We start from the raw sequence: 54,586 nt of genomic DNA, 5'->3' as shown, positions 1-54,586 counted from the left end.
AGAAAAGGAATATTAAAACAGGAATAATCAGCAACTTTTTATATCATTGTATGATCTTTTTTAGTGGCACGGTTTGACCGAAATCGATGGCATGGCCACTCCGAAATAGCCAATGGGTCGATAATGACATTAATGAGCTCCCGAGTCTTCTTCCTGTGATCCGGAACGGGCAAACTTACTGTTGTCCTCAACAATTTTCGGTCGCAAAAATCGGAAAGCACCTGTAAAATACCGGTTACCATTTCGGAGCTGGCATGCAGTTATGAAGTCTCCCCCGGAAAAATACCCACTTAAGTACCGCCGACTTTAAAAATCTGATAGATATTACAAAATGAAAAACGCGGGAATACGCGTAGCCACATAAAAAAAGGTCTTTTTAAGAAAAAAGACCTTGTAAATTGATGCTCCTGAAGCTGGGCTCGAACCAGCGACCCTCTGATTAACAGTTATAGGGTCTATCCTTTACAAAGGAGTCAAAAATATGCTTTTCCGACTTACAGAGGCAATATATGAACATTTTTTGGAACCGCAAAATTTAGGGTTGTTACATATTTGTGACGGTTTTTCGTTTTGTATCAAATAAGGAAAAAGAGAGTTGCGACCTTTTTCCTACCTCGGTACGGCCATTCCCCACGGGATGTGGCTGTTCCGTGGCAAGTTCGGTTTTTGTGGGTAGCACGAGGTACGAGGGCTGTACGTACAAAAACACAACTTGCACATCACCAAACAAAAGAGAGGGGTTATACCAAAATGTGCCTTAACGGCGCAAAAAACAAACATTCTGTATTGGGAACACAACACGTATCTATATACCCATACATCTATATATCCACATATCTATACATTTATATGCCCAGACATCTATGCATCCAGACACCTCCCTTTCCAAATAGATAAACGGAAGCGGGCGGATTTATTTCTATCATGCTGTGTCCAGCTATCAAAGAACGTTACGGCAGAATACGAATATTGTCGCCACATAATCCCCTACCACTCTAAACTACAATATAACAAAAAGATTTGAAATAACAACGAATTCTTCAAATCTTCACTGCCAACAATTCAGCTGACAGTATTCATTATTTCTTTCTTTTTGTCAGTTCTAATTCATATTGACCTATGGAGCATAGATTAAATTGATACATATTTGAACCTTCAAAATTCCATTTTGATAGTACTACCCCCTTATTTTTTCCGCGATAGAAAAAATAAAATGTATCATATTCCCCTAACACTTCAAATTCTTTCTGAAATCCTGTGTTTAACATTTGGGTTCTTAAGTTATCGTAACAATCCAAATCATATAACAACCTATATTGTACACGTTCTACTTTATTATTCGAGTTAAATAATACTGAAATAGATTTGCCCGAAGAATTGTTTCTCCAATCGATTCCCGTAACCATCTCTTTCTGAAAAACATAGTTTTTATTTGTTAATTTTCCATCGATATCTTCAACACTACCAATAAACAATGTGTTTAAAAAAGACAAGTCTTCACATTGCCCGAAAGATTTGCTATTATTGAAAATATTGAATGTTAATAGTAAAATAGTTATCGATAATTTCATTCCTTTTTTATTTAATATGGTTCATAAATTTTATCCTGTTGTGGCAAACGGATAATATGTACATCATTGCTCAATAACATTACCTATCCACTCGCATTCTTGAAAGCATCACTCTATCGGAAACCACTCCAATTCTTTTTCTATTTTCTCCCTGTACTTAGTGTTGATTTGCTTGGGAGCTTTGCGGATATATTGTTCTGCTGATGTAGAAATTGGCCCTTTTAGTTTTCTTAAATAGCCTATTCTATCATTCGGATTAATGATTTCATTCTTCCCCTTATCATTCTTTCTCTCCCATTTCTCACCAAGATTTGTCCAAATAACGACATCGAAATCTTTGTCTTTTATCCATTCTCTAATCTCATCCTGATATACAAAACCTTTAGGGAAAAACTCGTCCTTCAATTTCTCATACCATCCTATACTGTTCCTACCCGAACCTTCCCTTACAGCCAAATCTGAAACAGCTTTATCAATAGTCATATAATCCGACAAAGTATATAATGTTGGTACTTTCGTACCATTTGAAGTAATAACCAATGTCAAACGACCATCCTTAGAAATTCTTGCGAACTCTATCGGCAAAATCGGCCCATCTGGTTTCCACCCAAAGGATTTATTACATCCCAACTCTTTCGGTTGCCAAACCAACGACCCCCAAGCCAATATTGCTATTCTCATTTCCCTATCTTTTCACTTGAATTAGCTATTATATGTCTAATTTTTGTCCGACAATTATCCCATAATTCACTATCCCATTTTTCCGATTTCAGTTCTTCCCTATACGATTGCAAAAATAACCTCAATGCTCTTGCAAACTTAGTAGCATTAATGGTTTTATCATCTGAGTAAAGAATATCCCCCGATCTTCTAATAATGAAATTATCGTAAGTTTCACCTTGATGCAATAATCCACACCTCATAGCTCCATATATTTTCTTATCAACAAATTTTTCAAGATCATTTCCGTAATCTTTGGCTTTCTTGAAAACTTTGATATATGATTCAACTGCTTTGTCTTTCTCCGTTTTATTAGTTCCGCCTAAAAAGGAAGCTACAGTTTCTATCAACAAGCAACAGTTCGCCATCATTGCGAAACCATTTTTGTATTGTTTTCGATATAGCTCAACAAGTATAGGATATTTTTGTAGTTCGGGAGATTCGTCAAAAAAGAAAGGTTTTAAAAACCTGTTATATAAGCGATAGTATATCAAATCAGCTATTTTGGACTTATTTTTTTCTTCTGCTATCAAAACCTTCATAGCGGACATATTTTCCTCATACAACATGTTATCAGATTCGTAATAACTTGCAAAAATTGTTCTATTCATAGATCGTACACGCTTTATGTTACCAACCGACATACCGTTGTAAAGTCATTTTTATTACAGTATTTTCGTTCTATCAACAATCCTTCTATCAAAACAGCATCGGCTGATCAGAATTATCTTTCCTTTTTCAATTCCTCTGGAAATTCCACATTATCCAGACTTAAATAATCAGTACTGTAAGGTATGGATAATTCCGTATATTTTTTCGTTTTGTGACCACAATACTGCGTTACTGAACACCCTGCACACTTTTTAGGCTGAATTTTATCTAATCTCATTTCCAGCCTTCCACTTGTCAAAAAACCATCGAGTGAATGAACAGCCCTGCTATATACCTTTCGATGGTATTCATCAAATAAAATCTTTTTTTTAGACACTTTATGAAGGTACGGAACCGTCCTATTTTCATCGTTCTCCTTAAAATCGTAATACCAATAAACTAAATATCCGTAGTCAATTTTGTAATCGATAATGTTCTTAATATAAGCAAGTACCTGTATGATATGATTAATGTGGAAAATTTGGGATTTTCTATCTAAAACACGCTGTCTGCCTATGTCATCAGGTTCTATATAATTAAGTTTCTCGTCATAAGTTAATTTTCTTGGATCTCTATAAAAATGATATTTTTCTTCGACAACAAAATTATTGCCTTTGATATCCTGGAAAATATAATCAGGTACACATGCTACATTTGTCTCATGATTAAGAAAGATTTTTCTTGTATCCAGAGAATGTCCATTAAAAATCAATGTAGAGCTATAAATTTCTTGAAGACATGAGTCATCAAGAACAAATACATCTGCCTCAATATCATATTCTGTTTCTATCTTTTGAACTCCTACATCTTTAATTTTCTTTAACAGGTTTAACTGATCATGAAAATAATTTCCTAATCCAATTTCTCTTTCATTTGATGTTTTGGGGATTTCAAAAGACTTATTAATTGAGTAACTTGCGGGACAAAAAGCAAAAGCAGACAAATCCGTAGCGGTAGTATATTCCCGCCTTACCTCTTTCTTTCTAATAGCATATCGATTTCTTTTAATGTTCTGTTCCATTAATAAGCTATCGATTGCAGCAGACACATCAAAATAGTTATACCTTCCATCCATACTTGGAGTCCACCTACCATATTTTGAAAGATAATGGTCAAGAAACTGTTGTATAAATTCCTGGTCCGAAACTCCAAACCTATTCATTAGATATTCGGCGAATAAATATTGCTTATGAGAGTACCCCATTATTATTCACTTTTTTCATAGTGCCGCCACAGTCGCACTTAAACTCCAAATTCTTAACATCGCTTACATAATAAGGCTTACAATCTTCACAGTACCCCGTTCCAAAAGGGATGCCGGTTCCGAACACCTCCCATTCGCCAGATTCCACCTCCAAATAATATCCGAGATCACCTGAACAGACATAATGGCTTTCTTTTTGGCATCGCGCACATTTCACCTCGGCATCCATAGAGTTGTAAAAATCCGGTTGCTTACTGAGTTTATAAAAACTAACGTGATGACATCGCTCACACTGGACAGAAAACTGCTGAAAATAATGGTCGTGCAGGTCATTGTTCGGGTCGGGGTCTGTACGAATTGGAGAGGGGGCTATTTCTTCTCCCGATGTCGTTTCGATGTCTTCCCAAGTGGCTACGGGCCTGTAATCTTCGGGAGGTCCTAACTCCTCGTACAGTTCTTTTGGCAGACGGATGTCCGTGGATGATTTGACAAGATCACCTTTCAACCAACCTACAAAATGTCGATCATCCAACCGCCTAACAAGACAGACGTTTTCTGTGTACCGGTCATTGAACAAGCAGTAGCTTATTTCATCGTTCACCGTAAATGTGGGGTCGTCCACGATCGGCAGATCGGCAAATTCAGCGATATTGGGGTCTTCTATCCAGAAAAAACGGAAACCCTTTGATTCAGCTTCCAGTTTTATCTCCTCCAAGTGTTTGTCCAGATAGGCTCTCATCCAGTTTCCCGTCCAAAAACAGATGATCAGCCTATCCGTAAACCAGGGCAAGAGGCGTTCATCCGGCCTGTCAGATATCCTTACCCCTCCATAATTTATTCTGTATAAAATTGGCTTCATCTCTTACTTTATTCTAAACATTAAAAATAGCAGTTATCCAATTTATTCCACATCTTTTATATTGCTATTTTCAAAAATCTCGTGAAGTTTTTGTTGCAATAGTCTTTTATCGGGCAACTGTGTTTGGTATTCGGCAACCATTGCAGGAGATAGCGAACGGCTCAATGCAAATTCTACGACTTCGTTTTGTTTATCCTTGCAAAGCAAAATACCAATGCTCGGGTTTTCGTGGGGTTTGCGTTCCTTGCGGTCTAATGCTTCTAAGTAAAAATTGAGCTGTCCCAAATGCTCGGGTTTAAATGTGTCGGCTTTTAGCTCAAATGCCACTAAACATTGCAAGCCCCGATGATAAAATACAAGGTCAATGTAAAAATCGCTGTTGCCTACCTGCACCTTGTATTCTTCGTCAATGAAAATAAAATCCCTACCTAATTCAAGGATAAAGTTTTTCATCTGTTTGATTAAGCCTTTTTGCAAATCGCTCTCGCTGTGTGGCTCGGTCAGGTTCAGAAACTCAAACACATAACTGTCTTTGAACGTGTTTGTGATGTCGGTATTTAATTCCTTCGGCAGTGTTGAGATTTTTGCGTTACCTATCATTGTACGTTCAAAAAGGCTTGCGGAAATTTGCCGGTCAAGCTCCCGAACGCTGTAATTTTCTTTGATAGCCATCCGCAAGTAAAATTCTCGTTCTTCTTCGGTTTTGCAACGTGAAAAGATGGTGCGATGGTGTGTCCAACTGATTTGAGCTAATATAGTATTTCTAATATCTTGGGGCTGAAAATCAAATTGTGTCCTCACTGGGGCGACAATTTGATTTGATTGATTATCAGAATTTTGCATTTGTCGCCTCGCTGGGGCGACAAATTTAACTTCGGCATACGTGTCATAAAACTGTACCATTCTATAAAGCCCTGCACGATTAAAGCCTTTTAATTCAGGATTATTACGCTGAATGAACAACGCCAATTCATCAACGGTTTTATCACCCCAATCTGCAACGGATAGTTTTTGTTTGATGTATGCTCCTACATTCCAATACAGGTTTATCAGCTCGGTATTAACGGCACGAATGGCGTTGCTTCGAGCTTGCTGTATTAGATTGATGATGTCTGAAAAACGATTGTCCATATCCTGATAACCTATTAAACAAAACTACAAATTATTACCCTATTACGATGCCCACTATACCAAGATCAACCCGAATTGCTTCTATTTCTTTTAGTTTCTCCATAACCTTACTTTGCACATCATCCACAATCTTCCAGTCCTTGGCAATGTAAATATCTGTTGTACGATTGCCCTCGTCAACGTGATTGAGTGCAAGAGCCACGTCGTCTTTGCTCATTCGGCAATCATTACGGGCGGTATTGGCAAATGTGTGCCTGGCCCAATAGAACGTTACTCCCGACAGACCTATCTGTCGGCATATCTGTTCCATGCCTTTACTTAATGCTTTGTTCAGACAGCCAATCGTAGAATAACGTTCAGTCAATTTACCGATGTATTTCTCTAATAATGGTCTTGCTTTGTCCACAATTTTGATACTGATAAAAGCATTGTCCTTTCTACTTTCGGCTGTTTTAGAGCGGTTATATTCCAATCTTCCGTTCCTGATATTCTGCCCACCCAACTGATAAAAATCTACGGCATTGGTACCACATAAGTAGAACGAAAGCATATACAGCTCTTTGGCAAGTTCTGCACGACTACCGGATTTGGTAGCACAATCCCGTATGGCTAATACTTCTTCAAGGGAATTGTTGCGGTCTTTAGTACGTGGGGGCGGCGAACCAATCTTATATTTTTTAAAAGGATAGTGCTTTATTCGGAATATACCAATATCTTCCTCGTTATAACGGTTCCGTGCAGCGTTGAACAAGGTACGCAGGTCACGCATATAGTTATGTACTGCTGAATTACTTACTCCTTTCACGGTTGTCGTAACAGGTTTGCCAAACTGATTAGTCCGGGTCATTGTGCGCTCCGACTTCAAAAAACGCTCATACGATAAGAGCATCGTATAATGAATTTGGTTGATGGAAAAGGAATCCGTCTTAAAATAATCCACAAGACTGTTTCGCACTACATTAAAGTTTTCAGCACTCTTGATTCTTCCTACTTCTTTTAAACCCTTTATATGCTCGTCGCAAAATTTCACAAAATCAACTTCCTCGTCCATATCCCTTAGAAAATCCCGTAAGGCCTCCGCAGAAAAATGGTCAAGTTTCTCCTCCAAATCACTAATAGTGTTTCGGTACTTCCTTAATTGCTGCTCGACTATATCCGCAATAAAACAATCTTTGATTTTGAAATTTTTGGTCAGTTGCTTTCTGACCACAAAATGGGTCGTGTCAATGTACTTTCTTATACCTTTGTGATAAACACAGATTTTCACATTGTAAGTGCCATCAGCTTTCTTGTGATGCTCATAAACTTTTGCGCTTACGGTTGCCATAATTTTTTCCTTAAGCACGCCGGAATTTCTGTTACATATTTGTAACAAAACGACGTGAAATTCAACAAAAAACTATGTAAATCAAACCAAATCGGAGAACCCGATCGGTCAAACGAAGATGTCTCTAATCTTCGTTTAGAAAGCAAAAAAGCCGTTTTTCTTATCGAAAAACGACTTTTTATCTGGCTCCTGAAGCTGGGCTCGAACCAGCGACCCTCTGATTAACAGTCAGATGCTCTAACCTGCTGAGCTATTCAGGAATATGAAACGTATTCCGTTTCCGTGATGCAAGTATCGCAACTTTTAATGAACTGTGCAAATATTTTGCAGCACAAAAACACAACTCATTCAGATCCAACGCATTTTTTTTAGTATAATTCGCTTAAAACAGGGGGAGTAAAGATAAGCCGAATTACTCCGTCTGAACCATACAAGTCCATTAAGCATTACACATTCAGAAAAGCGGCTGTCGGAGGGTCATAATAGCACGCCGCCCAGCACCAACGTCGCAATCGTGAAATAAATAATCAGGCCCGTCACATCGACCAGTGTGGACACAAACGGGGCTGACGAACTCGCCGGGTCAGCTCCCAGCTTGCGGAGTACAAACGGCAACATCGCTCCCACCAACGACCCCCACAAAACGACCCCGACCAGAGAGAAAGCTATGGCCAGTCCATACAACACCCAAGCATCGCCATAAGCGCCTGTAAAGGCCTGATCTACGGAAATCCGAGAAAATCCGAGTGTCCCTAGGATAAGCCCGAGAAAAAGGCCCGAAAGTATCTCCCGCCGCATAACGAGCCACCAGTCCCGCAAAGTCACCTCGCCCATAGCCATCGCCTGAATAATCAGCGTCGAGGCCTGCGAGCCGCTATTTCCTCCGCTCGACATAATGACGGGCATCAGTAATACCAAGATCGTTGTGAGTCTATCTTCATAATACTTTAGAACATTAAACGTTAATAACTGTCCCAAAAACAACACGATAAGCCACCCGCCGCGCTTCTTCACCAGATGAAAGATCGAAACGTCCAGGTACGGCTCGTCTAGCGCTTCCGTACCTCCAATCCGTTGCATATCCTCAGTATATTCTTCGTTCGCAACCCACAGGATATCGTCAATGGTAACGATCCCGAGCATAATGCCCTGCTCATCGATAACAGGCAGCGCTACCCGGTTGTTCATACGGAAGACATTAACCGCTTCTTCCTGTGGATCATCTGCATTCAGAGAAATTAACCGATTATCTATCAACTCCTCAACCTTGGTCTCGGGATCTGCAATTAGAATATCCCGGATCCGTATATCATCCACAAGTCGACCGTCGCCATCTATAACATACAGAACGTCGATCGTTTCTGAAGCGTTCCCGTACCGTCGGATATGATCTAAAACACGGGTAATGTTCCAATGCGGCTTTACCGTAATATAGTCCGGAGTCATCAAACGCCCGACACTGTCCTCAGGATAACCTAACAAGGACAACGCCTCCTTTCTTTCTTCCGGAGAAAGCATGATGATCAAATGCTTTACAACATCACCTTTTAATTCACTAAAAAATGAGGTACGGTCATCCGGCGGCAGCTCATTGATGAGTTCACGGACTTTGCTTGCCGGTAATTTTTTGAAGATCCGCTCTTGCGTCGGAAAGTCCAGTATACTAAAAACGTGTACTGCACGGTTTATATTCAGCGTTTCAATAAAAAGGGCGGCATGTTCAGGAAGCTCGTCAATAAGCTCCTCCACATCGGAAATGTTCTGCTCATTCAGAAACTTCTGAAGCTCGGAAATTTCACCTGCTTCTATCCATTGCTGAACAAGCTCTACTTGCATTTCTAGTTCTTCCATAACGCTCTTTTTGTTTGATCCTACATCGGTACAATTTTATTTGAAGCAAAAGTCGTTTTTTTAGTTGTAAATAACGAATACTTTTTTTCTGCCCGCAAAGGCTCGCAAGTCCTGAATACGCCGTCGCCGCCATCTTGAATTCAGCTCCGTCGCCGACAGAATACGCCATTATGTCACCCCTCCCTAATAAACACTCGCTTTCTTTTTCGGGTCGTTTCGGCATCGTCTATCCCAGGTGACAAGTCATAACGCAACCATCGTAACAGGAACGTGCTCACCACAGCATATCGGATATCGGGCAACCACAGCTATCGTTCCGCTACCTCCACCTCCCCCCACGACCCGAAGTAGAAACACGATGTGATGCTCCGTCTTCAGTCCGCGTTTTGAACAGCCGATAAAAACAGGCTTCCCGAAAAAAATATAACATTTTTCTTTTATCTTGCAGCATGGTCAATCTTGGGTTCTGGCGACCTGTTTAGTGAAGCGTGTGGACTATAATCCGCAAACAAAAGACGAAAAACACAGATAGATTTATAAATTAAAAACCTTTATTAATCAAAACAATACAATGATCATCAAAATAAAACATTGAACAAAAATAAGCTATAAATACTAAATTATTTAGCAACTCATAAAGTTCAACAAATTTAATATTTTAAAATGCTAGTAATCAAAATAATACTATCTTCCATATTATTTATAAGTTCATGTCATCTAAGCGCACAGATCATCGACAATGACCAAGCCTCTTCATCAATAAAATGGCGGCAGATCCAGCTCGAAAAGTTCACGTTGCTGTATCCGCAGACATTTGAAAACACCGCACAAAAACTGGCATCACAATTACCCTTGCTCCAAGTAAAGAGCAGCCGGGATTTAAGTGTGATCCCGCACAGGACGACGCTGGTCTTACAGGGAAATCACCTAAGCCAAAATGGCTATGTGCAATTAGCACCTCGAAAATCGGAGCTATTCCCTATCCCCTCCTCTACCGCAGATAATCAGGAGTGGCTACCCAACCTGGCGTTGCACGAACTACGGCATATTGCCCAGTTTGACAAATTGACAGGAAAGCTGCGCGGACCATTTTTCGAACAGTTGGGGCTCGCGTTGTACGCTTTAAATTTGCCCGCCTGGTATTTCGAAGGCGACGCCGTGCAGATTGAAACCATACACAGCGCCGGCGGCCGGGGTAGATTGCCGTCCTGGGACATGCCGGTTCGGGCCAATATGTTGTCAGGAAAACACTACGGGTTTAACAAATATGTACTTGGATCTTTCAAAGATAATGTCCCTTCCTACTACACCATCGGGTTTCTGATGAACACCTACATGACCAATCATTTCGGATTGGACAGCCATGAAAAAATAATGAACGGCATGCGGGGAAAACTGCTCAGACCGTTCAATTTCCAGAAAGCTGTAAGGCACGTCTCAGGGATGAAACCGGCCTGGATATTCCGGGAAACGTTGAGCGAACTTCATGAAAAATGGAACAGCGAGATAGACACAAATTCTATACACCAAGAAATAAAAACACCGGAAAGCAGGTACCCGAGCGATTACCTACTTCCGCAACAGCTGTCCGATCAGCGCATCGTCGCGCTCAAAACATCGCCCCGGACCGTAAACGAAATAGTAGTCATCGATACGTCTGGAAACGAATCGTCGGTGGTAAAAACGGGCTTACAGATCACGCCATATTTTCACCACAGAGACCAGTACATAACCTGGGATGAGTATAGAAAAGATGCCCGCTTTGGCAAGCAGACCTACAATGTTATCAATGTCTACAACATGGAAACCGGAAAACTGAAAACATTGACCAAGAAATCAAGGTACTACTCTCCGGTATTCCACCCCACTCACGACCAAATAGCAGTCGTAGAGGTGAATGAAGCAGGAGAAAGCCGCATCGCTTTCATAAACGCGGAAAACGGAAAGCTGATGGATAGCGTCGCAGCTCCACAACATATACACCTGCAGCAACCGAAATTTAATGATGCCGGCGACAAAATTGTCGCCATTGCCGTGGGCCCCGAAGGCACCTGCCTTATCGAACTGCACTTAAGAGATAGAAAATACGTTTTCTTAACGCCATGGGATAGCCAGCAACTGGAACGTCCGTTCTACAACGGCAACAGCGTTATCTTCAAAGCCCATTACGACGGCATTGACAACATATATCAACGTGACGAACATGGAAGGCTTTTTAAGCTGACAAATGTTGCTTTTGGAGCCTTTAACCCCTCCCGTACCGCCGACCACCAGCTTCTCTTTAACGACTATCATTATAATGGGTACAAGCTGGCCAGACAGCCGCTAGCCCATTTACAGGATACCATTGCCCATGCGCGCCCTTTATATATTCTACCCACATTGACCGCTGCCGACAATCAGCATACGGCTCACGAACCACAGTATATACCATCAGCCCCCGCAGCCTACCGTCCCACAGCCAACATGATCAATTTTCACAGCCTGTCCATAAGCAGCACAAACTTCGAAAGTTTCGACAATTATGTTCCGGGCATCTTCTGGCTATCAAACGATGTGCTTAACACAACGGAAATTAAGGTAGGATATGAGTTTGATCCCGATATATCAAAGAGCACGTATTCCGCCGGGATATCTTACAAGCGCTACCTCCCGGTATTTACCGTGCGCTATGCCAATCGCGGCCTCGTGGGCAATGCCATCGGCGGTGGAGATGGCCGTCAGGTCGTGATGTTCGACTATAGAGACCACCTTACCACGATCGATGTGTCTCTTCCGTTTTCCATATACAGGCAGAATTACGTTTACAGTTATGGCCTCAACTTCGGAACATCGTACACGAAGCGGTATGATGTGAGCATACCACTGAAAAACTTCAACGAAAGCATCGCATTTCCGCTCAATTATCAAATCTATCTAAATCGGAATAGTATGCGCGGTAAAATGGATATTGCCCCTAAATGGGGGCAAAACATTAGTGTGACATACCGACACCTCCCCTTTGAGAAGCAGTTGTCCGGTCAGATATTGTCGCTGCGGACAAATTTTTACATACCCGGACTGTTGCTAAACCATAGTTTACAGTTACGCTTTGCGGTGCAAAAAGGTACCGGCCGTTACGACGGGGTGTACGACATCCCGATGGTCTCCGGCTGGGGACACTTCATCTCACCTATAGTGACCAATACGGCCTTAGCGTCTTACCGGCTTCCTCTTTTCTATCCCGACTGGAGTATCGGATCGCTTGCCTACATAAAACGTTTCCAAGGGCTACTCTTTTCAGATTTCCAAAACCTCCACCAGGCAATCGCCCCCAAGAGTTTCGGCATCGGCATCTCAGCAGACTTCAATGTATTTCGTTATGTACTACCGGATATTAATGTGGCAACAAAGCTGACCTATGTAAATGATATGTCCGCGCCCCGTACTATTGTTCCCTCCTTTAGCTTAAGCTATTCGTATTAACAAAAAAACTGGCGATCTGCCAGTTTTTTTATAATAGGATTGTTCCGTACTTAATCGTTTAACGCCTGTACTCCCGGCAACACCTTGCCCTCCATATATTCTAGCAACGCTCCTCCGCCGGTACTCACATAACTGACATGTTCCGTCATGCCAAATTTCGAAACCGCAGCAGCGGAATCACCTCCGCCGATAAGGGAGAAAGCCCCTCTCTCAGTAGCAGCAACGACAGCATCAGCCACCGCTTTCGTCCCTTTTGCAAAAGTATCAAATTCAAAAACCCCCATAGGACCGTTCCACAGTAAGGTATTAGAAGCACCAATGACATCGGCAAAGCGGGCAGAAGACGCCGGACCGATATCAAGTCCCTCTTTATCTTCGGGAATCTGGTTATTCGGCCCGTCGTAAGTATTAGCATCCTCGGCAAATTTGTCCGCAATCTGGGCGTCTGTTGGTAGAACGAGGTTAACGCCCTTCTCTTCTGCTTTCTTCAATAACTCATTTGCCAAATCGAGTTTATCCAGCTCAACGAGCGATTTTCCGATCTCTCCTCCTTGTGCCTTCACAAAAGTATAGGCCATGCCCCCTCCGATAATCAGGTTGTCTACTTTTTCCAACAATGCTTCAATCAATTCAATCTTATCAGAGACCTTTGCTCCTCCCATGATCGCCGTAAACGGACGCTCTGGATTGTTCAACACTTTCTCTGCATTATTGATCTCTGCCGCCATCAGATAGCCCGCATATTTATTACCTGGAAAAAACTCCGCTATTACTGCTGTGGATGCATGTGCACGGTGCGCCGTTCCAAATGCGTCGTTTACGTATACGTCGCCTAATTTGGCTAACTTCTCCGCAAAGCCTTTATCTCCTTTTTCCTCCTCCTTATAAAAACGAAGGTTTTCCAGCAACAACACCTCCCCGGCCTTTAAATTAGCACTTTTCTCGACGGCGTCATTACCGATGCAATCGTCTGCAAACTGAACAGACACACCCAATACGTTGGAGAGGTGTTCCACGATATGTTTCAATGAATACTTGTCGGTAGGACCTTCCTTGGGACGCCCAAGATGAGACATCAAGATCACTGCACCGCCGTCAGCCAGAATCTTCTTGATCGACGGGGCGGCCCCTTGTATGCGATTGTCGTCCGTTATATTAAAACTCTCATCCAAAGGCACGTTGAAGTCCACCCGGATCAACGCTTTTTTACCCGAGAAGTTTAAATCGTCAATTGTTTTCATATATACAAATAAATTTAAGTTGATGCATTATCATTCACGCCATAAATATAGAAAAAAGCCGTGGACTTGAAAAGTCCGCGCCGGTTTTATCGAATTTCGACAGTATATGGAAGTCGGGTCTGAATCCCCGACGACCTCACTACAGTCCGGAGCTGTTCGATATACGACCTATACTCGGCCAGCCCGTCGTCGAACATCCACATCTTTATTTTCTCTTTTGAGGCTCCAAGGAGAGACGAAAAGGGATCCTTTACACTAGGATAGCTAACCACCTTATAGTTGGATAGCTTCGCCTTACTGGCGGCAGACTGTATGGCACGCTGAAGTCCGCCGATTTCATCTACCAGACCATATGCCTGCGCCTGACTTCCAGTCCATACACGTCCCTGTCCTAGACTGTCAACCCGGGCAGCGGTCATGCCACGCCCTTTTGCCACTTTCCCGACAAATGTCTTATACACGCGCTCTACTTCCATCTGGATGATGGCTCTTTCCTCCGCCGTCAATGGCCGGTCAGGGCTGCCCAATAAATCTGAAAAACGTCCTGTCTTTACTTCATCGATATGTATTCCCAGCTTATTATTGAGCAATCCCTGAAGGTTCGGAATAAGTCCGAACACGCCGATAGAGCCCGTTAAAGTCTCCCGCTCGGCGAAGATAGAGTCAGCCAATGCAGCTATATAATATCCTCCCGAAGCAGCGTAATCGCCCATAGAGACCACAATAGGCTTAACCTTTTTTGTAAGCTCCACCTCCCGCGCAATTATGTCAGAGGCTAAAGCCGACCCACCGGGCGAGTTGACACGAAGAACAACTGCTTTTACCCTGTCGTCGCGGCGTAACCGGCGCAGCTCCCGGGAAAAACGATCGCCGCCGATCGTATTCTCTGCCCCTTCTCCGTCAACAATGTCGCCCGCAGCGTATAAGACAGCTATCCGCCCTCCCGACGACTCTGCACTATTTGCTTCTGTATAGTCCAATAATGACACCGCTGGCAATTCCCTTCTCTCCTCCGCACCTAGCCGCTTTCTGAGCGATGTGAGCATCTCATCTTTATATCGGATACCGTCTGCAAATTTACGGTGAACAGCGTCCTCTGCGCTACGGATTAAGTAGTTGTCTGCCACGTACCGCAACGTGTCCGAAGCGATGTTTCTAGTCCCGGCGATATCTGAAAGGATCCCTTCATACATGCTCTCCAGATAGGATGACATCTGCTCTCTGTTTGCCGGGCTCATTTCGTTCAATAAGAACGGCTCTACGGCCGACTTATAGGTACCCACCTTGACGACCTGCATTTCCACTCCGAGTTTATCCAGCGCCTCTTTTAAAAACGTCACCGAAGCAGACAGCCCTTTAAACTCGAGCGCTCCCTCAGGGTGAATAAAAACGCTATCGGCAACAGAAGCAACGTAATAAGCTTTCTGCGTATACATGTCACTGTAGGCAACCACAAATTTCCCCGACTCTTTGAAATCCAGTAAGGCATCGCGGATCTGCTTTAAGCTTGCCATCCCGACATTGACCTGACGCGGATTCAGATAAATACCTTTAATCCGGCTGTCTGCCTTTGCTGCTGCTATTCGCGACAAAATATCATTCAAGCCTAGTGTTTTCATCTCGCCATACCCCGGAACATTGAGCCCTTCCAATGGATTTGGACTACTCCGTTCGGGTATATTATAGTCAAGCGTTACATACAATACTGCATTTGAGGGAACGGCGCTCTCTTTGCTGCTGCCCACCTGATTAATGGCACTGGTAATCATGCCGACCAGGATAGCAAATAAAATAACAACGACAATTCCAATTCCCGTTATAGTCGCTAATACGTACTTAAAAAAAGATCTCATAATAAAACAAATTTCAAAAACCTAATTTAAAGGTTTCTTGTCAAGATTTCTAAAATTAAACAGATATCCGCTATCTTTAAAGCATGAATGAGGTATTTCTTTTGCTGGGCGCGAATCTAGGAGACCCAGAGAAGCAACTGAAAGATGCGATCCATGAGATCGGCATACATATAGGAACGATACAGACGTCGTCGTCGGTATACCGGTCGGAAGCCTGGGGAGTTACCGATCAACCTCACTTTTTGAACCAGGCACTCATCGTATCTACCGAGCTGCCGGCCCTGACCGTTTTGGACAGTATACAAGCGATCGAAAAACGCCTAGGTCGCGTCCGTCTTACCAAGTGGGGCGCCCGCGTTATCGATATCGACATACTCTATTTTAATAACGAGTACATCCAGCACGAGCGGCTAACCATACCGCATCCCTACCTGGCCGACAGAAGATTTGTTTTGGTACCCCTGCAGGAAATTGCACCCGACTTTATGCATCCAACTTTAGGCGTAACCACCACCGTATTATTAGAGAACTGCGAAGATCCCCTGCAAGTTCAATTATATACCTCCCAAAAGAAATGAAACAGCCTTATCTACTTATCGATCCAACGACAATTGAGCAGAACTTCCTACATAGCAGGAACGTGATCAGCCAGCTGCTAGATCTTTATCTGACGCAGATACCGGCCGATTTAAAAGCCTTAAAAGATGCCATCCTTGCCAGTGACCACACTGCTATAGCCAACAAAGCACACCATATTAAACCCACGATGGAATACGTCGGAGCGACAACACTACGCCGGAAATTACAAGAACTGGAAACCGCCGGAAAAAATAGAGAAGATATGGCCATCATTCAGACTTTATCTGCAGCCATTGAACAGGACATAGCAAGCCTACTGCAGGAAATAGCAAACTACCGGCGGGAGCTCTAAGCCGACGTTTCCGACCAAAAATGCAGTTTTGAAAATACAATATACAACAACAGGATCCCCGGCAGAGCCAGAAGACCACCTATCAGCAACGACGCTAAACTGGCAATGAGAAAGAGATATTTAAATTTATTCTCGCGCCACGACAGAGAAGATAGCTTCATACTGAACAGTTTCACCTCCGATATGAGAAGGAAGCTGCTTAGCGCGACCGTAGCTAATAAAACGAGGGGATTTTTCACCCAGGCCACCTCGGCGGCGATATACGGTAACGAGATGATAAAAAATGTGTTCATCGGCGTATTTAATCCAATGAAATCAGTCGTCTGCCGCGTGTCAACATTAAATTTCGCAAGCCGTAAAGCAGAAAAGACCGTCACCACAAAGCCTGTATAAGGCAGGAAATCACTACTCGATGACTCTTCAAGCATCAGATAGAGCACCGTCCCGGGCAAAAAGCCAAAACTGACCATGTCTGCCAATGAATCAAGCTCCTTGCCGATGGAGGATTTGACATGCAGCAATCTGGCAGCCATACCATCGACGAAGTCAAACCCACCAGATGCAAGCGCGCAATAGATCATCTGATCATACTGTTTATGCCAGGCGGAAAGAATAGCTAAACAGCCAAAGAAAAGGTTGAGACAGGTCAGTGTATTCGGAATATGTTTCTTCATGTTAAAAAATAAGCCATCTTCCTTCAGGAAAGATGGCCTAAAATTATTAAATATCGACTAGATTAACTATTCATGCTAATCAAAAACTCTTCGTTCGATTTCGTGCCACGCATCTGCGTTAACAAAAACTCCATTGCTTCTGTAGAATTCATATCGGATAAGTGATTACGGAGCACCCACATGCGTTGCAAAATATCACGGTCTACCAACAGGTCGTCCCGGCGCGTGCTTGATGCAGTCAGGTCGATAGCAGGGAAAATACGCTTATTAGCCAACTTACGGTCAAGTTGAAGCTCCATATTACCTGTACCTTTAAACTCCTCGAAGATCACATCATCCATTTTAGATCCTGTATCCGTCAATGCAGTTGCTAAGATCGTCAAAGAGCCGCCGTTTTCAATATTCCGGGCTGCTCCGAAAAACCGCTTCGGCTTATGTAAAGCGTTTGCATCAACCCCGCCGGATAATATTTTACCGGAAGCAGGAGCCACAGTATTGTACGCACGGGCCAATCGGGTGATGGAATCCAATAGAATCACCACGTCGTGTCCACATTCTACCATACGTTTTGCCTTTTCCAATACAATGTTCGCAATCTTCACATGACGCTCAGCAGGCTCATCGAACGTAGACGAAATCACTTCCGCCCGTACATTTCTTGCCATGTCTGTCACCTCCTCGGGGCGCTCATCGATAAGCAGGATGATTAAATATACCTCGGGGTGATTCTTTGCAATGGCGTTAGCCACTTCCTTCAACAAGTTTGTTTTCCCGGTCTTCGGCTGGGCAACGATAAGTCCCCGCTGACCTTTACCGATAGGCGTAAACAGGTCCATAATGCGCGTAGAATAATTTCCCGCACCCAGATCCAGGTTTAACTTTTCGTCCGGAAAAAGAGGTGTTAAGTAATCAAATGGTACCCGGTCACGGATTTCTGCCGGATTCTGACCGTTAATCGCCTCCACACGGACCAAAGGGAAATATTTTTCACCTTCTTTCGGCGGCCGGATACAACCGCGGACGTTATCTCCCGTTTTCAGTCCGAACAGTTTAATCTGCGACTGTGACACATAGATATCATCGGGAGAAGTCAGGTAATTATAATCTGACGAACGTAAAAAACCGTATCCGTCAGGCATAATCTCTAGAACACCTTCGTTAACAATAACATTATCAAAATCGGTGGGCAGTACTGGTGATGAAGCTTCGGTTTTCGCAAGGGCTGGAGCGGAATCGCTATTGGAAGGGCTGGCGGCACTGAAAAGATCCTGGCCTGACGGGGAAGTCTCGGCTTTCGAGTCCTCAGCCGGGGACGTTCTTTTTGTTACCGCTACAGGCTCTACTTTTACTGTCCTCACACGCTTTCTGGTACGTTCCGAAGAGACTGCTTCTACCTTCTCGGCCGTCTTTTCTTCCTCTTGGATCGACTGCTTCGCTATGACAGTAATACGATCAATCAATTCTTGCTTGCGTAGTTTGTCGACATCGGCGATGCCTAATACTTTTGCAATCTCGCGCAACTCTGACACGAGCTTGGTATTTAGTTCATTAATATCCATTAACTTTCTATTATGAGATATAGGATTTTATTGCTTTTTTGAATCCATCCAATTGATATTTTAGCAAACACACGATATATGGGATTAACTAAAATATGAACGCGGTATATTTAAATAGTAAGAAATTTAAACATCCCATGGATAAATCTGAGAATCGGCACAAAAATAATATAACATTTGTATATTCAAAGAAAATTTGTAAAAATTTTTCCTTCAGAAACAGATATTATCATAACGCGCTTTGTCAAAAAATGTTTTATATTTAGGATGCTAACCTCATATTTTTTTTAGATTTGTAGTTATTCTTAGTATGTTTAAATTTCAAAACTAAAACGTTTTATCGTATATGAAAGAAAACCAATCAACCAACTACCCCGCTTTATATACCTTGGTAGTTGTTTTTTTCTTCTGGGGCTTTATTGCTGCAGGAAACAGTGTATTCATCCCCTTTTGTAAAAATTATTTTCAACTAGACCAGTTTCAGTCACAATTAATCGACTTCGCATTCTATAGCGCATATTATATAGGAGCATTGTTGTTGTTTATATTCAGTACGGTATCTGGCAAAGACCTCGTAGGGAAGTGGGGGTATAAAAAGAGTATTATTTACGGACTACTATTTTCCGCATTTGGGGCTGCGGCTATGATCGTCGCTGTGGAGGTGAACATATATATAGGCATGTTGCTCGGACTGTTTATCGTAGCGTTGGGTTTCTCCTTGCAACAGACCGCTGCCAATCCCTTTGCAGTATTGCTGGGCGACCCGAAGACAGGTGCTTCACGTGTAAACCTGGGAGGAGCCATCAACTCATTTGGGACCACCATTGGACCACTGGTAATCGGATTTGCGCTGTTCGGCACATTTGAACCAATCTCTGACAGCGAAATAGCCAACCTTCCGCTCAACAAAGTGGTATATCTATACATCATTGTCGGCATGCTGTTTATTTTGGCGGCAGGACTGTTCCATTTTAGTAAAAAGGTTCCGGCCGGAATCAACAACGAGCCCATGGAGTCGGCAAACAAAGCCAAAAACACCCTTATTATCATGACGGTGCTTCTGCTGTTGATGTTCGTTCCCGTGTTCCTGAGCTACAAAAGCGATACCGCGCTGCAGATCAACGCACTGGAAAGCCAGCTGACAGGTCTAACAGACAGCACCGCTATCGCGGGAATCGAAGCGCAGATCAGTGAGCTTATGCACCCACTCGAAATCAAGCGGATGGCCTGGCTGCTCGGCGCTCTTTTATCAGTGGTCGGCGGGCTTCTCTTTGCTTATACCCGGGCAAAGAAAAGTCCGGAAGGATGGGGCGCCATGAAATATCCACAGTTGGTATTGGGAATGCTTGCCCTATTCATTTACGTAGGTATCGAAGTTGCGATCGGTAGCAACCTTGGCGAGCTCCTGACATTAGAAGAGTTCGGTAGCCTTCAGTCCTCCGAAATAACGCCCTACGTATCCATTTATTGGGGAGGTATGATGATCGGCCGATGGGCAGGGGCTATCAGTGCATTTCAGTTCAGCGCGAAAACCAAGCAGATTTTACTTGTTATTGTTCCCCTTGTCGCCTTCTTCATTATCATCGGAGTAAACAGTCTGGCCGGATTTGACATGTCTCATCTGCTCTTCTTTATTATCTGCGTTGCTGTTCAGATTGTATCTTTCTTCTTAAGCAAGGAGAAACCTGCGCGTACGCTGCTCATCTTCGGCACCCTAGGACTGGCGGCGATGGCTGTTGGATTATTGTCATCCGGTATAGTAGCGATATATGCGTTCCTTACCGGAGGACTGGCATGTTCTATTATGTGGGGCTCTATCTTCAGTCTTTCGATCGTAGGGTTGGGCAAATACACCGAGCAAGGTGCGGCCTTCCTGGTAATGATGATATTGGGAGGCGCCATCATCCCGCCGCTGCAGGGAAAATTGGCTGATATAATAGGTATACATAGCTCTTATGTTTTACCGTTGATCGGTTTTTGCTACATCATTTTCTTCGCCGTTATCGTGAGAAATTTCCTAAGTAAACAGGGAATAAATATCGATGAAATCGAGTCCGAAGGCGGACATTAACTTTATGTTATTGTACAAAATACACTAAGTATTTAAAAAAGTTGTCATAAAAAAAAGTGCCCTCATGCTATTGCTAGGGCACTTTTTTTTGTTTAAAACCCGCTTATCTTCTTTAGAAGAGTATTTTTTGCCGTTGAAAATTCGTCTTTTTAAACAGAAAAATGTATTTTCGAGCTCATAATATCACGAAAGAATTAGCAAAAACTAAAAAATAACACAATAAAACCAAATCTATAATGATTATCATTGCGGACGGAGGATCAACAAAGACAAACTGGTGTTTGTTGGATGATTCAAACAAAAAAATATACTTCAATACCGAAGGATACAATCCTTATTTTGTTGACAGTGAGTACATTGTTAATTCTTTAAAGAAAGGTTTACCGGGGGACCTGCCTTTTGAAAAAGTTTCCGAAGTAAACTATTATGGAGCGGGGGTTCATAACAGCGAAAAGGCAAAGATTGTGGAAGTTGCCATGCAAAAAGTATTTCCGAATGCAAAGGTAGAAGTAGGACATGACCTACTTGCTGCTGCACGTGCGCTTCTAGGCGATCAGCCCGGCTTTGCTGCTATTCTCGGCACAGGAACCAACACCTGTATATACGACGGCGCTGAAATCACGCATAACATCGATTCTGCTGCTTACATCCTCGGAGATGAAGGAAGCGGAAGTTACATCGGAAAAAAGCTGTTGACCGATTTCATCAGAGGTCTCATGCCAGAAGATGTTGCCAAGTCTTTCTTCGAGACGTACCAGCTTACACCCGATGAAATCATGGACAACGTTTATACGAAGCCCCTGGCCAATAGATTCTGCGCCAGCTTCAGCAAATTTGTATACGATAACAACGTTAATATCCAGTATACACGTAAGATTGTGGACGACGCTTTCCATGCATTTTTTGAGAATCTGGTGAGTAAATATCCCGATTACCAAAACTACACCTTCAACTGTATAGGATCTGTGGGGTACAACTTCCGTAACGTACTCGAAGAAAAAGCTACGCAATACGGCATGAAAGTTGGAAAAATCCTTCGATCACCTATTGATGATCTCGTTATATTCCATATCAACAGAGCGAAGAAATAATATCCCTCCTCTACTTATATAAAACTGTCATGATTTCTCATTGAATCATGACAGTTTTAATTACTTGAGAAGCCAATCGAATACCACGAATGGCGACCGACAAACTTACCGACAGCTTTTCATTATCCACTTACAGAACGAGCTCGCTACCGATTCCAAGTAAGTGTAGGTTTAGTCCGCTGCTTTTGAACTTAGCAACAGCTTCGTCGGTGTCGATAGCAATTGGAGGAAACGTATTGTAATGTATGCCTACGATATTCGTACAGTTAACAAAGTGCGCCGCTTTAATCGCGTCGTCAACGTCCATCGTATAGTAGCCTCCTATAGGTAAAAATGCCCAATCAAGCTGCAGATCCTCTAACAGCTTCATCTCCACGGTCAACCCGGTGTCTCCCGCAAAGTATATCTTCTTTCCGCCAACAAAAAACACATATCCTACCGGAACTCCCGCATAGTCGCCTTCAGGCGTACTGCTTGTATGTAAAGCATACACCATCTTTACACGCCCGAAAGGCAGATCCAGTGTTCCCCCGAAATTATACTCGATAACTTTGTCGCCGGGGATGCCCTGTTTCCTTACCCAAGCCGCCGTCTCGACAATCGCAGCCACAGTTGCACCGCTATTTTGTTGTATGACTGATAAGTCAGCGACATGGTCCTGATGGCAGTGGCTGAGAAAGATAAAGTCGGGGTTAATATCCTCGATCTTGATATCCTTGGCTAGTTCATTGTAAGAAATAAACGGATCCAGCAGCACGCTTGTGCCGTCAAAATCAAACTCCACACATGATTGTCCGTAATACGTTACTTTCATACCTTGTTGTTTTATCTGTTAAATAAGTTCCCTAAATTTCCCAGACCGCCCAACAGATCCTGCGAAACGGCCTGCATCTCCGACTGACTAACATTGTCCGCCTGCGCGAGAGCTTTGTTCAGCGCGACCACGAGCAATTCCTCTAACTCCTCTTTATCCGCTGTTGATAAAAAAGCCGGGTCGATAGCTATCTCCTTAATCTCCTTGCTTGCCGATGCAACGACTCTGACCTTACCACCTTCCACCTCTCCGGAAACCGAAATACTGTCCAGACGTCTTTTTACTTCCTCGGCTTTTTGCTGTGCTTCAAATAATTTATCAAACATAATCGAACGAATTTTATGTGCAATTTACAAAATCCAACCAATACCTGGATTATTCAGGGTCGATAATTAGGTTCTTTACCTGGGCTTACTTAAATTTGCTGCCAACAACACACAAGACATGCAAGAACTTCCTTTTTTTTCCGCGTTGTTAAATGAACTAGAAGAACGCGATCCGGAGCGTGCTGCCCTTCTGGAAGAAGAAGCCAACATATTAATCCACAAGCTAAAGTTCGTCCCGACAGAACAACGTCCCTCGGTACTGGTGCTATCGCAAAAAGAGCATTTCCGTCCGCTTGTTAACGAACAGACTACAGATAGTACCGTCATCGCTGGAGCTATTCCGGCTTTGGACAAGTATGAAAATCCGGCGATTCTAATTATTGTGCAGGATGATCCCGCGCTGTACGGCGAACTGCCCTCTTTGCTTCAGGACGACGTCCTAAGTCGGACCGACGCTGTGATGAACAACCAGATATACATTGTACAAAAATCCGATTTTGGCAGGCTGCCCACGGAATTTCTGCGGGACGTGGAGATTTGCGCTGAAATCGTTCAGCCGAAGTACTTCATCTACGGGCGGCAGGGAACAGACTGGGTAAGGTTTGACATGGCGTAATAGGCCCCTTCCATCCCTAACGGTTGCAGGCCGAGCGCGCGGTGAAAAATCCCGGCTACTCCTGCATCCGGCGCAGACAGCCCTGCCCCGCTAAAAGCTGAGCCCCATCCGGAAGAACAGGATTATCGCATTTAACATCTGCCCTTTGGGGGCATCTGTGCACTCAACTGTGTAAGATCCAGTCTCTAGAAAGTATCCCCCCTACTGCATAAACTTCTTCCGAAGGATCGCATAAAGCTTTTCTACCGTCTGAGGTTTGTCTGCCCAGTTATTTTTAAGCGCGTAATTGGTCTGCAAAAAGGCATCTGCTTCCGCGAACGTGTTATAACGGTTCAGCAGCTCGATGGCTTCACTATACGCCAATGAATACCCATTAAAAAGATCTTTTATAAACATCAATTTGTCATTCAGGTTGATAACCGACTTCAGATCTACCGTTTTACCCGTTCCCCCTTGCGGCGCATTATTTCCCAGACCTGAAGCAAGTCCGGCCTTCCGCTGCTGTTGTAACATCTCGTTCAATGTCAACGGTCTAGTGGGCTTTTCCTCCTCTACGGAAGGTTTATTTTCAAGAACGATCTCTTTAGGTTCCTCAACAACCGCGTTGACAACAACCTGAGGTGGTGTCTCTACCGCTTCCTCCTTCGTCGGAACTTCCACTTGGGGTAAAGTAGGCCTTCTGTCTTCAATGCGATCGGCTTCCTTCGCAGGTGGGGCATTAAACAGTGTATTTTCGGCAGCGGCAGACGCGGTCGTCTCGTCCGTAGTGGATGACGGCTCCGTGCCTGCGTCGCGGACGTAACTTGTCGACGCCGCTATAGGCGTGGGGGTATTCAGCGGAGCCTGTGCTTCCGGCTGTATTTCCTGTATCTCCTCCTCAACCGGCTGGCCGTCCGGCTCTTCAACCAACGCGACCGGCGGCGTAAAAAATGTGTCTTCCGAAACGCGCCCCCCGGCTACGTCCGTGTTTGCTTCGATAGGCACAGCAGAGAACAACGTCCGTAAAACAGCAACATGCGTAGTGAGGAATTTCGCCTTTGCTTCTAATAACAACAGGTCTCCCTCAGCGCCGCTTCCATTTTCCGATATTTCTGCGTAACTGTCATTTATTTCCACTAAGAGTTCTCCAATTTTAGAAAGTAACGATTCCTTCGTGTATGCCATTTTTCTCTGTTTTACTTGTTAACGTATGCTGACTTTTTTATGTGGAAAATCCAACAGGCTGATAGATACTTCCTTCCGACTTATACCGGATTTCCTTCCACCAAATTTAAATAAATAATTTCGATATTAGCACAGTTGGAAACGAAGTTTTAGCGATTGTCGCACTCATCTTTTCCCTGTAATAAAAACACTGCATGTTATTTTCCGAACATAACTTTATAAATAAAAACGCACAAGTCGGCAGTATCGAAGTTATCTGCGGATCGATGTTTTCAGGTAAGACGGAAGAACTGATCCGTAGGATGAAGCGGGCGCAGTTTGCGAAACTTCCGGTAGAAATTTTTAAACCGGCCATTGACATACGGTACGACGAGTATGCGGTCGTGTCCCATGATAGCAACAGTATCCCGTCTACGCCAATAGCCCACTCCTCCGCCATCCTACTTCTCAGTGCGGAGACGAAGGTCGTAGGGATAGACGAAGCCCAGTTTTTTGACGACGAGCTGCCCCATGTGTGTGTACAGCTTGCCAACCGCGGCGTTCGTGTAATCGTCGCAGGGCTGGATATGGATTATAAAGGCCGCCCGTTCGGCCCTATACCCGCGTTGATGGCGGTTGCAGAACATGTCACCAAAGTACATGCCGTATGCGTACAGTGTGGAGCGCCCGCGACCTACTCGTACCGGTTAACCGGCAACGAGGAACGGGTACTTTTAGGCGAAAAGGACAGCTATGAACCCCGCTGCCGGAGCTGCTATTTTGAACTTCAATAGCACTGTCACACCAAAAAAGTTAACAAAAGTTTAATACAGAAAAATTAAAATATACGCGTTTTTGACCTAAGTTTGCACCGACAAAATTAGTTTATAAATGCCTTTATATAAGGAGGTCTCCCACTGGGAGACCTCCTTATTTTATCGCTAATGGATATGTTTTATTATCGTTTCATCTAATGGGTTAACCTTAGATCGGTAACGATGTACCAATTTCCCCACTTTATTGATCAGAAATTTCTCAAAATTCCATTTTATATCTCCCGTAAAATCAGGATTTTCCGCAACAGTAAGGTACTTAAACAATGGGTGCATCTGCTGCCCTTTTACATCCACCTTTTCCGATAAAAGAAAGGTAACGCCATAGTTTTTCTCGCAGAACGCCTGGATATCCGCATTATCCCCCGGCTCCTGACCGCCGAAATTATTTGCCGGAAAACCTATAATAACCAGCTTATCTCCAAAGCGTTCGTGCAATGCCTGCAGATCCTTATATTGTTTTGTAAAGCCGCATTCCGATGCGGTATTCACTATCAATATATTCTTTCCTTTAAAATCAGACAGTTTTACCGTCTTACCGTCGATCGCTGTAAAACTAAAGTCATAAATATCTTCCGCCGGCGCGAACAGCGACATCAGCAGAAAAATGGTGTTCACAATAATCATAGTTTATATTTTTTGTACAGTCCTTGTCTCTCTTTCGACAACAAAATGAAATAAATGCTCCATGGGGCTCTTTAAAATCGAACCGACTTTTACGCCGAGCACTTCGCATACTTCCCGCAGCTGCATATCGAAATGATAAGCAATCCGCCCGACAAAATTGACTTTGTACTCCCAATAGTCGGGATAGGTCATGATGTTCGTTCGAACAAACTCATCAAATCCGTTTCTCAGCAAGGTATCGATGTAGGGATGCAGGCGATTTTCGCCCATAAATTCCGCGAAGGAGGCCAGATATGCATTAGGGCGATCTTTCTGATAGACGTTTTTAATAACAACATCCTTATTCAGACGGTACTTCTCTGCAAATTTCTTCGCCAGATCTTTGGGCATTTTATCATAGAGGTAGCTCGTGATCAATTGCTTACCAAACCATGCTCCCGAACCCTCATCCCCCAGCACATAACCGACTCCATGTACGCCCGGCTGCAGGTCTTCTCCGTCAAAAAAGCCGATATCCGAACCTGTACCAATGGTACATACGTATCCTTTGCTATTACCGAAAGTCGCGTATGCACATCCCAAGAGGTCGCTCTCCACCGAAATAAAAGCTGTCGGAAAAATCTCCGTTAAAGCGTTGGATACAATTTCACGCCGATCAGGCGTTACACAACCCGCACCAAAAAAGTATACCTCGTGAATCTCATTTGCATACGGCAAAATTTCGGGCACCTCCTTCATCACCTTGGCAATCTCCTTTTCATTGACAAAAAACGGATTTAAACCTTTCGTACGAAAGGCCAACGGCTTACTGTCTGGCAAATTAAGCATCCAATCCGAATTCGATGACCCACTGTCCGCTACTAGAATCATAAAGTATGTTTAATCTTTTTTATACCCAAACTTACGCAAATTCATCCTCATCTGCAATATAATTGAGTCCATATAGGTGCACACCAGCTTCCGGCCATTGTTGTATTCACGGTACCTTTTCCGCCATCCACCGGCTCATATAGCAACAGCATTTACCTGATAAATAGAACAAGTAATAGCATAATCCGTTGGATGTCCCAAAGATTAAGACTAGTTTTGTAATACATTTACAAAACTTATATTACATGTCAGAATCCCGTATACATTTTACCATTTCGTTCTGTGAACCCCAAGCCCACTACGTCGAAATCGAAATGGACATCTCGGGGTTTCCCTCAGGTAACCTTGACCTAAAAATGCCGGTCTGGACGCCGGGATCATACCTGATCCGCGAGTTTGCACGTCATATAGAATGCCTGACGGCTGAAAGCGACAACAACTTGCTACAGACCGTTAAACAAAACAAGAATACCTGGCGCGTTGTAAATCACGAAGGTAGTGCAAAGATTAGCTATCGTGTCTATGGGTTCGAAGCCTCGGTTAGGACCAACTTCATCAATATCGACCATGCGTTTTTAAGTCCCGCAGCCACGTTTCTATACCCCGATGGCTACATAGATCACCCTTCAACCGTGACGATAAATTTGCCGGCACAATGGACGACAGTGTCTACAGGCCTACCTCGACTGTCCAAAGACATCCACCTCTACCAGGCAGACAATTTCGATATCCTTTTCGACTCTCCTATCGAGATTGGCAACCAGGATACCTGGCAATTTGAAGCTGCCGGAGTACAGCACGAATTCGCGATGGTCGGCGGTGGAAACTATGACAAGCGAAGACTGACGGAAGACATCACAAGGATTGTAGAAGAAGAAACAGCGATATGGGGCGAAAATCCGAACAGAAATTATGTCTTCATCACCCATAATTATCAAACCGGTAGTGGAGGCCTTGAGCACCTAAATTCTACCGTTCTGGGGGCCAGTAGAAACGCTTACCAGTCTGATACCGCATACAAGAACTTCCTGAGCTTGGTCGCGCACGAATACTTTCATCTATGGAATGTAAAGAGGCTACGTCCCGCGGCGCTGGGGCCGTTCAATTACAACGAGGAAAATTACACGGAAGGGCTCTGGATTATGGAAGGATTTACGGCATATTATGACAACCTCGTTATCCGCCGTTGTGGCTTGTTGTCTGTAGAGGAATACCTCAATATGCTGGCCACCGAGTTTAACCTGGTGTATAATCGCCCCGGATATCGGATCCAGTCGGCCGCCTTAGCGAGTTTTGACACCTGGATAAAACAATATAGACCCGACGAGAACACCCCAAACACCAGCATCTCGTATTATAATAAAGGCGCCATGCTGGCGGCTGCCCTCGACGTTCAGATTATTGCCGGAACCAATGGGCAAAAGCGTCTGGACGATGTCTTGCGGGCGGCTTATGCCCATTTCTTTAAAGCCGAAAACCGAGGCTTCGAAGAACAGGAATTTGCAGCGCTGGCCGAAGCAATTACCGGAGTCGATCTATCCGATATCTTTGAAGCAGCACATAGTGTCGCGGAACTGGACTACAATTTCTATTTCAACAAAGTGGGATATGAATTGGTTGACCTTCTGCACGATAGCACCGAGCTATCGCTGGGGATCAGAACAACAAATCAGGACGGACGCATTATCATCAAACACGTGGAACGCGGCTCTGGAGCTTGGGACGCGGGACTCAATGTAGACGACGAGCTCATCGCGATTAACGGTAATCGGGCGGATACTGCAGGGAAAGAACTTGAGTTTCTCCTAAACCACGGAAAGGTAGATGATATTGCTGATATAATGGTAGCAAGAGATGGACTTATCCGTATCATCCATACGCCACTGCGTAAGACGACAAAACAGCAATGGGCTATCCAGGAGAAAAAGAACGCCAGCGAGCGGGAAAGAGACCTTGGCCGGATATGGCTGTCGGCATAAAAGATGCGTCTGCTAGGTTTTGCGCACTGTTGTACAAACATAGCAGACGCACATGAACTAAAACCTATATCGGATCGTCAATCCCAGAGGATCTATTAGTTTGATGGTGCTTTCCTGTAAAAAGTCGAAATAAGGCTTAACGTCCAAGGATACAGAAAGAGGGGTTGTCGGAATCGCGTATTCAACGCCAATGATACCGTCGAGACTTAAAGCCAGTTCCGACTTTGGCTCCGTCCGCCGCGTTGTGACAGAACCGTCCGGATTCGTCGTTTGGGTGACGACTTCCTTATATCGGAAGCTCCCTACGCTCCCCCCAAACCCGTAAAACCAGGTAAAGTTCTCCGCCAGCGGCCGATGGAACTCATAAAGACCTACTAACCGGAAACGCCTCGATTTGGAGTTACTTTGTACGCTAAGAATTCCTTCTGCGGCCCGATCTTCCGACAACGTATACCGATAGGCAAAACCTGTTGCGCTGCCAAAGCGTCCACCGATAGCATGTTGCTCAGTAAGCTGCGCAGAAACCTGTCCGAACGAGCATAAAACAATCCCTAATGTCAATAACAGCCAATTTGTCTTCTTCATGTATGTTAAGTTAAACGTTTCTCAAAAGTAGTATTTTTTTTTACGTTCAAACGTTAAAATCTGTTATCATTGCCCAGATATTTCCTCATTCATTCGCTCTTTCGGCCCTAAAATGTTATATTAGTAAAGAATAAGGCAAAATTATAAACCGTTAACTTTTGTGACGTATGAGTAAGCTAAACAGATTGTCTGATATCCTTGAGCGATATAAATCCGACTTCGCCAAGGCCGACATGGTTGCTGGAAAAAAAGGCGGCAATTGGAAAAAGTATGCTACCGCCGAATTCGGCCAGCTGGTCGACAACTTAAGTAAAGCACTGATTCATCGCGGTTTAAAAAAGGGCGACAAAGTTGCTTTAATGTCTGGAAATCGTCCGGAGTGGAACATCGTAGATTTTGCTTGTAACCAGATTGGAATAGCCATCGTTCCACTTTATCCCACGCTGTCAGCACAGGACTTGTCGTATATCGTGAACGACGCCGAAGCAAAGTTAGTTTTTGTCAGTAACGCTGAACTGACGAAGAAAATTGATCAGGCGATCGATGAACATCAATTGTCAATCGACGTATTTACTTTCGACGCGGTCAGCGGAAAATCAAGCTACAAGGAGCTGGTCGATATCGGCCAACGCGAAGATATAGACCTGCATTCTTATAAGGATAACGTACAACCCGACGACCTTCTGACCCTAATCTATACGTCGGGCACGACAGGGAAGCCAAAAGGCGTCTTCCTGACACATAAGAACATTCTCAGCAACGTTGAGGCCTGTGGGCACCTTGTGCCAGCAAATGCACATAAGGCGCTTAGCTTCCTGCCGCTATGCCACATATTCGAACGCATGGTGGTCTATTTATACCTTTCAAAAGGCATTTCTATTTACTATGCCGAAAATCTGGACAACATCGTCGTCGACATTAATGACGTAAAGCCGCAGATCTTCACTACCGTACCGCGCGTGTTGGAAAAAGTTTACGACAAAGTGGTCGAAAAAGGAAAGGCACTAAGCGGAATAAAGCGTTCTCTATTCTTTTGGGCACTGGAGCTGGGGCATCAATATCAGGAGCCGCCTAAAAACGGACCGCTGTATAATATAAAGCTCGCTATCGCCCGAAAGCTTATTTTTTCAAAATGGCGCGAAGCGCTCGGCGGAAACATCGAGCTAATCATCTCCGGAGGAGCCGCGCTACAGGAACGACTGGCCCGCGTATTTTGGGCCGCAGGCATAAAAGTGCTGGAAGGCTACGGCCTGACGGAAACTTCTCCGGTAATTGCCGTCAATTCCCACGTGGAGACTGACGTCAAGTTCGGGACCGTAGGGCGCGTACTGAAAAATTTAGAAGTGAAAATCGCGCAGGATGGAGAAATACTTGTCAAGGGGCCAAGTATCACCGTAGGGTACTACAAAAACGAACAGGCTACCGCAGAGGCTATTGATCAGGAGGGATACTTCCATACAGGCGACATCGGTGAAATCACGCCCGACGGCTTTCTTAAAATAACCGACCGTAAAAAAGAAATGTTCAAAACAGCGGGGGGGAAATATATAGCACCTCAGACGTTAGAGAACAAACTCATGGAATCTACCCTCATTGCACAGACGATGGTTGTCGGCGAAAACCAGCGTTTTCCCGCCGCCTTAATTGTACCGGCATTTGAAGAATTGGAGAAATGGTGTAAGCACAAAGGCATTACTTTTGCTTCAAAAGAAGAGGTGATCAAAAAGCCGGAGGTCATAGAAAAATACCAGAAAGAGATAGACCGGTTAAATGCAGACTTCGGACAATGGGAAAAGATCAAAAAGTTTGCGTTGCTTGCCAAAGAGTGGACGATCGACGGCGGAGAGCTGACACCCAAGCTGAGTTTAAAGCGAAAGGTGATATTAAAAAACGTGGAAGATATTGTAAACAACATATACCAGGAATAGAACATGAAAAAAGAATCATGGGGGCAAAAGGTAAAAGATTTTGGCTTACTCTTATTTGATACCGTAAATGATTTCTTGAACGACAAATGTCTGAAAAAGAGCGCGTCTTTAGCGTATTATACTGTGTTTTCAATCGGTCCGCTTATTCTTATATTGATCTGGGCACTGGGATTCTTTTACGGCAGCCAGCTCGACAGTCCAACAGGCGCGCGCGACGAAATTATGGAGGAACTGAACCAGCTCTTCGGCAAAGACATCGCCCTCATGCTCGATGCAGCTATCAAGCGGATATCATTCGAAAGCAAGAACAGCATTGGCGTATACGTAGGGGTCGGTGCACTTGTTTTTTCTTCTACAACAATCTTTGTCGATATACAGAACTCCATCAATGAGATCTGGCGGGTAAAAGCCAAACCAAAAAAGGGGTGGCTAAAAATCATCGTTGACAGGTTGCTTTCGTTTTCGATGATCATCGGACTCGGCTTCTTGCTGATGACGTCCCTTATTTTAAGCAGTATCATCAGCATTCTCATGAATTATGTCGGTAAGTATTTTCCACAGCTCGACGTTCACTTGCTGAGCCTGGTGAATTCGGGTGTCTCCTTCCTCGTGGTAGCAGTCCTATTCGGCTTTGTGTTCGCCGTACTTCCTGATGCTAAGATCCGCTTCCGGGATATCTTTTGGGGCTCTATTTTCACGACATTACTCTTCCTGCTTGGCAAGTCTCTAATTTCCTACTACCTTACCAACAATGCTACGGCAAGTTCGTACGGTGCTGCCGGATCGGTTATTATCCTGCTCGCATTCGTATATTATGCTGCAGCAATACTTTATTTTGGCGCAGAATTCACAAAACGCTATGCTATCAAATACGGGCGTGGAATACGGCCCAAATCGTATGCCGTCCTAGTCAAGCAAACGGAACTGGAAATAGATCCTGAAACCGGTATGCGAGAGGTCGTCCATAAAAACGAAGACATACAATAGTGCACGACAGGAGCGTACATTATATGTTGATCGCCGGACTGCTGTTCGCGTGTATGAACATCTGTGTTAAATTGGTTTCCCACCTTCCCACGATGGAGGTCGTTTTCTTCCGGTCTGTTTTGGGGCTGATCCTGACATACGCACTATTGAAGAGAAAACAGATCCCGCTTTTCGGCAACAACAAAGTATTACTGTCCTTGCGGGGCGTTGCGGGCTGCCTCGGGCTAGTAGGCTCCTTCTACACCTTGCAACATATTCCGTTAGCGTCGGCAGTCACAATCAATTACCTGTCGCCGTTCTTCACTGCCGTACTCGGAATATTCATTGCCCGTCAACCCTTGAGACCGCAACAATACCTATATTTTATTATGGCCATAGCCGGCGTTGCGCTTCTAAAGGGGTTCGACACCAGTATATCAACTTTCGATCTCCTTATCGGGTTGTCCGCAGCATTATTTGCAGGGATCGCCTACAATATCATTTCAAAACTAAAAACGTCAGAACACCCGCTGGTAATTATTTTCTACTTCCCTATGATCACCTTTCCCGTGGCCGGCATATATAGCTACTTCCACTGGGTGAATCCTACAGGGCTCGATTGGGTCATTCTTCTTCTCGTCGGGATTTTTACGCAAGGTGCACAGTACTATATGACACGGTCATATCAACAAGCCAACCTTGGCCGGGTTGCCAGCCTGAACTATCTCGGCGTTATCTACGCCATCCTTTTTGGCTATCTCGTTTTCGGTGAACAGCTGGGCCTCTATGCGTTACTGGGCATCGTGTTGATCTTGGTCGCCGTCGTCCTGAATTTACGGGTAAGAGCCTCCTAAAACCTCAAAGCCTGCCGGTCACGCCTTGCTAAGTACAAAAGATAGACTATAGACTTTTATCCAGGCCGTCCGGTTATTATAAAAGAAAAGCGGCCCATTGGAACCGCTTTCTATTATTTGATGTGGCCGGTGTATTACCGTGTGACATTATAATGGTAGATCGTACGTCCGATGTTTCCGGCCTGATCCTGCCCTTCAACGACCACTTTGTATTTACCGTTACCGTCTGCATTATAAAACTCTACAACAGCATTGCCCTGACCGTCCGGCACAATTTCCGGATTCCAGTATACGGTAGTTCTATAATCGTTGGTATTCTTGCTCTCTGGCGTCGCGTATTTCGGCGAGTAGAATTGTCGTTCCTTGACATATCCTAAAGGCATCATATCTATGATATTGGTTTTTGGCAGCAAGCTTTCAATCTCCGCCAACGACATCCTCGGCTGCTTCTTCTGGTCATTTTTCTTCGTCATAATAGATACCACACCGTCGTTTTGATATGTACGGCTTACTGTCCCTAGTTCATCACGTAGAAATATCTCAATAGCCTCAATTTCTGTGGGTTGTATGGAGTTCAAAGAAGGCTCATCAATCGGCATACCGTTCAAAAAAAACTGCACCGGTACCCGGCTGCCTTGGTTGTAGTTCCGTGTGATATAATACTTCAGCGTTTGATTGTCGTAGGTAATACCTGTAAGCAATGTACTGAGGCACATCGTCAGCACGTTACAGCCCGACAAACGCTCCGCTTCGATCCGGTGTTCAGGCATCGACAGACCCGATAATGCTGAAAACTCCTTGCTGGTCACCAATTTCCGCTGAACCCCGGTCACCTCGATCTCGTCGATCAAAATCGAAGTCCGGTATTCATTCTTGCTATTGGTCAAATACGCCTTCATTTCCTGATCAATATTCTGTATGTTATCGCTGGTATAGGGGTTACCTTGGTCTATCCCCGGAAAATAAGTCGGATCCATATGGATGACAAGGCTGCGAAAGTTATCATTTCCCCGCGCACTGATCGTAACTTTTGAAGAATCCGGAAAAACTAAATTTTCAAAAGCGAAACGCCCGCTGTTGTCCGTATACGTGTCCTTACGGATATTCCTGGAGGGAACAGATAGAAGCAGGCCGCCATTGGGGTACGGCCTTCCCGTATTCAGCCGCAAGGTTCCAGCCAGGGAAATTCCCTGCTCCGGAAAGAACTGTACCTGCGGCAACTTCTCCGCGATAAGATCGTCGTACGAAAAGCGTCTGAATCCCTGGGTCATCAGTAAGGCGTCCAGCGCTTCCTTCCTATTCTCGTTTTTAGCATTGAAATAGTAGTTAGGCTGTTCCACATAGCCTTTTAGGTCAGATGTCAATAAAAAATTACTCAGAATTCCAAGTTCATTGTCGTCATTATGTGGCACTTTCGTTTCGTCGATAACAGCTACTGAAAAATTACCGCTTAGCGAGTCTTTTGGCGGTACATGGATAGACAGCTTCACTGCTTCCTTTTGCTTATAGTCCGACTTATCGGTTTTCACTGAAATATCTAAAAGGGGCTGTGACTGATTGAACACCAGACGTTCGCTGATCGGCTTTCCGTCGGGCTGCATAAGCGTGATCTGTACAATCCCGTTAGGCAACTTTTCTTTCGGAATACTGATCAGGATCGACGAATTCTTTAACGTTGCCTGCGCCGCATAGACCAAATGTCCGTTAGACTGTCCTAAAACGTAAAAAGGCTGATTGGTCATCTTCTCGTAATAGGCATCATTTGCGACAAGGCCGAGCTGTAGGGTTGTTTCATCTTCATTATGCAACACGATGTTAATACCTTCTTCTTTAACAGCCGGGAGGTCATAAGTACGCTGCTGGCCGTTCTCAAATTCGACGGTGGCTTTATACGTTTCTCCCGCTACCGGTATAAAATCGATACTGCCCATCCCGAAGGCCCCGTCGCTAAAGGAGGCTACTTCCTTCTTTTTGCTATCGTAAATCTTACCCGTAATCTTCTCGCCTTTACCGCTGGAATTCACCGCTTTAAACGCGAGCTTTTTGGATACCCCCGCAACCAAGTCGCCCCCCTCCGGAAAAAACTGGACATCTGCGTCCCATAGAGCGTGTTGCAAGGAGTAGTTCCCCACCAAAGCCGGTTCTAACTTATCTCCATCGATCTTTACGATCAGCCTGCCTTTCTTTAGGTACTCCCGCTCTTTAATGGTTAAGTTTAAAGTAACACGTCCCATATCGTCGGTTTCCGCTTTCCCTTTGTCAAAAGGATCCCATCCGTCAATGGCCTCCCACGTAAGCTTCCTTCTGCCAAGTAGGTTTCCCGATCGGTCCCTAAACTGCAGAGTAGCCTTTGTTTTCGTATTGCTCTCCGGCTTAAAAGAGATTTCCGCGCCTAATTTCTTATTTATCGCGTCTCCAATTGGCACTACTTTATTATAGAAATACGACTGGTCAAAATTTGCCATCCACTTCGTGTATGCACGGAAGCGGTAGTTATCCTGTGCTATAAACTGGGGATCCAAAACAAGCTGGCCTTTCCCTCCGTTATTTTTTAACGGGATCCGCAATGTCTGTATAAGTGAGTCTTTGCTGGTCAACATTTCTACATAAACAATTTTGCTCGGGCTATACTCATAAAGATTATGGTTTAGATATGCTTTAAGCCATAACGTATCCCCGACCGCATAATACGGTTTATCAAAATGTAGGTGGACCTTTTCGACAGGGTATACACCAAAATATTTCTGAACCTTCTCAACAACAGTGTTGATTGGAATAGTCGGGAGCTGCTGGGCAGCAATATGCGTAGATTGAAAAATTAGAAAAATGGCAAAAAAGAGAACTGATAGTTTTTTCATCAATATACAGATTTTCGAGGAGCTAAATATATCGATTTTTATCCCCAAAAAGAAAGAATTTAACAGCTTATAACAAAGGAGCTAACAGGCGACAGACAGAATCTAGTCCCCGCTTCCACGGATTTCGCTTTTTCCATTCCGCCAAAGTCATCAGCTCACAGTCTTTTTTGTCGAGTTCAAACTGCTCCTCAAGCTGGCGGCACAGCTGCTCATCCGACACGATACTGGCCACTTCGTAGTTGATATAGAAGCTTCGCGTATCGAGGTTCACCGTACCGATGTAGGAAAGCTTGCCATCAATATTAATCGTTTTCGCATGGATAAATCCTTTTTTATAAAAATAGACCTTCACTCCTCTCTCCAAGAGCGGCTTAATGAAGGAAAGACTCGCATGTTGCACTATATAGGAGTCGGCACGCTGAGGTAACATCAGCTCTACTTCCAACCCCGCAGCGGCCGCTACCTGCAACGCCGTAGCCAACTCGTCACTAGGAATATAATAAGGAGTGACCAGCTGTATCTTCCTGTCTGCCTCACCGATGCCGATTAAAATCGCCTCCATATTATAGGGCCCCGCCGATCCCGGATCACTGGAGACAAACGATACGGCAGCGTTACCACGCTTTTCCTCCAGTGGCAGACGGTGAAGATACCCCTCATTAAGAAGGAACGGATGACCATCCGCCAGATTCCAGGAGTTCCAAAAGCTGATCTGAAGCATATTCACCGCGGGCCCCAGTATCTTTACCGATGTATCCCTCCAATAAATCCTCTTGCCTTGGTCCCTGTTGATATAGCGATCAGAAATATTGATACCGCCGATGTACCCTATTTTGCCATCGATTACCGCTATCTTACGATGGTTCCGGTAATTACTATTAGCCAGCGACGTAAAGGTGACCGGCATAAATGGCTTAAATACGATTTTTGTTTCCCTACAGTTCGATAAATACTTCACCAAAGCAGGAGAACCAAAGCTGTCGACCAACAGCCGTACAAATACCCCTTCGTTCGCCTTCATTTCCAACAAGTTTAGAATCTCCAGGCCAATCCCATCCATCTCGAAAATGTAATATTCCAAATGCACGGAGTGCTTGGCCGCACGTAACTCGTCTAAAAGGTCGGGAAATTTTGCTTCACCATTAATTAGCAGCTTGACCTCGTTCCCCGTCGTTGGCGAAGACAGACGTTCGTTTTTTAAAAAAGTAAATACCCTGGACAGGTCGCCGATACGCTCCTTGATACGCAAGAGATCTTTCTCCATGTAAGGTTCCAGCCGTTCCCACTCTTTCTTTAACCGTATAGCCTGCGCATGATTTATACGCCTTATACGCTGCACCTTGCGGAATTTCTGTCCAAACAGATAGTAAAAAAACAGCCCCATGACGGGAAGAAAGACAATAACCAGCACCCAGGAAATGGTTTTTGTGGGGTTCCTGTTCTCTATGAGTATCGTACTGATCACGCCGAGATAAAGCAGGAGCATAGGAATCCAATACCACTGTTTAATAAAGTCTAGAACTTCTTGAGCTATCTCCATGTATTACTTCAAAATCTCCTAAAATTAAGCCATTAATTCGACTTTTTATGCATAAAAAACGCACGATGTTACTGCGATTCCAACATATAGTAAAGCGCTTTTTTATGTACTCTCCGCACGTATTGATCTGCGCTGGGCCGCCTACGCAGTAAACAACCAATAGCCAAACTCGACGTTAAGATTTGTTAAAAGGAAAACGAGTTTAACCGTAAAAGGTTATACTTGCAAAATATCATGTAACTAAACCGTTACAATTTAGAGATCATTAAGATATAGAAGAGATGAATTTGAGTTTAAAACTAAAACACATTGCTTGTTCCGTATTGACAATAATCACCGCTACCGCGCTAACGTGTTGCAGCACGGGCGAATCAAAAGAAAAAGAGAACAACAGTAAGGCTTTGGCTCTCCCGGTATACACCGTAGATACCAGCGATGCTGTTACTGTTAAGGATTATCTAGGCACGATTGAAGGGAAAGTAAATGTTGAAATCAGACCACAGGTAGAGGGCATTTTACAGGAAATCTATGTCGATGAAGGATCCTTTGTGCAAAAAGGTCAAAAATTGTTTAAAATCGATCCATCGGCCTATCAGGAAACCCTCAACAACATGGTGGCAACCCAGAACGTCGCGAAAGCGAAGTTGGAAAACGCGAAACTTGAAGTTGAACGACTTAAGCCCTTGGTCGAAAACGACGTGATCTCCGAGGTACGGCTTCAGGCAGCCAGGTCTGATTACGATGTAGCGAAAGCGTCCCTCGATCAGGCGACCGCCGCAGTCCGCGGTGCGACCATCAATAAAGAATTCACCGTCATTACAGCACCAGTCAGCGGGTATATAGGCAGGATCCCCAAAAGAATAGGAAACCTGGTGGGCAAAGGCGACAACGATCCCTTAACTGTTCTTTCTGACGTACAGGAAGTTTATGTTTATTTTTCCATGAACGAGTCGGACTTCCTTTATTTCACTAAACTAAAGGCAAAAGAAGACAGCATCGCCGGCACGACCCAGCGACACAATCAGCTTCGTTTTCCTGAAGCAACGCTGATCTTGGCTGATGGCGAAGAATACGAACAAAAGGGACGGGTAGACGCCGTCAACGGACAGGTAGACCGCACAACCGGAGCGATCTCCCTACGGGCTTCCTTTCCAAACGAGGATAACATCCTCCGCAGCGGCAGCACCGGAACACTTAAAATTTCGGAGGTGAAAAAAGGTGTTATCCAAATCCCCCAGATTGCGACCAGCGAACTGCAAGACAAGACTTTCGTTTACGTCTTAAACCGGAACAACAAGGCGGAAAGACGGACGATAACCATAAAAGGAAAAAGTAAGGATAAATACATCGTCTCTGCCGGCCTGCAGGTTGGAGATCGGGTATTACTTTCGGGGCTCGACAAAATAACCGATGGCTCTAGCGTGATCCCTATACAACAATAGCCTTTCAGCAGAAGTTTTGCAACCTATTCCAGCTATACCGAACGGTATAGAGCACTTTTTTTGTCTTTTCAAGGAGCATATATGTTAAAAACATTTGTAAATAGACCTGTCTTAGCGACAGTCGTGTCTTTAATTCTCGTGATTTTAGGGTTAGTAGGTTTAATGACATTACCGATCAGCCGATTTCCGGAAATAGCCCCTCCCAGCGTTGTTGTCTCCCTCAGTTATCCGGGAGCCAATTCCGAAACCGTGGCAGAAAGCGTGTTGCTGCCAGTAGAAGAGGCCATAAATGGAGTTGAAGATATGACCTATATCCGATCGACGGCGACGAATTCAGGGTCGGGAACCATACAGGTATTCTTTAAAACGGGCACAAACCCCGATATTGCTTCCGTCAATGTTCAAACGCGGATATCGAAAGCAATAAGTACAATTCCGGCCGAAGTAAACGAAAACGGCATTACGGTACAGCCTCGTCAAAGCGGTGCTATTATGACGATCAATTTGTATTCCGACCATAAAGACTCGGTTTATGATGAAACGTTCTTGCAAGCCTATGCTCAAATCAACATGATCCGTCCCCTGCTCCGCGTGGATGGCGTGGCGCAGGTATCCAGGGTCGGAGCTCGAGATTATTCCATGCGCGTTTGGCTGAATCCAGAAAAACTTGCCGTATACAATCTTGTCCCCCAGGATGTGATCAAATCGCTAAACGACCAAAATTTCGAAATCGCCCCGGGTAAATTCGGAGAAACATCCGATGAGGTATTTGAAACGGTCATCAAGCACAAAGGCCGCTTTTCCAAACCCGAGGAATTTGAAAACATGGTAATCAAAACAAATAAAGACGGGTCGGTCCTCTATCTAAAAGACATTGCACGGATCGAATTTGGCGCGACCAACCTGGGTAGCGACAATAAGGTCAATGGCCTTCCCGGATTGACACTCAACATCACCCAAACCAGCGGCTCCAATGCACACGCCATCGACCTTGAAGTCAGAAAAGTTCTTGAGGAGATAGCCAAGAGCTTCCCGGAGGGCATCCATTACGAAATATCATACAGCGTGCGTGACCAGATTGACGAGTCTATCAGCCAGGTGAAACATACCCTATTTGAAGCATTCATCTTAGTATTTATTATTGTCTTTGTCTTCCTGCAGGACTTCCGATCAACGTTAATTCCGGCAATTGCAATACCTGTATCCCTCGTCGGCACGTTTTTCTTTTTAAGCTTGTTCGGATTCTCATTGAACGTACTGACCATGTTCGCTCTAGTACTCGCCATAGGCATCGTTGTAGACGACGCTATTGTCGTTGTGGAAGCTGTTCATCAGAAAATGCACGACACCGGGCTCAAACCCAAGCAGGCTACGTTGGCAACCATGTCAGAAATTACCGGCGCCATTTTGTCTATAACGATGGTAATGGCCGCGGTATTTCTTCCGGTTGGTTTCATGGAGGGGCCGGCCGGGATATTTTATAGACAGTTTGCTTACACATTAGCCACGGCAATACTGATCTCGGCTTTAAATGCACTCACACTAAGCCCCGCCCTATGTGCACTGCTGTTAAAGCCCATGCATCCGGAAAAACAGGAGTCGCCTAAGGATGGAACCGCCGTTTCCCGATACAAACAACGCTTTTTTACAGCCTTTAATGTCGCCTTTGATCGGCTTACGACAAGATACATCACGAGTGTAAAATTTTTAATAGCTCATAAGAAAATAGCGTGGCTTGGGCTGGCGATAATCACCGCCGTTGGAAGCGTTCTATTGGTTAAAACGCCCAAAAGCTTCATTCCGACCGAAGACGATAGTTTCGTCACCTACTCGCTTGCCATGCCTGCCGGTGCCTCCCTATCTAGAACAACAGCTGTATTACGTAAAGCAGATAGCATACTGCGAAGGCGGGAAGATATCGCAGGCATGACGACAGTTTCGGGTTTCAATGCTCTTGACGGCGGATCCAGCCCGGCTTTCGCAGCGGGGTACATTAATCTGAAGCCACACAAGGAAAGAACAGACATACAATCTATTGATGCTTTTATGGATACTATCCGTAATGACCTGGCCCAGATTAACGAAGCGACATTTAAAGTGTTCCCCCGTCCCACCGTACAAGGTTTCGGAGAGTTTGCAGGAATCGAACTGGTTTTACAGGACCGTCTCGGCGGCGACATCCGTGATTTTGATCTCGTAGCCGATACATTCATCAACCAGATCAACGACCTTCCCGAGGTAGCCAACGCGTACACCTCTTTTAAATCGAACTTCCCGCAATATGAAGCAGATATCGATGTTGTTAAGGCTAAAAGCCTGGGTGTGGACATCAGGGAAATGATGAACACCATCCGCATGTATTTTGCCCGCGTTAACGCCGGCGATTTTAACCGTTTTGGCCGTACATATCGGGTTTACATGCAGTCTGATTTTGATCACCGAACAGATCCCGAATCGTTAAACTCCATCTTCGTCCGTAACAAGGATGGGGAAATGGTTCCTGTGGGAACGTTGATGACCCTAAAAAAGGTTGTCGGTCCCGAGACCGTCGCCCGCTATAATCTCTATAACTCTATAACCGTGAATGCTACTCCGGCTTCGGGATACAGCACGGGCGACGCGATGTCGGCAATCGAAAAACTAGCAGCGGAAAAACTTCCCGGAAACTACGGTTACGAGTGGACAGGGATGGCCTATGAAGAAAGCAAGGCCGGTACGCAAACGATATTGATCTTCGGACTGAGTTTACTCTTTGTTTATTTTCTGTTATCGGCACAGTACGAAAGCTATATCCTCCCATGGGCGGTGCTGCTGTCCGTTCCCGTTGGATTGATAGGCGTATTTTCAACGATTCTTTTAGTCGGCCTGCAAAACAACATCTACGTACAGGTCGGACTTATCATGCTGATTGGCCTGCTTGCGAAAAATGCCATATTGATCGTCGAATTTGCCGTCCAGCAAAGGGATAAGGGCATGAGTATATACAATGCAGCAGTCATGGGGGCCAAATTACGGCTGCGTCCAATTTTGATGACGTCATTGGCATTTGTCGCAGGACTTGTTCCCCTCATGTGGACCGTAGGACCGTCGGCCATCGGGAATCATTCTATTAGTTTTAGTGCTGCGGGAGGAATGCTATCCGGCGTTATCTTCGGCATCTTTATCATACCCGTGCTCTTTGTGGTCTTCAAAACCATTGACGAAAAAGTTAAAAAAAATACGGTATCTGAAGAATAGCGTGATGCGCCTTTTTAAAGATTTGTTAACACGACGAGAGACTATTAGATATGAAATATATAAAACTGAAACAATTTATCGTTATCGCGACAGTTCTGTTCACCGCCTATGCCTGCAAAGTGGGCGAACGCTATAAGCAGCCGGATCTTCATCTGCCGACAGCTTTCCGGGGAAATGTTCACGACCAGCACAACGACACGGCGAATTTTGCGGAAGTGCCGTGGCGGCTATTCTTCAATGATCCTCAGCTGATCGCGCTTATCGACAGCGGATTAGCCAACAATTACGATATGCGGACAGCACTGAAAAACATCGAAATCGCCAATCGCAATCTGAAGCAAAATAGATTGGAGTACTTGCCTGATTTAACGGGAAACCTAGCTACAGTTAACAGGCAATACCGATCAAAAGATTTCTATGGTTCCCCCTCCTCGAGGTGGTATGACCGCAAAGGCACCGATGCTCCGGATCGTCTATTCAACTACCAGTCTCAATTTGCGACAGGGGTTGAATTTAGCTGGGAACTCGATATCTGGGGCAGAATAGCAAATCAGAAGGACCAATTAAAGGCCGACTTTTTAGATTCCTATGAATCCCGGAACGCTATTCAGACAATGCTCATTTCCGATATCGCTAAAGGGTACTTTAATTTGATCATGCTGGATGCACAAATTGGAGTCGCTAAACGCAATCTGCAGCTGAACGACAGTACCCTTCGTATGATCCAGCTGCAGTTTAAAGCAGGAGAGACTACAGCACTCGCTATACAGCAAACAGAGTCGCAGCGGCTAATTGCGGCGTCGTTGATTCCCGAGCTCGAAAAAGAAATTGCCATTCAGGAAAATGCGCTTCGCGTATTGATCGGACGCATGCCCGGCGACATAGATCGAAGTAGGAGGATCGACAGCCTGATGAACACAGCATACCATGTTAACCTGGGCAGTCCCCTCGACATTGTTAGAAACAGGCCCGACATAAAAAGGGCTGAATATGCATTAATAGCGGCTAATGCCCAGATGAACATCCAACAGATTATGCGCTACCCGCAGCTATCGTTAAGCGGCGTATTTGGCGTCAACGCGATGTTGCCCGAGAACTGGTTCAACATCCCGGGCGCACTGCTCGGCGGAATTGCCGGAAGTCTTGCGGCCCCCGTATTCAAAAATGGCCGGCTGAAAAACCAATTTGAGGTCGCAAAGATAGAACGGGAAAAGGCTGAATTAGCCCTTCAAAAAACAGTGATGGAAGCCGTAAACGAAGTGTCCAACTCCATCATCACAGTGGAAAAACAACAGGAACAACTAGAACTGGCCAAGAAACGCGTCGAAAACTCGGAATTAGCTGTGAAGAATGCGTCCCTGCTCTTCAGAGGCGGATACGCCAGCTACCTGGAAGTGATTACCGCGCAAAGTAATGCACTGGCAAGTGAACTGGCACTCGTGGACATTCGTCAGAAACAGCTTTACGCCTACGTTGATCTATACAGATCGCTCGGGGGAGGATGGCAAGAAAATTAAGTGGGGGGCAGCGGCGTATAGCGTACCGGTCAGGAACACCGGATGGCCCCCTCCACGTACAATAGCGGGCTTAAGTATGGAATATCAAGGTTGGCTCCGCGCAGGATAAACCATACGCCCATAAGTAGATAAAGAAAGGGTACAATCCTTCCGAACCTTTGCTTCCTCAGGGCTGTCGGCATCGTTCCAATAAACGAAAAGAACAAGAGAAGAGGCAGCGTCCCGAGTCCGAAGAGAACCATAAAAAGGAAACCCTGCGCCGGCGACGCTGAACTCATAGCCGACGCTAAAGCCATGTATACCATGCCGCAAGGCAGGAACCCATTCAACATGCCCACTACGACAGCTCCCCCAGGGCGGCCAAACCATTGCCCCATAAACGAGACGGCCCGCTTCAGTGCCTGCGTATAAAAAGAATTTCCCCATCCTGCTTTCGTCCCTGAAAAAGCTGAAAGCGCAAACGCGATAAGCAGAACACCAACAGCAAGACTTAAACCTTGTTGCCACCCCTGCACCGTTGCCATTCTTCCAAACAAACTCAAAAAAAAGCCGAATATTCCGTACGTAAGTATTCTGCCTGATTGGTATAAAAGGCTATTCCCAAGGCTGTGCCACGACAGGCCGGTCCTTCCGTTGAACGTTAGAAGAAGAGGTCCACACATCACTGCACAATGCAGGCTGCCAAATAAGCCCATAAAAAACGCTAAGTGGTTATACGTCATGCTAAAAATACAGATTATGTTCGGAGATATAAGTTTTGTCTGCTGTACTCCATTTTATACCTAGTCGCCAGCTTCCTCTGGCATAGCCCGAAACCGATAAACGATAGTGCTTCTGCGTTTCAAACGGAAGCGACATATCCAACTGGTCGTCAGAGGGCCTTTTGAAGATAAGTTCCCCCCTATTGTTGGCGGTTTTAAAATCTATGAATAACGTATCCCTTAGCACCTGCACGGAAGGAATTGCCCGATCATCAATTAAGTTTTGCATGCTGGAGTAAACTTCATCATACGTTAGACTGTTCTGATAGTAGTTTGGGTCTTCCAAACTGTCTTTGTCACTTTTAACCATATATAGGCAGGCGCCTGCAATAAAGGCGATGAAAGTGCTTAACCCGATTACGACTTTTAGTCCCCAGTTCATTCTATCTTTATCTAATGTACGGTGGTGCGATAAACGTGGTCTCCAGGTTAACGACTTCCCCCTCGGCGACGATTTCCACCACGACGTGCTGTTTATAATCTACAATATTTCTGTGCTGCATGATTAGAAAGAGACTTAACCTTGCCGTGCCATCTTTTTGCAACTTTTGAATAGCATTAACCAGTTGCACGTGCATGCCGGTCTCAGCACTTTTCACCTCAAAGGATAGCTCTCTTCCGGCTTTGTTAACAAGTTCCAACGTGTATAAATTGCTGACAGTACCATCATCTCTGATCTGATAGCTAGTTCCCGTCGCACGCAACAGCCTGGCATCTATAGCCGTCCGATTAAAAATCAGTACGCCAAATACGACCATTAAGACCAACAGCACGCCCGAATAAGCATATATGCGCAGGTTACCGGCCTTAACGCCTGCCTGTCGCATAATCTCTCCCATGGTATAGAACCCGATTAACCGCTTTGGCCTTCCCATCTTTTCCATGACGGCATCGCACGCATCTATACACGCTGTACAACTTATACATTCCATTTGGACACCTTCGCGGATGTCAATCCCGGTCGGACAAACATGTACACACAGTCGGCAGTCGATGCAGTCTCCCCGCCTGTCAGCGTCTTCCCTGCTCTTCTTGCTCTTCTTGCTCCTCGGCTCTCCCCTCCGTGCGTCGTAAGCGACAGTAATACTCTGATCGTCTAATAAAACACTTTGTAAACGGCCATAGGGACAAACCGTTGTACAGACAATCTCGCGGACATAGGCATATACTGCGTAAAAGACCGTGGCAAATAGCATGATGGAAACGAAGCCGGTGATATGCTTCTCAATAGGGTCGCGGATTATGGAGATCAACGCATCCGAACCGATGATATAAGCCAGGAAAATATTCGATATCAGGAGAGAAATAAAAAAAAATACCCCATGTTTCAACAGTTTTTTCCAGGCACGCAGATCTGAGCTGCCCCCCTTATCCAATCGCTGTTGCTGACGCCAGTCTCCTTCTATTAAATACTCTATCCGACGGAACACCAACTCCATAAAGATCGTCTGCGGGCAAGCCCAGCCACACCATATTCTACCAAACACCGCGGTAAATAGCACAATGCCCACCATTAGAATAAGCATCGCAAAAACGAGTAGATGAAGGTCCTGCGGATAAAAAAGAGAGCCAAAAAACGAAAATTTCCGTTCAATAATATTAAACATCAACAGGGGATTTCCTTCTATCTTCACAAAAGGGGCAGCAAACAGAAACAGCAGTAGCGTATATCCCACCCATTGACGGTACGTATAGAGCCGGCCGGCAGGTTTCTTCGCATATATCCATCGACGTTTCTCTTTTTGCTGCATGTGCTTGCTGCTATTATTAAACTTTAGTTTACGATGCCCTAAAACAAGATAACACCGCTATTGATTGTTGATCGAAGTAAATTCTTCTACCACCTTTTCCCCTTGCGGCTCCTTCGCATTCGGTGGGTTCGTCCCTTTGAGCGTCACAATGTAATTGGACACTTCGGCAATCTGGGCAGGTGTTAAGGTTTGTTCCCAAGGAACCATGCCCTTCGCCGGCACTCCATATTTAACCACCCTGAAGATATCTCTTATATCCGAACCGTGTAGCCAGTAGTCATCGGTTAAATTCGGGCCGATTCCCCCCTCACCAAGGCCTCCGTGACATGCCACACAGTTAGCTGCGAATACAGCCTTTCCCGCTATGGCCAACGAACCTGTCTCGTCAACTGTTATCGTGTTTTCATCAACCTGACTAGCTGCTTGCGCTAAAAATTCCTGCTTCGCCTTTTCTGCTAATAGCATTTCCTGATGATACTCCTGCTCTTGACTTAACCCCCATCCAAACACATGGTATACTAGCAAGTAGACAGTGCCGAATGCCACAGTCGAATAGAAAAGCGCATTGAACCATGCCGGAATAGGATTGTCCAGCTCCCTGATTCCATCGTATTCATGCTCGATCTCAAGATCCTTCTCTTCCTCGATCGGCCGGAGACTCAGCAGTCGGTTCCATGTTGCCTGCCATGCTCTGCCTTTTTTTTGCTTTTTCTTTTCCACCACTGCCACCTCCGGCATCGTCAGTCGAATAACAGCCGAAAAAGCCCGGTGTATAACAACGGCTGCCGCTAACAGCGCTAACATGACTATAATGAGTGCAATAACAAGGACGTCATTATATATATTTCCCGAGCCGAAAAGCCACTCGGCACTTTTATGGGCGACGCCCGCTATTAATATTAATGTTTTCATAATTTGATTTCCTCTAGCCGCGCGTTTCGTTCTCGTTTTCCTGATTTTCCAACGGGATGTCCCTCATATGATCGATATGGTCCTTCTTCATCCAGAACAACATACACCCTACTGAAATGAAGAACACGAGGAAGATCCATAAGGAAACAATGAGATAAAGCTCGTCGCCGTTAAGATTTGTTATCTGCTTAAACATGATTAATTTCGTTTATTGATCTCTGTAGATGCGGCTCTTTCATCCTCCGCTGTCGCCTTAATATCCGTTCCTAGGCGCTGCAGGTAGGCTATCATTGCTATAATTTCCCTGTCCGGACGGACGTCGACCTGGTTCGACCGGAGCTCTTCAGCGATCGTCGCAGCCTGCTGCTTAGCATGAGCAACCGCCTGCGTAATTTCGTCCGCGGTATAGGGAACACCTAATACGCGCATGGCATTCATCTTCTCAGACAGCAGGCTGTTGTCCAACTGCTGCGTGATGAGCCAGGGGTACGCAGGCATGATACTACCGGGCGACGTTATGGTAGGATCCAGCAAATGGTCGAAGTGCCATTTGTTGGGGTATTTGCCCCCTATACGATGAAGATCTGGTCCCGTACGTTTAGAGCCCCATAAAAAAGGTCTGTCATATATAAACTCACCAGCTTTGCTATATTCGCCATAGCGCGATGTCTCCGAACGGAACGGTCGGACCGTTTGTGAGTGGCAATTGACACACCCCTCCCTAATATACAAGTCTCTGCCCTGTAGCTCCAACGCCGAATATGGCCGTACCGATTCGATCTTCGGAACGTTGCTGGTTACCGTAAAGGTCGGTATCATTTCAACGATTCCGCCGATCAGGATGGCAACAAGCGCCAGCACCATGAAGAGTACGGGTTTACGTTCCAAACGTCTATGCCGCACTGCTTCGTGTACGACTATCGGACCTGGTACCGCGGCTTCTGCAGCCTCGTCTGCACGCAGCTTACCCTGCCGCATTGTCTTGACAAGATTAACAGTCATGATAATTGCGCCGGCCAGGTACAAAGCCCCGCCCGTAGCGCGCATGATATGCATAGGAATGATCTCCAACGTCGTCGCTAAAAAGTTCGGATACTTTAGGACGCCTTCCGGCGTGAATTCTTTCCACATCAGCCCTTGCACCACTGCTGCCCAATACATCGGGATCGCATAGAAAAGTATACCGAGTGTACCAATCCAAAAGTGGACGTTCGCAAGCTTTTTTGAATATAGATCCGTCTTATATATACGAGGAACAAGATAATACAGGATTGCGAAGGTCATGAAACCATTCCATCCCAATGCGCCCACGTGTACGTGTGCGACAATCCAGTCGGTGAAGTGCGCGATCGCGTTGACCTGTTTCAAGGATAACATAGGCCCTTCAAACGTTGCCATCCCATAGCTTGTCAACGCCACCACCATAAATTTTAACGTAGGCTCCGTACGTACCTTATCCCATGCCCCACGCAAGGTAAGAAGGCCATTGATCATACCGCCCCAGCTTGGGGCAATGAGCATAATAGAGAAAACGACACCCAGCGATTGCACCCATGTGGGTAACGACGTATACAATAGATGATGCGGCCCCGCCCATATATAGATAAATATGAGAGACCAGAAATGAAGAATACTAAGTTTATAGGAATAAATAGGCCGATTGGCCATCTTCGGCAGAAAATAGTACATCATGCCCAAGTAAGGCGTCGTCAAAAAGAAAGCTACTGCATTGTGTCCATACCACCATTGTACCAATGCGTCCTGAACGCCCGCATATACATAGTAGCTCTTCCAAAAACTTACGGGAAGTTGGACGGAATTTACGATATGAAGGACAGCGACAGTGACAAATGTCGCTATGTAAAACCATACAGCAACATACATATGACGTTCTCTGCGTCGAAGGATGGTTCCGAACATATTAATGCCGAATACGACCCAAATCAACGCGATACCGACGTCAATAGGCCACTCCATTTCCGCGTACTCATGCGACGTGGTAAGCCCTAAAGGCAATGTTATCGCCGACGCCACGATAATGAGCTGCCATCCCCAAAAGTGAATTTTACTCAGCGTGTCACTGAACATGCGGGCTTTTAATACACGTTGGAGCGAGTAATAAACGCCCATGAAAATTGCGTTTCCGACAAAAGCAAAGATTACGGCATTGGTATGTACAGGACGAACCCGCCCGAATGTCGTATACTGTGTTAAAAAATTCAACTGCGGCCAAATCAGCTGGCTGGCCACCAAAAGCCCGACGGACATCCCTACGAGCCCCCAGATTATTGTAGCGATCCCGAAATCGCGTACAATCTTGTTGTCGTAATTAAATTGCTCTATTTGCATACTGCTGTTATTGATTACCGCAGTAAAAGTAGAGCGTTTTTTATGACAGTCTAATGATGGATATTGGTTAAAAATATGACGTTGGTCACTAAAAACAATCACACGGCTTTACAAGAGAGGAACGGTGCCTAGGCAGAACGTATAGCACAAAGAAAAAGCCCCGCTTGGCGAGGCTTGATATAGCTACTAGAGTAAGTTCTGTTCATTAATATGCTGGTACTTGTCATCCATCTTCGCATAGCGCTTGTACCCATGTTTGTTCGGATTTTCAATTACCTGCTTTACAGAGACCAGTTTATAGATATAGGAGCCCGTCTCTTTGTTTAAACGCAACTTATAATAGTCCCGGGTGCCCTGTCTCCGTATAGTCGACTTTAGGTTTCCCCCCCCGACATTATATGCCGCGGCGACCAGCGTCCAGTCGTCAAATTCCTTGTATAAGCTCTTTAGATAGCGGGCTGCTGCATGAGTGGATTTTATAAGATCTTTCCGCTCGTCAACCTGTCCGTCCACCCGCAGTCCGTAAAGCCGCGCTGTGGCCGGCATAAACTGCCAATATCCCCCTGCCCCCCGATGTGAAGTCACCCTAGGATTCATATCACTCTCAATAAGCGGGATGTACTTGAAATCCTCTGGAATTCCATACGACCTTAATATCGACGCAATCTTCGGTAGATGCTTTGCCGCTTTTTTATGCAAATCGTACGATTGTTGCCTACGGAAGGAAAAATTTGCTAAATACCTTTCGAACTTAACTTCTACTGTGGGGTTTTGTAGTGGAACCCGCCTGTCGGCAAATCTTATCGAGCTATAGTAAGCCTCTTTCTGTTTTTCGGGCGATAGGGCTATCGCCTTTTTCCTTTTCTCGACCTGTGCCAACATTGCCGTCCGTATAGGATCTCTCTTTGAGGCCGAGTGTGCGCTGGAGTATAGTTTGGAAAGCAACATAACTGCTAGAACTATACTACTACATAGTACTTTCTTTCTTATCATTCAATCCCTTACTGCTACCTATCCACGAAATTCCGGTTCCGTTATCAGAACCGAAAATCCGATCAAAAATAGCTTGGTCCAATTTCAGCCGACAAATATACAAACCATATCGTTATCTTCCAAATAGTTACAAAACGGCGGATTCAAACCGCCGTTCTTAAAAGTATGCAGTGCTCTTGGAACAGCGGTTTAAGCACATTATATTTTTTTTCTATAAACCAGATAAAAACGTTATCTTTGTAACTTAATTTCGCAAATATGCCATTCAATAATAGAAGGAACAGTCGTGATGACAACTCCAAAAAAAATAGAAGCAACTCCGAAAGCTTCAGGTCAACGAGTGGTCGTCAACAATCATCATCGAAAAACAGATCGGATAAGTTTGGTACAGATCGTCCGGAAAGGAGATCTACAGAAAGGCCGTTTGATAGATTCGAGAAGAAAGATAAAAAAAGCACCGATCGCCCATACAACAGGTTTGAAAGCAATGATCGGCCCTTTAAAAAATTTGAAAAGAACGAAAAGCGGGAAGGAGACCGCTCTTTCAGGAAATATGATAACGGCGACCGGAAAAGCGGTGGACGTCCGTTTGAAAGAGATGATCGCGAGCGGAAATCTTTCGGTGACTCCAACCGCTTCGAGAAGTCTAGCCGCCCATACAAGAAGTACGATGAAGATAAAGGAAACAGCAGAGGTAAGACATTCCATCCACGGAAAAAGATCGCCACTGCTGAGCCTAAGGACGACGGACTAATCCGTCTGAACCGATACATCTCAAATGCCGGTATCTGCTCCCGCCGAAAAGCAGACGAACTCATCGAATCGGGCGTCGTCTCGGTAAATGGTACCGTGGTTACGGAGTTGGGAACAAAAGTAGATCCCGCAAAAGATGAAGTCCGCTATAATGGTGAGCGTCTGAAGCGCGAAAAAATGGTGTATGTACTATTAAATAAACCGAAGGACTATATCACGACAACGGATGACCCGCAGGAACGCCGCACCGTGATGCATTTAGTCGCTAAAGCGACAAAAGAGCGTATTTATCCTGTCGGACGATTAGACAGAAACACCACGGGTTTACTGTTATTGACAAATGATGGTAACCTTGCCGAAAAATTGTCCCATCCCCGCAATAATGTCAGTAAGATCTATAACGTTGAGTTGAATAAGAACCTGACACAAGGCGACTTTAACAAAATACAATTTGGTATAGAACTGGAAGATGGGATGATCAAACCTGACGACCTCAGCTACGTGCAAGGAGCCAGCAAACGCGAGATCGGAATACAGATCCACTCCGGAAAAAACCGCATTGTCAGACGTATTTTCGAATCATTGGGATACGAAATTGTAAAACTCGATCGCGTGGTATATGCGAACCTCACGAAAAAAGACCTGCCGAGAGGACGTTGGCGGTATCTGGAAGAGCGGGAGCTTATACAGCTAAAACATCTTATTAAATAAAATGTGGATGAACTGCCAACGAACGTAGTGAGCTCGTGAATGTATTGAGAGCAGACCACAAATGAATAACTATTACATATGAAAATAGCACCTCTTTGCAGGTGCTATTTTCATATGTAATACACGAACAGCCTCCTTCGTCTTTTTTCTTGCAATGGGTTTTCGTACTTTTGACAAAAATTACAACTATGACGGACCCTAAAACATTGAGTGCTGTAGCCGAATTTCATAAGACCTTTCAACACCCTATCCTGGAAGCGCCCACCATACCCTCAGCAGATAGATGCAACCTGCGCGTGGCACTTATAGCAGAGGAATTAAAAGAACTTCAGGAAGCTATTGATAACAACGACATCGTTGAGGTTGCTGACGCATTGTGCGACATCCAATATGTACTTTCCGGTGCGGTATTAGAATTTGGCTTAAAAGATAAGTTCAATGCGCTGTTCGAAGAAGTGCAACGTTCAAATATGAGTAAGGCATGCAAAACAGAAGAGGAAGCTAAAGCTACGCAGGCGTATTATGAAACAAAAGGAGTAAGCTCGTACTATAAAAAAGTAGACGGCTTATACCTCGTGTTTAGGGAGGGCGACAACAAAACGCTGAAATCAATTAACTATTCGCCTGCAGATCTGAAAGGTATACTTGAGCAAAAATAAGCGTTGAACTCCTACTTCGGAACCGGAAAGCCAGTTTCCTGCACACAACCGGGTACGACTGTCATTGGACCTGCGCTTTCCGGCTCTTCTAGCCCTGATATAAGCTCCCCTGTTTAATTCCGCGGCTTTCTAAACCTTTGTCAATATACGTCTGTATTCTGGACTTGGGAAAACCCCAGTTTGGCGCTATCAGCAGATCCTTATCCGCAATGCCGAAAATACGTTGAATTATAATATCGGGGCGTAGTAGCGGTATAAAGCGTGCTAAAAAGTCGGTATATTCATCTATAGAAAATAATTTGAACGGCTCTCTTTTATATTTTACACCCATTATAGATCCTTCGACAATATGTAAGTGATGTAGCTTCACAAACTTAATAGAAGGATGCCGGTTGATCTCGTCGGCATAGCGCAGCATCATTTCTTCGGTTTCCCATGGAAAACCGAAAATCGTGTGCACGCATAAGTCTAACTTAGTACCTTTTAGTAGGTCCATAGCTCCCAAAAATTCGTCGTGCGAGCATCCACGGTTGATGCGCGTCAACGTTTCATTATAGATCGACTCCATTCCCATCTCCAAATCGACATCGAGACGATCCGTGTACGATTCCAATAAAGCTATTTTTTCGAAGTCAATACAATCTGGACGGGTACCCACGGACAAGCCCAATGTATTTTCGGGATCGATACTTAACGCCTCATCATACATCATTTTCAGCAAATGCGTCGGTGCATAAGTGTTCGTATTGGGCTGAAAATATATGATAAACTTCTCGGCCCCATAAGAATTCCGCGCCCGCTCGATACCACTTTCCACTTGCTCCCTAATAGAGGGGATCTTGCGGGCCGTATCTGGTGTAAAAGAATCTACATTGCAATAAGTACATCCGCCGTATCCCTTGCTGCCATCCCTGTTCGGACACGTAAAGTTACCATCAACGATAACCTTGAAAACCCGCTGTCCGTTATATTTCTGTTTCAAGTAAGCTCCGTAATGATTGTACGGCTTTACTCCATTATCCAGTAGTGTACCCATTTGAAGACAAAGATAAGAAATAGTATTGAGTAGCTAGTATTGGATTAGAGATATCAGCCCACGGGCGGGCGCCGTGTCTGTTATCTGTTTACTATCAGTGGTATAGGGCAGCCGGTATCACGTAGCGGGATTGGAATATGGTATAAGCTGAACGGTCAAATGGAGCAGCGGGATTGGAATATCAGACAGGGGTCCCACATCTGATGTCTCCCATCTCACATCTCTTAACATAAAAAAAGCCCCTTGCAGTTTCCTGAAGGGGCTTTCCTGTAAAATTAGGCACCGACCTACTCTCCCACCTGTTACGGCAATACCATCGGCTCTGGC

General features: G+C 44.8%; 45 protein-coding genes and 1 tRNA gene. 16 read left to right on the top strand and 30 right to left on the bottom strand.

Annotated elements, in window-relative coordinates; all coding sequences use genetic code 11:
- Positions 1-1,079 precede the first annotated feature (1,079 nt).
- The 9 genes from BC792_RS17015 to mgtE all read right to left on the bottom strand — a co-directional run bounded on the left by BC792_RS17015 (position 1,080) and on the right by mgtE (position 9,314).
- Positions 1,080-1,571: a hypothetical protein gene (locus tag BC792_RS17015; RefSeq protein ID WP_148910223.1), complete on the bottom strand. Its 492-nt coding sequence runs from the start codon at positions 1,569-1,571 to the stop codon at positions 1,080-1,082.
- Positions 1,572-1,679: 108 nt separating this feature from the next.
- On the bottom strand, positions 1,680-2,252 hold the full coding sequence (locus BC792_RS17010; RefSeq protein WP_148910222.1) for a hypothetical protein: 573 nt from the start codon (positions 2,250-2,252) through the stop codon (positions 1,680-1,682).
- Positions 2,249-2,902: a hypothetical protein gene (locus tag BC792_RS17005; protein WP_148910221.1), complete on the bottom strand. Its 654-nt coding sequence runs from the start codon at positions 2,900-2,902 to the stop codon at positions 2,249-2,251. The genes BC792_RS17010 and BC792_RS17005 overlap by 4 nt, the downstream gene beginning before the upstream one ends.
- A 113-nt stretch (positions 2,903-3,015) precedes the next feature.
- Positions 3,016-4,104, bottom strand: a complete 1,089-nt coding sequence (locus BC792_RS17000; protein ID WP_148910220.1) for a hypothetical protein — start codon at positions 4,102-4,104, stop codon at positions 3,016-3,018.
- Between the two features lie 25 nt (positions 4,105-4,129).
- Positions 4,130-5,005, bottom strand: a complete 876-nt coding sequence (locus tag BC792_RS16995) for a hypothetical protein (RefSeq protein WP_148910219.1) — start codon at positions 5,003-5,005, stop codon at positions 4,130-4,132.
- Between the two features lie 42 nt (positions 5,006-5,047).
- Positions 5,048-6,136 (bottom strand): PDDEXK nuclease domain-containing protein, encoded by a 1,089-nt coding sequence (locus BC792_RS16990; RefSeq protein WP_148910218.1) that lies wholly within the window; start codon positions 6,134-6,136, stop codon positions 5,048-5,050.
- Between the two features lie 34 nt (positions 6,137-6,170).
- Positions 6,171-7,463: a site-specific integrase gene (locus BC792_RS16985; protein WP_170250068.1), complete on the bottom strand. Its 1,293-nt coding sequence runs from the start codon at positions 7,461-7,463 to the stop codon at positions 6,171-6,173.
- Positions 7,464-7,646: 183 nt separating this feature from the next.
- A tRNA-Asn gene (locus tag BC792_RS16980) sits at positions 7,647-7,723 on the bottom strand.
- Positions 7,724-7,940: 217 nt separating this feature from the next.
- On the bottom strand, positions 7,941-9,314 hold the full coding sequence (gene mgtE / locus BC792_RS16975; RefSeq protein ID WP_148910216.1) for a magnesium transporter: 1,374 nt from the start codon (positions 9,312-9,314) through the stop codon (positions 7,941-7,943).
- Between the two features lie 663 nt (positions 9,315-9,977).
- On the opposite strand from mgtE, the gene BC792_RS16970 reads away from it, so the two are divergent.
- Positions 9,978-12,779: a hypothetical protein gene (locus tag BC792_RS16970; protein WP_148910215.1), complete on the top strand. Its 2,802-nt coding sequence runs from the start codon at positions 9,978-9,980 to the stop codon at positions 12,777-12,779.
- A 50-nt stretch (positions 12,780-12,829) separates the two neighbouring features.
- Here the strand turns inward: BC792_RS16970 and BC792_RS16965 are convergent, their stop codons facing one another.
- Together BC792_RS16965 and sppA are read right to left on the bottom strand one after the other, a co-directional pair.
- Complete coding sequence (locus BC792_RS16965) at positions 12,830-14,020, bottom strand: phosphoglycerate kinase (RefSeq protein ID WP_148910214.1); 1,191 nt, start codon at positions 14,018-14,020, stop codon at positions 12,830-12,832.
- Between the two features lie 86 nt (positions 14,021-14,106).
- Positions 14,107-15,873, bottom strand: a complete 1,767-nt coding sequence (gene sppA, locus BC792_RS16960; RefSeq protein WP_148910213.1) for a signal peptide peptidase SppA — start codon at positions 15,871-15,873, stop codon at positions 14,107-14,109.
- A gap of 83 nt (positions 15,874-15,956) precedes the next feature.
- On the opposite strand from sppA, the gene folK reads away from it, so the two are divergent.
- Together folK and BC792_RS16950 are read left to right on the top strand one after the other, a co-directional pair.
- Entirely contained in the window at positions 15,957-16,451 is a 495-nt protein-coding gene (gene folK, locus BC792_RS16955; RefSeq protein WP_148910212.1) for a 2-amino-4-hydroxy-6-hydroxymethyldihydropteridine diphosphokinase, read from the top strand.
- Positions 16,448-16,804, top strand: a complete 357-nt coding sequence (locus BC792_RS16950) for an Hpt domain-containing protein (RefSeq protein WP_148910211.1) — start codon at positions 16,448-16,450, stop codon at positions 16,802-16,804. The genes folK and BC792_RS16950 overlap by 4 nt, the downstream gene beginning before the upstream one ends.
- Here BC792_RS16950 and BC792_RS16945 read toward each other — a convergent pair.
- Together BC792_RS16945 and rho are read right to left on the bottom strand one after the other, a co-directional pair.
- Positions 16,801-17,478, bottom strand: coding sequence for a CDP-alcohol phosphatidyltransferase family protein (locus BC792_RS16945; protein ID WP_148910210.1), 678 nt, complete (start codon positions 17,476-17,478; stop codon positions 16,801-16,803). The genes BC792_RS16950 and BC792_RS16945 overlap by 4 nt on opposite strands.
- Positions 17,479-17,540: 62 nt before the next feature.
- Entirely contained in the window at positions 17,541-19,037 is a 1,497-nt protein-coding gene (gene rho / locus BC792_RS16940) for a transcription termination factor Rho (RefSeq protein WP_148910209.1), read from the bottom strand.
- A 346-nt stretch (positions 19,038-19,383) separates the two neighbouring features.
- Between rho and BC792_RS16935 the strand changes: the two genes are divergently transcribed.
- Together BC792_RS16935 and BC792_RS16930 are read left to right on the top strand one after the other, a co-directional pair.
- Positions 19,384-21,108, top strand: coding sequence for an MFS transporter (locus BC792_RS16935; RefSeq protein ID WP_148910208.1), 1,725 nt, complete (start codon positions 19,384-19,386; stop codon positions 21,106-21,108).
- Between the two features lie 236 nt (positions 21,109-21,344).
- On the top strand, positions 21,345-22,199 hold the full coding sequence (locus BC792_RS16930) for an N-acetylglucosamine kinase (protein ID WP_148910207.1): 855 nt from the start codon (positions 21,345-21,347) through the stop codon (positions 22,197-22,199).
- Between the two features lie 130 nt (positions 22,200-22,329).
- Here the strand turns inward: BC792_RS16930 and BC792_RS16925 are convergent, their stop codons facing one another.
- Together BC792_RS16925 and BC792_RS16920 are read right to left on the bottom strand one after the other, a co-directional pair.
- A complete protein-coding gene (locus BC792_RS16925; protein WP_148910206.1) occupies positions 22,330-23,013 on the bottom strand; it encodes a metal-dependent hydrolase in 684 nt (227 codons plus the stop codon).
- A gap of 11 nt (positions 23,014-23,024) precedes the next feature.
- Positions 23,025-23,339, bottom strand: coding sequence for a YbaB/EbfC family nucleoid-associated protein (locus BC792_RS16920; RefSeq protein ID WP_148910205.1), 315 nt, complete (start codon positions 23,337-23,339; stop codon positions 23,025-23,027).
- A 118-nt stretch (positions 23,340-23,457) separates the two neighbouring features.
- On the opposite strand from BC792_RS16920, the gene BC792_RS16915 reads away from it, so the two are divergent.
- Positions 23,458-23,955 carry an ABC transporter substrate-binding protein gene (locus tag BC792_RS16915; RefSeq protein ID WP_148910204.1) on the top strand — a complete coding sequence of 166 codons (498 nt, stop codon included), beginning with the start codon at positions 23,458-23,460 and terminating at the stop codon, positions 23,953-23,955.
- Positions 23,956-24,156: 201 nt separating this feature from the next.
- Here BC792_RS16915 and BC792_RS16910 read toward each other — a convergent pair whose 3' ends face one another.
- Positions 24,157-25,119, bottom strand: coding sequence for a hypothetical protein (locus BC792_RS16910; protein ID WP_148910203.1), 963 nt, complete (start codon positions 25,117-25,119; stop codon positions 24,157-24,159).
- Between the two features lie 194 nt (positions 25,120-25,313).
- On the opposite strand from BC792_RS16910, the gene BC792_RS16905 reads away from it, so the two are divergent.
- A complete protein-coding gene (locus tag BC792_RS16905) occupies positions 25,314-25,892 on the top strand; it encodes a thymidine kinase (protein ID WP_148910202.1) in 579 nt (192 codons plus the stop codon).
- Positions 25,893-26,039: 147 nt separating this feature from the next.
- Here the strand turns inward: BC792_RS16905 and BC792_RS16900 are convergent, their stop codons facing one another.
- Together BC792_RS16900 and BC792_RS16895 are read right to left on the bottom strand one after the other, a co-directional pair.
- Entirely contained in the window at positions 26,040-26,558 is a 519-nt protein-coding gene (locus BC792_RS16900; protein WP_148910201.1) for a glutathione peroxidase, read from the bottom strand.
- Positions 26,559-26,561: 3 nt separating this feature from the next.
- On the bottom strand, positions 26,562-27,428 hold the full coding sequence (locus tag BC792_RS16895; protein ID WP_148910200.1) for an N-acetylglucosamine kinase: 867 nt from the start codon (positions 27,426-27,428) through the stop codon (positions 26,562-26,564).
- 245 nt (positions 27,429-27,673) lie between these two features.
- Here BC792_RS16895 and BC792_RS16890 point away from each other — a divergent pair, with 245 nt between their 5' ends.
- On the top strand, positions 27,674-29,407 hold the full coding sequence (locus BC792_RS16890; RefSeq protein ID WP_148910199.1) for a M61 family metallopeptidase: 1,734 nt from the start codon (positions 27,674-27,676) through the stop codon (positions 29,405-29,407).
- Between the two features lie 57 nt (positions 29,408-29,464).
- On the opposite strand, the gene BC792_RS16885 is transcribed toward BC792_RS16890, so the two are convergent.
- Positions 29,465-29,992, bottom strand: coding sequence for a hypothetical protein (locus BC792_RS16885; protein ID WP_148910198.1), 528 nt, complete (start codon positions 29,990-29,992; stop codon positions 29,465-29,467).
- A gap of 167 nt (positions 29,993-30,159) precedes the next feature.
- Here BC792_RS16885 and BC792_RS16880 point away from each other — a divergent pair, with 167 nt between their 5' ends.
- The 3 genes from BC792_RS16880 to BC792_RS16870 are packed head-to-tail and all read left to right on the top strand — an operon-like array spanning position 30,160 to position 33,740.
- Positions 30,160-31,920 (top strand): AMP-dependent synthetase/ligase, encoded by a 1,761-nt coding sequence (locus tag BC792_RS16880; RefSeq protein WP_148910197.1) that lies wholly within the window; start codon positions 30,160-30,162, stop codon positions 31,918-31,920.
- Positions 31,921-31,923: 3 nt separating this feature from the next.
- A complete protein-coding gene (locus tag BC792_RS16875) occupies positions 31,924-32,907 on the top strand; it encodes a YihY/virulence factor BrkB family protein (RefSeq protein WP_148910196.1) in 984 nt (327 codons plus the stop codon).
- Positions 32,907-33,740 (top strand): DMT family transporter, encoded by an 834-nt coding sequence (locus tag BC792_RS16870; protein ID WP_211357571.1) that lies wholly within the window; start codon positions 32,907-32,909, stop codon positions 33,738-33,740. The genes BC792_RS16875 and BC792_RS16870 overlap by 1 nt, the downstream gene beginning before the upstream one ends.
- Before the next feature lie 134 nt (positions 33,741-33,874).
- Here the strand turns inward: BC792_RS16870 and BC792_RS16865 are convergent, their stop codons facing one another.
- Positions 33,875-36,598 carry a carboxypeptidase-like regulatory domain-containing protein gene (locus BC792_RS16865; RefSeq protein ID WP_148910195.1) on the bottom strand — a complete coding sequence of 908 codons (2,724 nt, stop codon included), beginning with the start codon at positions 36,596-36,598 and terminating at the stop codon, positions 33,875-33,877.
- Positions 36,599-36,665: 67 nt separating this feature from the next.
- Entirely contained in the window at positions 36,666-38,138 is a 1,473-nt protein-coding gene (cls, locus tag BC792_RS16860) for a cardiolipin synthase (RefSeq protein ID WP_148910194.1), read from the bottom strand.
- A gap of 281 nt (positions 38,139-38,419) precedes the next feature.
- On the opposite strand from cls, the gene BC792_RS16855 reads away from it, so the two are divergent.
- The 3 genes from BC792_RS16855 to BC792_RS16845 all read left to right on the top strand — a co-directional run bounded on the left by BC792_RS16855 (position 38,420) and on the right by BC792_RS16845 (position 44,334).
- Entirely contained in the window at positions 38,420-39,580 is a 1,161-nt protein-coding gene (locus BC792_RS16855) for an efflux RND transporter periplasmic adaptor subunit (protein ID WP_148910193.1), read from the top strand.
- 81 nt (positions 39,581-39,661) lie between these two features.
- The gene (locus tag BC792_RS16850) at positions 39,662-42,817 is read left to right on the top strand and encodes an efflux RND transporter permease subunit (protein WP_148910192.1); all 3,156 of its coding nucleotides are present in this window, start codon (positions 39,662-39,664) and stop codon (positions 42,815-42,817) included.
- A 50-nt stretch (positions 42,818-42,867) separates the two neighbouring features.
- Positions 42,868-44,334, top strand: coding sequence for an efflux transporter outer membrane subunit (locus BC792_RS16845; RefSeq protein ID WP_148910191.1), 1,467 nt, complete (start codon positions 42,868-42,870; stop codon positions 44,332-44,334).
- 29 nt (positions 44,335-44,363) lie between these two features.
- Here BC792_RS16845 and BC792_RS16840 read toward each other — a convergent pair whose 3' ends face one another.
- The 7 genes from BC792_RS16840 to BC792_RS16810 all read right to left on the bottom strand — a co-directional run bounded on the left by BC792_RS16840 (position 44,364) and on the right by BC792_RS16810 (position 51,055).
- On the bottom strand, positions 44,364-45,029 hold the full coding sequence (locus BC792_RS16840; protein ID WP_262713462.1) for a sulfite exporter TauE/SafE family protein: 666 nt from the start codon (positions 45,027-45,029) through the stop codon (positions 44,364-44,366).
- Between the two features lie 28 nt (positions 45,030-45,057).
- Positions 45,058-45,477, bottom strand: a complete 420-nt coding sequence (locus tag BC792_RS16835) for a FixH family protein (protein ID WP_148910189.1) — start codon at positions 45,475-45,477, stop codon at positions 45,058-45,060.
- Positions 45,478-45,484: 7 nt separating this feature from the next.
- A complete protein-coding gene (gene ccoG, locus BC792_RS16830) occupies positions 45,485-46,846 on the bottom strand; it encodes a cytochrome c oxidase accessory protein CcoG (RefSeq protein ID WP_148910188.1) in 1,362 nt (453 codons plus the stop codon).
- Between the two features lie 57 nt (positions 46,847-46,903).
- Positions 46,904-47,758, bottom strand: a complete 855-nt coding sequence (locus BC792_RS16825; protein ID WP_148910187.1) for a cbb3-type cytochrome c oxidase N-terminal domain-containing protein — start codon at positions 47,756-47,758, stop codon at positions 46,904-46,906.
- Positions 47,759-47,771: 13 nt separating this feature from the next.
- Positions 47,772-47,954 carry a hypothetical protein gene (locus BC792_RS16820; RefSeq protein WP_148910186.1) on the bottom strand — a complete coding sequence of 61 codons (183 nt, stop codon included), beginning with the start codon at positions 47,952-47,954 and terminating at the stop codon, positions 47,772-47,774.
- Positions 47,955-47,956: 2 nt separating this feature from the next.
- Positions 47,957-50,107, bottom strand: coding sequence for a cytochrome-c oxidase, cbb3-type subunit I (gene ccoN / locus BC792_RS16815; protein ID WP_148910185.1), 2,151 nt, complete (start codon positions 50,105-50,107; stop codon positions 47,957-47,959).
- Between the two features lie 186 nt (positions 50,108-50,293).
- Positions 50,294-51,055, bottom strand: a complete 762-nt coding sequence (locus tag BC792_RS16810) for a lytic transglycosylase domain-containing protein (protein ID WP_246155167.1) — start codon at positions 51,053-51,055, stop codon at positions 50,294-50,296.
- Between the two features lie 303 nt (positions 51,056-51,358).
- Here BC792_RS16810 and BC792_RS16805 point away from each other — a divergent pair, with 303 nt between their 5' ends.
- Both BC792_RS16805 and BC792_RS16800 read left to right on the top strand, forming a co-directional pair.
- Positions 51,359-52,564 carry a pseudouridine synthase gene (locus BC792_RS16805; RefSeq protein ID WP_148910183.1) on the top strand — a complete coding sequence of 402 codons (1,206 nt, stop codon included), beginning with the start codon at positions 51,359-51,361 and terminating at the stop codon, positions 52,562-52,564.
- Positions 52,565-52,752: 188 nt separating this feature from the next.
- Positions 52,753-53,223, top strand: a complete 471-nt coding sequence (locus BC792_RS16800; RefSeq protein ID WP_148910182.1) for a pyrophosphohydrolase domain-containing protein — start codon at positions 52,753-52,755, stop codon at positions 53,221-53,223.
- Between the two features lie 88 nt (positions 53,224-53,311).
- Here the strand turns inward: BC792_RS16800 and mnmL are convergent, their stop codons facing one another.
- Both mnmL and BC792_RS18545 read right to left on the bottom strand, forming a co-directional pair.
- Positions 53,312-54,259 (bottom strand): tRNA modification radical SAM protein MnmL/YtqA, encoded by a 948-nt coding sequence (mnmL, locus tag BC792_RS16795; protein WP_148910181.1) that lies wholly within the window; start codon positions 54,257-54,259, stop codon positions 53,312-53,314.
- A gap of 117 nt (positions 54,260-54,376) precedes the next feature.
- Positions 54,377-54,586: hypothetical protein (locus tag BC792_RS18545; RefSeq protein WP_211357570.1), on the bottom strand; the 210-nt coding region annotated here is incomplete at its 5' end.

The organism is Sphingobacterium allocomposti (assembly GCF_008124885.1).
GTDB classification, from domain to species: domain Bacteria; phylum Bacteroidota; class Bacteroidia; order Sphingobacteriales; family Sphingobacteriaceae; genus Sphingobacterium; species Sphingobacterium allocomposti.
The sequence above is the reverse complement of the archived record's forward strand: the minus strand, read 5'-3'. Positions and strand labels throughout refer to the sequence as shown.

What these genes read in the sequence shown, in the direction of transcription:
- BC792_RS17015 (WP_148910223.1), bottom strand. Translation starts at nt 1,571, where the DNA reads ATGAAATTATCGATAACTATTTTACTATTAACATTCAATATTTTCAAT.
- BC792_RS17010 (WP_148910222.1), bottom strand. Translation starts at nt 2,252, where the DNA reads ATGAGAATAGCAATATTGGCTTGGGGGTCGTTGGTTTGGCAACCGAAA.
- BC792_RS17005 (WP_148910221.1), bottom strand. Translation starts at nt 2,902, where the DNA reads ATGAATAGAACAATTTTTGCAAGTTATTACGAATCTGATAACATGTTG.
- BC792_RS17000 (WP_148910220.1), bottom strand. Translation starts at nt 4,104, where the DNA reads ATGAATAGGTTTGGAGTTTCGGACCAGGAATTTATACAACAGTTTCTT.
- BC792_RS16995 (WP_148910219.1), bottom strand. Translation starts at nt 5,005, where the DNA reads ATGAAGCCAATTTTATACAGAATAAATTATGGAGGGGTAAGGATATCT.
- BC792_RS16990 (WP_148910218.1), bottom strand. Translation starts at nt 6,136, where the DNA reads ATGGACAATCGTTTTTCAGACATCATCAATCTAATACAGCAAGCTCGA.
- BC792_RS16985 (WP_170250068.1), bottom strand. Translation starts at nt 7,463, where the DNA reads ATGGCAACCGTAAGCGCAAAAGTTTATGAGCATCACAAGAAAGCTGAT.
- mgtE (WP_148910216.1), bottom strand. Translation starts at nt 9,314, where the DNA reads ATGGAAGAACTAGAAATGCAAGTAGAGCTTGTTCAGCAATGGATAGAA.
- BC792_RS16970 (WP_148910215.1), top strand. Translation starts at nt 9,978, where the DNA reads ATGCTAGTAATCAAAATAATACTATCTTCCATATTATTTATAAGTTCA.
- BC792_RS16965 (WP_148910214.1), bottom strand. Translation starts at nt 14,020, where the DNA reads ATGAAAACAATTGACGATTTAAACTTCTCGGGTAAAAAAGCGTTGATC.
- sppA (WP_148910213.1), bottom strand. Translation starts at nt 15,873, where the DNA reads ATGAGATCTTTTTTTAAGTACGTATTAGCGACTATAACGGGAATTGGA.
- folK (WP_148910212.1), top strand. Translation starts at nt 15,957, where the DNA reads ATGAATGAGGTATTTCTTTTGCTGGGCGCGAATCTAGGAGACCCAGAG.
- BC792_RS16950 (WP_148910211.1), top strand. Translation starts at nt 16,448, where the DNA reads ATGAAACAGCCTTATCTACTTATCGATCCAACGACAATTGAGCAGAAC.
- BC792_RS16945 (WP_148910210.1), bottom strand. Translation starts at nt 17,478, where the DNA reads ATGAAGAAACATATTCCGAATACACTGACCTGTCTCAACCTTTTCTTT.
- rho (WP_148910209.1), bottom strand. Translation starts at nt 19,037, where the DNA reads ATGGATATTAATGAACTAAATACCAAGCTCGTGTCAGAGTTGCGCGAG.
- BC792_RS16935 (WP_148910208.1), top strand. Translation starts at nt 19,384, where the DNA reads ATGAAAGAAAACCAATCAACCAACTACCCCGCTTTATATACCTTGGTA.
- BC792_RS16930 (WP_148910207.1), top strand. Translation starts at nt 21,345, where the DNA reads ATGATTATCATTGCGGACGGAGGATCAACAAAGACAAACTGGTGTTTG.
- BC792_RS16925 (WP_148910206.1), bottom strand. Translation starts at nt 23,013, where the DNA reads ATGAAAGTAACGTATTACGGACAATCATGTGTGGAGTTTGATTTTGAC.
- BC792_RS16920 (WP_148910205.1), bottom strand. Translation starts at nt 23,339, where the DNA reads ATGTTTGATAAATTATTTGAAGCACAGCAAAAAGCCGAGGAAGTAAAA.
- BC792_RS16915 (WP_148910204.1), top strand. Translation starts at nt 23,458, where the DNA reads ATGCAAGAACTTCCTTTTTTTTCCGCGTTGTTAAATGAACTAGAAGAA.
- BC792_RS16910 (WP_148910203.1), bottom strand. Translation starts at nt 25,119, where the DNA reads ATGGCATACACGAAGGAATCGTTACTTTCTAAAATTGGAGAACTCTTA.
- BC792_RS16905 (WP_148910202.1), top strand. Translation starts at nt 25,314, where the DNA reads ATGTTATTTTCCGAACATAACTTTATAAATAAAAACGCACAAGTCGGC.
- BC792_RS16900 (WP_148910201.1), bottom strand. Translation starts at nt 26,558, where the DNA reads ATGATTATTGTGAACACCATTTTTCTGCTGATGTCGCTGTTCGCGCCG.
- BC792_RS16895 (WP_148910200.1), bottom strand. Translation starts at nt 27,428, where the DNA reads ATGATTCTAGTAGCGGACAGTGGGTCATCGAATTCGGATTGGATGCTT.
- BC792_RS16890 (WP_148910199.1), top strand. Translation starts at nt 27,674, where the DNA reads ATGTCAGAATCCCGTATACATTTTACCATTTCGTTCTGTGAACCCCAA.
- BC792_RS16885 (WP_148910198.1), bottom strand. Translation starts at nt 29,992, where the DNA reads ATGAAGAAGACAAATTGGCTGTTATTGACATTAGGGATTGTTTTATGC.
- BC792_RS16880 (WP_148910197.1), top strand. Translation starts at nt 30,160, where the DNA reads ATGAGTAAGCTAAACAGATTGTCTGATATCCTTGAGCGATATAAATCC.
- BC792_RS16875 (WP_148910196.1), top strand. Translation starts at nt 31,924, where the DNA reads ATGAAAAAAGAATCATGGGGGCAAAAGGTAAAAGATTTTGGCTTACTC.
- BC792_RS16865 (WP_148910195.1), bottom strand. Translation starts at nt 36,598, where the DNA reads ATGAAAAAACTATCAGTTCTCTTTTTTGCCATTTTTCTAATTTTTCAA.
- cls (WP_148910194.1), bottom strand. Translation starts at nt 38,138, where the DNA reads ATGGAGATAGCTCAAGAAGTTCTAGACTTTATTAAACAGTGGTATTGG.
- BC792_RS16855 (WP_148910193.1), top strand. Translation starts at nt 38,420, where the DNA reads ATGAATTTGAGTTTAAAACTAAAACACATTGCTTGTTCCGTATTGACA.
- BC792_RS16850 (WP_148910192.1), top strand. Translation starts at nt 39,662, where the DNA reads ATGTTAAAAACATTTGTAAATAGACCTGTCTTAGCGACAGTCGTGTCT.
- BC792_RS16845 (WP_148910191.1), top strand. Translation starts at nt 42,868, where the DNA reads ATGAAATATATAAAACTGAAACAATTTATCGTTATCGCGACAGTTCTG.
- BC792_RS16840 (WP_262713462.1), bottom strand. Translation starts at nt 45,029, where the DNA reads ATGGGCTTATTTGGCAGCCTGCATTGTGCAGTGATGTGTGGACCTCTT.
- BC792_RS16835 (WP_148910189.1), bottom strand. Translation starts at nt 45,477, where the DNA reads ATGAACTGGGGACTAAAAGTCGTAATCGGGTTAAGCACTTTCATCGCC.
- ccoG (WP_148910188.1), bottom strand. Translation starts at nt 46,846, where the DNA reads ATGCAGCAAAAAGAGAAACGTCGATGGATATATGCGAAGAAACCTGCC.
- BC792_RS16825 (WP_148910187.1), bottom strand. Translation starts at nt 47,758, where the DNA reads ATGAAAACATTAATATTAATAGCGGGCGTCGCCCATAAAAGTGCCGAG.
- BC792_RS16820 (WP_148910186.1), bottom strand. Translation starts at nt 47,954, where the DNA reads ATGTTTAAGCAGATAACAAATCTTAACGGCGACGAGCTTTATCTCATT.
- ccoN (WP_148910185.1), bottom strand. Translation starts at nt 50,107, where the DNA reads ATGCAAATAGAGCAATTTAATTACGACAACAAGATTGTACGCGATTTC.
- BC792_RS16810 (WP_246155167.1), bottom strand. Translation starts at nt 51,055, where the DNA reads ATGTTGCTTTCCAAACTATACTCCAGCGCACACTCGGCCTCAAAGAGA.
- BC792_RS16805 (WP_148910183.1), top strand. Translation starts at nt 51,359, where the DNA reads ATGCCATTCAATAATAGAAGGAACAGTCGTGATGACAACTCCAAAAAA.
- BC792_RS16800 (WP_148910182.1), top strand. Translation starts at nt 52,753, where the DNA reads ATGACGGACCCTAAAACATTGAGTGCTGTAGCCGAATTTCATAAGACC.
- mnmL (WP_148910181.1), bottom strand. Translation starts at nt 54,259, where the DNA reads ATGGGTACACTACTGGATAATGGAGTAAAGCCGTACAATCATTACGGA.